We start from the raw sequence: 55,761 nt of genomic DNA, 5'->3' as shown, positions 1-55,761 counted from the left end.
GCGATGATCGCCACCTGTACACCCGCCATCGCCGCGACAAAGGCCGCGCGGATCGCGACCTCGGTCTTGCCGAAACCCACATCGCCGCAGATCAGCCTGTCCATCGGTTGGCCTGATGCCAGATCGGTCAGCACATCGTCGATGGCGGACAATTGGTCGTCGGTTTCGGCATAGGGAAAGCGCGCAAGGAATTGATCCCAAAGCCCCGATTCCGGTTCCAGCACCGGCGCCTTGCGCAAGGCGCGTTCGGCAGCCACACGGATCAGCCGTTCGGCGATCTGGCGGATGCGTTCCTTGAGCTTGGCTTTTTTCGCCTGCCACGCCCCGCCGCCGAGTTTGTCGAGCAATCCGGCCTCGTGCCCGTATTTGGACAGAAGCTCGATATTCTCGACCGGCAGGTAAAGCTTTGTTTCTTCTGCATATTCGATCAGCAGGCATTCATGCGCCGCACCAAGGGCGGTGACGACCTCCATGCCCATGAACCGCCCGACGCCGTGATCGACATGGACGACCAGATCGCCCGACGACAGGCTGTTGGCCTCGGACAAAAAGTTTTCGGCGCGGCGTTTGCGTTTGGTCTGCCGGATCAGCCGGTCGCCCAGCACGTCCTGTTCGGAAATCACCGTCAGGCCGGGGGATTCAAACCCCTGATCCAACGGCCAGACCGCGAGATACACACCCGTTTTGCCGACGCGGGAGAAATCGGTGATGGCAATCGTCTCGCCCACACCTTCATCCTCGATAAAGCCTTCCAGCCGTTCGCGTGCCCCTTCGGAATAAGAGGCGACGATGACGGGGCCGCCCGCAGCCCGCGCCTTGATATGCGCGGCCAAGGCCCCGAAAAGGCTCAGGTTTTCCTGTTGCCGTTCAGGCGCGAAACTGCGCCCCATCCGCCCGCCTGCGTCGATCACACCGGGGCCGGTCGCCTGTTTGTGGGGCGAGAATTGCAGCACGCGCCGGTCGGCCACCGCCCGCGCCCATGCAGCATCGTCGAGGTACAAGAGCTGCGGCGGGGCCGGTTTATAGACCGAATCCATCCGCCCCTTTTGCGTCAGCGCATGCATCCGCGTGCCGTATTGGTCGGCGATGCTGTCCCACCGCGCCACACGCTGCGGGCCGATCTGGTCGTCGAGCGTGATGGTGGCCTTGGGCAGATAGTCGAACAGGGTTTCCAGATCGTCCTGAAAGAACCCCAGCCAATGTTCCACGCCCGCATGTTTGCGCCCTGCGCTGACGGCCTCGTAAAGCGGGTCATCGGTGCCTGCCGCGCCAAATTCGATGCGGTAATTCTGGCGGAACCGCGTAATTGCAGCTTCGTCGAGGATCACCTCGGACACGGGTGCCAGTTCCACCTCGGTCAGTTTTTCGACGGTGCGTTGCGTGGCCGGATCGAACCGGCGCGCCGCATCCAGCACGTCGCCGAAAAGATCAAGCCGCACAGGGCCGGACTGGCCCGGTGGAAAGATGTCGATGATCCCGCCGCGCACGGCGTAATCGCCCGGCTCCATCACATTGGGGCTTTGCGTGAACCCCATTCCCACCAGAAAGGCGCGCAGCGCACCTTCATCCAGCCGCTTGCCAACGGTCGCGGTAAACGCCGCCTCGCGCAATGTGGCGCGCGCAGGCACGCGCTGGGTCGCCGCCGATAGCGTCGTCAGCAGGATGAACCGGCCCGGCATGCCGTGCACCAGCGCTGCCAGCGTCGCCATCCGCGCGGCCGAAATGTCGGTATTTGGCGACACGCGGTCATAGGGCAGACAATCCCACGCGGGAAAGACGAAAACCGGCACGGCGGGCGCAAAGAAGGCAAGGGCTGATTGCAGCGCCGCCAGCCTTTTGTCGTCGCGCGCGACATGCAACACCGGCTGGCCCTTGGCGAGTTCGGCAAGGATCAGTTTTGCGTCGAAGCCTTCGGGCGCGCCAGCGACGGTGATATGGGTGCGATCAGACATTGCGCCGAGATATCCTGCGCCGGGGCCATGTCAACCGCTCAAAACAGGAAGCGCTGGCTCAACGTGATGTACATCCCCAGCAGCGCCGTGCAGAAAATGGCGATCATCGCAATCACCTGGATCCAGAACCGCAGGCGGAACAGCGCCTTGACCAGATCTGCGCCGGTCGGTTGATCGACTGCGAAACGCTGGCAGGTGCGCAGCGTCAGCAGAAAAACAAAAACCAGCGGAAAGGCCAGACAGAACAGCCCCTGCGCCAGTTGCAGCCCATAGACGAACCCCAGCATCCCCGCTGCGGCAAGAAAAAACGCACATAGCCCCGCAAGAACGACCGCGGGCGTGCCCGTGATCGTCAGCAGCCTGCGGACATTGATGGCGGTCAGCATCTCGAGGTCCTGCGCCGCCTGCCCGCCGTGCCTGCGTGCGCGGTAGATCATGTCGAACGGCACGCCGATCACCCAGTGGCTGACGGTGGCCCATGTCACCATGACCGCCAGCCAGTACCAGATGTTGGAAAACGTCCTGAAGTCGATCAGGTAAAGGATGGTGTCGATCAGGTTCAAGGGATGTTCCGGCAAGCTGCGTCTGGCCAGACGATAGCGGGCCGGTTCGGGATTGCCCAGACTTGTGATGGCGCAAAATCCATGCGACCAAAAGGCAACTTTTCAGCAAAGGCCCGTGCCATGACCCCGATCACCCCCGCTTTTCCCGTTTCGCGTCTGCGCCGTATGCGCAGGACCCCTGCCCTGCGGGCGCTGGCACGGCAGAACACCCTGACGGTCGACGACCTGATCTGGCCGGTTTTCGTCATGGAAGGGCGCGACGATGAAACCCCTGTCGCGTCCATGCCCGGCGTGATGCGGCGCACAGTTGACCGGATCGCCAAGGCCGCCGTCGAGGCGCAGGCGCTTGGCATTCCCGCGATCTGCATTTTTCCCTATACGGGCATGGAGGCCCGGACCGAGGATTGCGCGATGGCCTGGGACGCGGGCAACCTGACCAATCAGGCGATCCGCGCGATCAAGGACGCCGCTCCGGATATTGCCGTGATGACGGATATCGCGCTCGACCCCTACAATATCAACGGCCATGACGGGTTCGTCGAGCACGGCCAGATCGTGAATGACCGCACAGTTGATGCATTGGTGAAGATGGCGCTGGCGCAGGCCGATGCGGGGGCCGATATCCTTGGCCCGTCCGACATGATGGATGGCCGGATCGGGGCGATCCGTGCCGCGCTTGAATCCGAGGGGCATCAGGGTGTCACGATCCTGAGCTATGCAGCCAAATACGCCTCGGCTTTTTATGGCCCGTTCCGTGATGCGGTGGGGGCGTCGGCGGCGCTGACCGGCGACAAGAAAACCTATCAGATGGACCCCGGCAATTCCGACGAGGCGTTGCGCCTTGTCGCGCGCGATCTGGCCGAAGGCGCGGATATGGTCATGGTCAAGCCCGGCATGCCCTATCTTGATATCTGCCGCCGGGTAAAGGATACGTTCGGCGTGCCGACCTATGCCTATCAGGTCAGCGGCGAATACGCGATGATGCAGGCGGCGATCCAGAACGGCTGGCTCGATGGCGAAAAGGTCATGCTGGAAAGCCTGCTGGGCTTCAAGCGCGCAGGCTGCGACGGCGTGCTGACCTATTTCGCGATCGAGGCGGCGAAGGTTCTTCAACGCTGAGAGCGTGGGCGAAAATCCACCCAAGCGCACCAAGCGCGTGACACTTTCGTCACAATCGCCTATCCTGCAACCCTGAAGGGCGGACAACGCCCCGGTTTGACAAGAGGCGGACGGATATGAGCAGTTTTTCAAGGCGCGGTTTTACACTTGGTCTGATGGCGGCAGGCACGCTTGCCGCGTGTAACAACGGGGTCGGCAGCGGCGGCGGTGCGGTGATCGACGCGCGCGTCGATGCAACGCTGAACCAGATGTACAACGAATATCCCGGCACCCGTGATCTCGCGTCGCGGGCTTCCGGCATGTTGGTGATGCCCTTGATCACGAATGCCGGTTTTGGCCTTGGCGGGTCGTTCGGGCGCGGTGCATTGCGCGTCGGGCCGTCGACAGTTGATTATTACTCGGCAACATCGGGCAGCGCCGGGTTGCAGATCGGGGCGCAGCAATTCAGCTATGTGCTGTTCTTCATGACGCCTGACGCGCTGTTGGAATTCCGGCAGTCGCCCGGCTGGGCCGCCAGCGCCAACATCGAATATGCCGTCAGCAACCAAAGCGATATGTTGCGCGCGGAAACCACGACGTCGCTGTCGCCGGTGATCGCGGTCGTGTTCGGCCAGACGGGTCTGCGTCTTGGCGCGACACTGGAAGGCAGCAAATACACACGGATCATCCCATAACGTCCCTGCGACACAACATGTCGCAAATGGAACGCCGGACCGATCAGCCCCTGCCATAATGCGCAAAACAGCAGGAGCCGCGCCATGAAAACCACCACCCGTGCCGTCATCATCGGAGGCGGCGTCGTCGGCTGTTCGGTGCTTTATCATCTGACCAAACTGGGCTGGTCGGATGTGATGCTGCTGGAACGGTCTGAACTGACATCGGGGTCCACGTGGCATGCGGCGGGCGGGTTTCACACGCTGAACGGCGACACCAACATGGCCGCCCTGCAAGGCTATACCATCCGCCTTTACCGCGAACTGGAGGCGATTACCGGCATGTCCTGCGGGCTGCATCACGTCGGCGGCGTGACATTGGCGGACAATCAGGACCGGTTCGACATGCTGGTCGCGGAACGGGCCAAGCACCGCTACATGGGGCTGGAGACCGAAATCGTCGGCCCTGCCGAGATCGCGAAGATCGCGCCGATCACGAACCTCGACGGCATCGTCGGCGGGCTTTACGACCCGCTCGACGGGCATCTGGACCCGTCGGGGACCACCCATGCCTATGCCAAGGCGGCGCGCATGGGCGGTGCCACGATCGAATTGCATTGCAAGGTGATCGAGACGAACCCCCGCGCCGATGGCACATGGGACGTGGTGACCGACAAAGGCACGATCCACGCCGAACATGTGGTCAATGCCGCTGGTCTCTGGGCGCGCGAAGTCGCGGCGATGGCGGGGTCCTACGTCCCGCTGCACCCGATGGAACACCAGTATATCGTCACCGACGACCTGCCCGAGATCTACGAGCGCGACAGCGAACATCCCCATGTCATGGACCCCGCCGGCGAGAGCTATCTGCGGCAGGAAGGGCGCGGGCTGTGCATCGGGTTCTATGAACAGCCCTGCAAGCCTTGGGCCGTCGACGGCACGCCGTGGGATTTCGGGCATGAATTGCTGCCCGACAACCTCGACAAGATCGAGGATTCCATCGCCTTTGCCTACAAACGCTTTCCCGTGCTGGAACGTGCGGGGGTCAAATCGGTGATCCACGGGCCGTTCACCTTTGCGCCCGACGGCAACCCGCTGGTCGGTCCCGTGCCGGGCTTGCGGAATTACTGGTCGGCCTGTGGCGTGATGGCGGGGTTCAGCCAAGGCGGCGGCGTGGGCCTGATGCTGGCGCAATGGATGACGGCTGGTGAATGCGAACGCGATGTCAGCGCGCTCGATATCGCGCGCTATGGCCGCTGGATCACGCCCGGCTATACCCGCCCCAAGGTGATCGAGAATTACCAGAACCGGTTTTCCGTGAGCTACCCGAACGAGGAATTGCCCGCCGCCCGGCCCCATCGCACGACGCCGATGTATGACATCTTCACCGATCTGGGCGCTGTCTGGGGCCATCAGTTCGGGCTGGAAGTCGCAAATTACTTCGCCCGTGAAGGCGATCCGACCTACGAGACCCCGACCTTTCGCCGGTCCGACGCCTTTGCAGCGACGGCGCGTGAAGTCGCCGCCGTGAGGGGTGCTGTCGGCATCAACGAGGTGCAGAATTTCGGCAAGTTCAGCGTGACGGGGACCGGCGCGCGCGCATGGCTCGACCGGATCATGGCCGGGCGCATCCCGCAACCGGGGCGGATGTCCCTGACACCGATGCTGTCACCCAAGGGGCGGCTTTGGGGCGATTTCACCGTTTCGTGCCTCGCCGAAGATGAGTTTCAACTGACCGCCAGTTATGGCGCGCAGGAGATTCACCACCGCTGGTTCCTGCAGAACGAAAGCCCCGAGGCGCGGGTCGAGAATATCTCGGACAAGCGCACAGGCTTCCAAATCGCCGGACCCAGAGCGCGTGATGTGCTGGCCGCCTGCACGCGCGACGATGTGGCGGGGATCAGGTTCATGGATGTGTGCCGCATGACGGTGGGACAAGTCGCCTGCATCGTGCAGCGCGTCAGCTACACCGGTGATCTGGGATACGAAATCTACTGCGACCCGATGGACCAGCGGCAATTGTGGTGGACGCTTTGGCAGGCGGGCGCGCCGCATGGCATCGCGCCATTCGGGATGCGCGCGATGATGTCGCTGCGGCTGGATCGCTTTTTCGGTTCCTGGGCGCGCGAGTTTTCGCCCGATTACACCGCCGCCGAGACGGGGATGGACCGTTTCATCAGCTTCAAGAAGAATGCCGATTTCATCGGGCGCAGCTTGGCCGAGGCCGAACGCGCCACGCCGCCCGCACGGATGCTGGCGACCTTCGAGGTCGATGTGGATGATGCCGATGTCGTGGCCTATGAACCCGTGTTCATCGGGGGCGCGGTCAAGGGCTTCTGCACCTCGGGCGGCTATTCGCATCATGCGGACAAATCCATCGCCTATGCGCTGATCCCCCGCGACGAGGCGTCCGACGACATGACGGTCGAGATCGAGATCATGGGCCAGCGTCGCCCTGCCCGCCGCATCACGACACCCTTGTTCGACCCTGACGGACTGGCGATGCGCGGATGATCCCCATCCTGATCCTTGCCGCTGGCGCGTCCCGCCGGATGCGGGGGCAGGACAAGCTGATGCAGGTCGTCGATGGCATGCCATTGCTGCGCCGTCAGGTGCTGATGGCGCAAGCGACGGGACATCCCGTCTTTGTCGCCTTGCCCGCCGCCGGTCATCCGCGCGCAGCCACGATCCGGGATCTGGATGCAAGTGTGCTAGCCGTGCCGGAGGCCGCGCAGGGCATGTCGGTCACCATGCGCGATGCCGTGGCGCAATTGCCTGAATGCGATGCGTTCATGATCCTGCTGGGCGATCTGCTGACATTGACTACCGGCGATCTGCAGGTCGTTTTCGCGGCGCGCCACCTGCATCCCGATCACCTGATCTGGCGTGGCGCGACCGAGGACGGCAAACCCGGTCATCCGGTGATCTTCGATAGCCGCTTGCGACCGGATTTCGCGGCGCTTGCGGGGGATTCGGGTGGCGAAACGATCGTGCAGGCGCACAAGACCGCAACCTGCACGGTGCCCCTGCCCGATCAGCACGCGCGGTTCGATCTGGACACGCCCGAGCAATGGGAAGCCTGGCGGAGAACCGCGCTTTAGTCTTTCTTGGTGATCAGGCCGGTTTCGTTCTTTTGCAACGTCTTGCGCGCCGCGCGGTAGCGCCGCACGCCTTCCTTGGTCGCAAGTTCGGGGAACAGCAGGAACAATTCCTCGCGCTGGTCGGCGTCGATGCCTTGCAGCGTGTAGTCGCTCGGCTGGAAACTTTCGGTCCATGCCCCGTCCGACAGCACGATTTCATGGGTTTCGCACATGAAATGGATATAGGTCGCCTCGGGCTGGTCGGAGGTCTCGATGCCCTTCATGTGGGTCAGATGCTTGGCCGCGATCAGGACCTCGGATTCGTCGAAATAGAGTTTCGCCATTTCCGACACCACCAGCACGCGATGGTTGGGTGACACGATCATGTCGCGTTCGGGCAGGTCTTGCCCCAGCGCGCCCTTGCGAATGATCACGGGGCGCATATTGGCCGAAATCTGGAGGTCCTGCATGGTCATCGTCTTTTGGCCGGCCCATGTGATGAACCGGATGCCATTGTCGCGTGTCAGCACGCGGTCGCCGATCTTGAGATCCTCGACAGGCTTTTCACCTTTGGGCGTCGCGATCCGGGTGCCGGGGGTGAAACACGGAATGACCTCGGCGATCTGGGCATAGGTCATTCGGGTACCGCAGGCATAGCTGACACGGCTGCGGTCGGGATCGTCGGGCTTATAAATGATCTCGCGGACATCCGGTCCGGCCAAGCCCAACAGATCGCTGCGGCCATAGGCAACGGTATCGGCACGCTGGCCTTGGTCGGGTTGTTCGGATGAGAACCGTGCCACGGATGATCAATCTCTGCCAGATGGCGCGACGGGCGCCGGTTACACAACAAACGGCCGAACCTGCAAAAAGGCCCGGTTACCCGCCCCTACATTCCCGACACATCATCATTTTGCAAGCGCGTTCGCGACCCGAAGGGCGACCTGCACCACCCCGTTATCTTGCACACCAAAAGTGGCATCAAAGTGACCCACGCCAAACGAAACGCTTGTCAATTGGGCATTTGCGAAAACGTCGCACATGCAGGTGATATTGGTGCCGATGGAGGGACTCGAACCCACACGATGTTACCACCGGGGGATTTTGAATCCCCTGCGTCTACCATTCCGCCACATCGGCACTGGATGGGTTCCTAATCCGGCTGCCGAACGGCGTCAATCGGATTTGCAATCGCTTGACGGCAAAGCGGCGGCATGGCCTAAGCAGCCCAACCAACAAAGGCTTTGCGATGCTGCGCGCACTTTACGACTGGACGATCGCCCTTGCGCAGACGCGCTATGCGCTTTGGGCACTGGCGGCGGTGGCATTCATCGAATCGTCTTTCTTTCCGATCCCGCCCGATGTGCTGATGATCCCGATGATCATCGCCCGCCCGTCGCGCGCCTTTGTGATCGCAGGTGTAGCGACGGTCGCGTCGGTGCTGGGCGGGATGTTCGGCTATTACATCGGTTTCGCGCTCTACGAGACCGTGGGCGTCCAGATCCTGCAATTTTACGGCAAAGAGGCGTATTTCACCGAATTCGCCGCGACCTATAACAGCTATGGCGCCTGGGCCGTGCTCGTCGCGGGTGTCACGCCCTTCCCTTACAAGGTCATCACCATCGCATCCGGTGTCACGCAATTGTCGCTGCCTGTCTTCATTGCGGCGTCTATCGCTGCGCGTGCGTTGCGGTTCTTTCTGGTCGCGGCCTTGCTGTGGAAATTCGGCGCACCGATCCGTGATTTCATCGAACGTCGGCTGGGGTTGATGTTCATCCTGTTCTGCATTCTGCTGATCGGTGGTTTCGCCGTACTGGGGGTCATGTGACACGCAATCTGATGGTTTTTCTGGCCGGTGCCGGGTCTTTTGGCCTGCTTGCGGGGGCCTATCTGTTTCAGGCCTTGGGCTATCCGCCTTGTGCGATGTGCCTGTGGCAGCGCTGGCCGCATTTTGCGGCAATCGCCATTGCCCTGCTCGCGCTCCGGTTCGGCGGGCGCGCCCTGCCCGCCCTGGGCGCTGTGGCGGCAGGCACGACGGCGGCCATCGGTGTGTTTCATACCGGCGTGGAACGCGATTGGTGGGACGGCCCGACATCCTGTTCCGGTGGTGGCAGCCTGCAAGGGTTGTCGGGGGCCGATCTTCTGGCGATCGACGGGCCGCGCGTTGTCATGTGCGATCAGGTGACGTGGGAATTCCTGGCGCTGTCGATGGCAAGCTGGAACGCCGTGCTGTCCTTTGGCCTGATGGCCATCTGGATCAGCGCCGTGATGATAGCAAAAGGCTCGTCTCGGACCGCGTGACACCGTCCATCCGGCGGATCGCGAACAAAGCCTGATCGAAATCCTCAAGGCTTTTGGTGCCGATCTCGGCGATCAGGTCCCACGTGCCGTTGGTGGAATGGACCACGATCACCTCTGGCATCGCGGTCAGGCGTTTCATCACCCGTTCCGCCGCGCGCCCCGCGATTTCGAGCATCATCAGCCCGCGCACCGCATCGGGGCGCACGTCAGAGCGTGTCAGCACGGTAAAGCCCGCAATCTCGCCGCCCGCGATCAGCCGATCAAGGCGCGCGCGCAAGGTCGTCCGCGTGACGCCCACTGTTGCCGCAAGGTCCGACAGCGACGCCCGCCCGTTCTGCCGCAACGCGCGGATGATGGCGCTGTCCGTTTCGTCCATGATAGCTGCCCATAGTGATCAATTCCTGCCCGTTTTGCACACTTTGCGCGGTTCCGCCAAGCGGCGTTTTGGCTAATCTGCCGCAATGACACAAAAACATTGCATATTGATCGGGGCCCCCGTGGATTGTGGCAAACGCCGCCGGGGCTGTTTGATGGGGCCGGATGCCTATCGCACCGCAGGACTGGCCGAGGCAGTCACCGCCTTGGGCCATAGCGTGGAGGATTGGGGCAACCTTGCCCCCGCGCAGGTCGAAGTGGCCGAACCGCGCAACCCCTTGGTCTACAAGCTGGCTGAAAACGTGGGCTGGACCCAGACGCTGATGGCGGCTGCGCAAAAGGCGGCCCCACAGGGATTTCCCATTTTCATGGGCGGCGATCACGCGCTCGCCGCTGGCACGGTCGCGGGCATGGCGGCCCATGCGCAAAGCGAGGGGCGGCCGTTCTTCGCGCTCTGGCTGGATGCGCATAGCGATATCCATACGCCGGACACCACCGACAGCGGCAATCTGCATGGAACACCCGTAGGTTACGTCACGGGACGGCGTGGGTTCGATGCCTTTCCACCCCTGCCCGTGCGGGTCGAGCCTGCCAATATCTGCATGATCGGCCTGCGGTCGGTCGATACGGCGGAACATGAAATCCTTGCGCGCGGCGATGTCGAACTGGTCGATATGCGCCGCATCGACGAGGAAGGGATCAGCGCGCCGTTGCAGGCCTTCCTTGACCGCGTGGCGGCGGTGGACGGGATGCTGCATGTGTCGCTTGATGTCGATTTCCTCGACCCCTCTGTCGCCCCTGCCGTCGGCACCACGGTGCCCGGCGGTGCCACCGTGCGCGAAGGCCATCTGGTGATGGAAATGCTGTCTGATTCCGGCCTTGTCACCTCGCTCGATCTGGTCGAGTTGAACCCGTTTCTGGACGACCGCGGCAAGACCGCCAACCTGATGGTCGATCTGACCGCATCTTTGCTGGGCCGTCGCGTGTTCGACCGCCCCACCCGGAGTTACAAGTAATGCTCAAAGCATCCCCCCGCGCGCTGGTGCCTTTCGTCAGCGTCGACAACATGATGCGCCTTGTCCATCACATCGGGATCGAGACCTTCATCGCGGACCTTGCCCGCAATATCGAAGAAGATTTCGCCAAATGGGACCAGTTCGACAAGACCCCGCGCGTGGGGTCGCATTCGGATGTGGGTGTGATCGAATTGATGCCGACCTCGGACGGGGTGCTTTACGGGTTCAAATACGTGAACGGCCACCCCAAGAACATGGGCGAAGGCTTGCAGACGGTTACCGCATTCGGTGTACTGTCGGATGTTTATTCGGGCTATCCGCGCCTGTTCACCGAAATGACGCTGCTGACCGCCTTGCGCACGGCGGCGATGACGGCGGTAGCGACCAAACACCTTGCCGCCCCCGGTGCCACCACGATGGCGATGATCGGCAATGGTGCTCAATCGGAATTCCAGTGTCTTGCGGTCAAGGCCGTCTGCGGGATCGACCATGTGCGGCTTTATGATCTGGACCCCGCCGCCACCGCCAAATGCGCCCGCAATCTGGAAGGATTGGGGCTGCACGTGACGCCCTGCGCGACACCCGAAGAGGCCATCGAGGGCGCGCAGGTCATCACGACGGCAACGGCGGACAAGGATATGCAGACGATCCTGACCGACAACATGGTCGGCGCGGGCGTGCATATCAACGCCATCGGCGGCGACTGCCCCGGCAAGACGGAACTGCACCGCGATATCGTGGCGCGGTCCAGCATTTTCGTCGAATACCCGCCCCAGACCCGCATCGAAGGCGAAATCCAGCAGATGCCCGCCGACCATCCGGTGACAGAGCTTTGGCAGGTCATCACCGGCCAGACGCAGGGGCGCAAATCCGCGGTCGAAGTCACGCTGTTCGACGGCGTCGGCTTTGCCATCGAGGATTTCAGCGCGCTGCGCTATGTCCACGACCGGATCAAGGACACGCCCTATTACGTCGATCTGGACCTGATCGCCGACCCCGATGATCCGCGTGATCTGTTCGGCATGTTGAAAAGGGCCCGATAGGCGCCGTTTCGGGCCTGTTTAGGATTGTGCCATTGCACCCAAGATCGGGTGTCTGCTATAGTCGCTTGAACCAAATATAGCAGATAGCAGACAGGCGGCCTTTTGTGAACGATACCCCCGAAACCCCTGAAAACGATGATGATTTGCCGGTGACACGGATGGCTCATGCGGGGCCGAGCGTCACCATCGAACACGAGCTGAAAACCAGCTATCTGGATTACGCGATGAGCGTGATCGTCTCCCGCGCGATCCCCGACCTGCGCGACGGTCTAAAACCCGTTCACCGCCGGATTTTGTACGGTATGTACGAGGCCGGAAACACCCATGACAAAAGCTATCGCAAATCGGCGCGGTCTGTCGGCGACGTGATGGGCAAATACCACCCCCATGGCGACAGCGCGATCTATGACGCGCTGGTGCGGATGGCGCAGGATTTTTCCATGTCGCTGCCTTTGCTCGACGGTCAGGGCAATTTCGGGTCCATGGACGGCGACCGTGCCGCTGCCATGCGCTATACTGAAGTGCGGATGGACAAGCCCGCCGCCTATATGCTGATGGATATCGACAAGGACACGGTCGATTTTCAGGACAACTATGACGGCAAGGACCGCGAACCCACCGTCCTGCCCGCCCGTTTCCCCAATATGCTGGTCAATGGCGCGGGCGGTATCGCCGTCGGCATGGCCACGAACATTCCACCCCATAATCTGGGCGAGGTGATCGACGCCACACTTGCGTTGATCGATAACCCCGACCTGACATCCGAAGAGATGATCGAATATATCCCAGCCCCCGATTTCCCGACAGGCGGGTTGATCCTAGGGCGATCGGGCGCGCGCAAGGCATACCTTGAAGGGCGCGGATCTGTGATCGTGCGGGCGAAAACGGTCGTCGAAGAGATCAGGAAAGACCGCTATGCCATTGTCATCAATGAGATTCCCTATCAGGTGAACAAATCGGTCATGATCGACCGCATTGCCGAGGCCGCGCGCGACAAGCGCATCGAAGGCATCGCGCATGTGCAGGACGAATCCGACCGCAACGGCGTGCGTGTGGTGGTCGAACTCAAACGCGACGCAACCGCCGAGGTGGTGCTGAACCAGCTGTTCCGCTTTACCCCGATGCAAACCTATTTCGGCTGCAACATGCTGGCGCTGAACGGCGGCAAGCCCGAACAGCTGACGCTGCGGGCCTTCCTTGTCGCCTTCGTCGATTTCCGTGAAGAGGTGATCGCGCGGCGCACCGCGTTCGAATTGCGCAAGGCCCGCGAACGGGCGCATATCCTGTGCGGTCTGGCTGTCGCGGTCACCAATATCGACGAAGTCGTCGCCACCATCCGCCAGTCCGCCGATGCCGCCGATGCGCGCCATACGCTGATGACGCGGCGCTGGCCTGCGGCGGCGATCCTTGAATATATCAAGCTGATCGACGATCCGACCCATACCGCCAACGCAGACGGCACATATAACCTGTCCGAGGCGCAGGCGCGCGCGATCCTTGAATTGCGCCTGCAACGCCTGACCCAGATCGGCGTCAAGGAAGTGACGGACGAATTGCAGGAGCTGGCGGGCAAGATCCGCGAATATCTGGAAATTCTGGGGTCGCGCGACCGCATCCTGCAAATCATCCGCGACGAGCTGACCGAAGTGCGCGACCAATTCGCCGTGCCGCGCCGCACGCAGATCGTCGACTGGTCGGGCGATATGGACGACGAGGACCTGATCGAACAGGAAGACATGGTCGTGACCGTGACCTCGGGTGGTTATATCAAGCGTACGGCACTGGCCGATTTCCGCGCGCAGCGGCGCGGCGGCAAGGGCCTGTCGTCGATGGCGACCAAGGAAGAGGATGTGGTGACGACCCTGTTCGTGGCCAATACCCATACGCAACTGCTGTTCTTCACGACCGACGGCATGGCCTACAAGCTGAAGACATGGCGTTTGCCGCTGGGCAGCCGCACGGCCAAGGGCAAGGCCATCGTCAACATCCTGCCGATCCCGCAAGGCGTGTCGGTCGCGGCGATCATGCCCGTGGACCGGCCAGAGGCGGAATGGGACGACCTTCAGATCGTCTTTGCGACATCGGCGGGCGATGTGCGGCGCAACGCTTTGTCGGATTTCACCAACGTCAAGTCGAACGGCAAGATCGCGATGAAACTGCCTGACGACCAGACGCTTTTGGTGAATGCGCGCATCTGTTCACCGGATGATGACGTGATGCTGGTCACCAATTCGGGCCGCGCGATCCGCTTTCCGACCACCGATGTGCGTGTCTTCAAAGGCCGTGACAGCACCGGTGTGCGCGGGATAAGGTTGCAGGGCGACGACAAGGTCGTGTCGATGAGCATCATTCGCCATTTCGAGGCCGAGGCCGAAGAGCGCGCCGCCTACCTGAAAATGCGCCGTGCCATGGCGGGCTTGGCCGACGATGCCGAGGTCGAGGATGAAGAAGCCGCCCCCGGCCAGATCAGCCCCGAACGCTATGCCGAAATGTCGGCGGCGGAAAACCTGATCCTGACGATTTCCGCCAAAGGGTCCGGCAAGCTGTCGTCCAGCCACGATTATCCGGTGCGCGGGCGTGGCGGCATGGGCGTCGCCGCGATGGACAAGGCGATGCGCGGCGGTCCGCTTGTCACATCCTTCCCGGTCGATATGTCGGATCAGATCATGCTCGTGACATCCACAGGCCAATCGATCCGCGTGCCGGTCGAGGGGATTTCCTTCCGCTCGCGCAGTGCAGGCGGCGTCAAGGTCTTTGACACCGGCAAGGGCGAAACAGTGGTCAGCGTGGCCTGGATCGCCGATCAGGGTGACGCAGAGGTTGATGAGGCATAAGGCACGAATTATAAACGGAAAATTTGCGCATTGCGCTGTGTCGGGTGATCATGTGCAGTTTCCGACTGGTTTTCTGCATGACGTAACGTTAAGCAATAGTCACGTAAATTGCTTTTTTAGGAGTGATACGATGATCAAAACGTTTTTGGCGGCGGGCGTCGTTGCATTTGCCGGATCGGCGGCTGCTTTTGCCCAAGGGTTCTCCGGCGGGTCGGTCGGCATCGAGTACAGCGAGTTTGACGACCTGACCGTCTATGAAAAGACGACGTTCCGCGCGGCTCTGGAATACGGTCTGACGCCTGTTATCGCGATTGGCGGCAACTTGTCCTATTATTCTTTCGCAGATGCCGACAACCTTGATCTGGTGAACCTGACATTGCACGGGATCTATGATCTGAATAGCGAAATCAGCGTTGGGCTATGGTTTAGCCGCGAGTCACTGGATTCGTCCTCCAATAACCTGGAGATCGACAATTACGGTGTTGAAGCGGCGTATAACGCTGGCCCGGTTTCGGCGCAGGGCTATTTCGGCGTGGGCGAGGTGGAAGATACAGACCTGACCTATTTTGGTCTCGACGGGAATTACGCATTCGGGAATGGGGTTTCGGTGATCGGCAGCTATGAAATCGTGTCGATCGAAGAAACGACCGAACAGGATTATTCGACCTTCGAATTGGGTGCGGCGTATACACTGGCTTCGGGACCCGCTTTCTTTGCCAAGGTCGGTAACCTGATGTTCGAGGATTCTGTGATATCCGACAACGAAGTCTATTATGCAATCGGCGCGACCTATGAATTCGGCGGCGACCGGGGCACGACCTTTGGCACACGCGGCTTTCTCGAATTGCCCTTTGTGTTCGGGGGCTGAAACATCTTGATATGGCTCGGTGTTTTGCATCGGGCCTTGTCACCTCGGCACGCTTGATCCGCGTCACCGACCGGGGACATTTTACATGATCCTGCGTGTAAGGGGCCGTGCGTCAGGTAAAGAAATTGGTGTATAGATTGTCACTAAAATCGCAATCGCCGATTTTTGCGCGATACTGGCGATATTTGCGAAGGGGCCGGACAAATTCATTTCGTGCGTGATTACCCAATGTAGTAATTACGTAACAGAAAACGCGGATTGATCTTGTTCTGATTGAGTTTTGGCTGCTTTTGGATATCGATGTATTAGTCAAAAATCAAAAATACAGGCATCTAATGACACTTCAGAAAATCGTTGCCGCGGCGCTGATATCCGTTGCCGCGACCCCTATCATGGCGCAAGAGCTTGTGGGCTCTGTCGAAGGGGCCGTGAGCACCTTCACGGATTCCGACGTTGATCGGACAGTGACCAGCCTCAGCGGCGGTGGCGAAATCGGGGTCGGTTCCGCTTTTGCGCTGGGGGGCAACCTCGCGTTTTCCGATGCTTCCGATGACGACACCTCGGTGTTCAACGTGACCGCGCATGGCATGTATCTGGTGTCACCGTCCGCAGCTGTCGGCATTTTTGTCGGCGCGGATAGCGGTGACGATCTGGATGTGATGACATACGGGATCGAATACGGCTCTACTTTTGCGACAAGCCAGTTTGGTGCGTATTTCGGCGCGGTCGAGTCGGACGATCTTGACGGAGACGAGGATGTGACGATTTTCGGGCTCAATGCCGAATTTGCCGTGACGCCCGCCATCTCGGTAGGGGTCGATTACAATGCTTTCTCGATCAGCGCCGGCTCGGACGTCGATGTGACGTTCAATGACGCCTCTCTTCTGGCGCGGTATACCTTCAGCGAAGGTACGTCCGTCTTTGCCCAGATCGGCCAGATCAGCACGTCTGGCAATATCGAGGGTGAAACCTTCGCCGGCAGCGAAGAAGCGGAATACATCTCCATCGGCGCGGCCTATAAGATCGGCCGCAACGGTGGCGGCAACATATTCGGTGAACGCAGCTTCCTTGGTTTCGGCGGCTAAGACGCCATAGCTATGCAAGTGACAAGGCCCGCAGGCAACTGCGGGCCTTTTCTTTTGCCTGCCACGGGACTAAATCCAGAGCATGCAGAACACACTTCACATCATCGGCGGCGGTATGGCCGGATCAGAGGCCGCCTGGCAGGCCGCCACTGCGGGCATCCGCGTCGTCATCCACGAAATGCGCCCCAAGGTCGGCACCTTTGCCCACCGCACCGGCAATCTGGGGGAAATGGTCTGTTCCAATTCCTTCCGCTCGGATGACCATGAACAAAACGCGGTGGGTCTGTTGCATTGGGAAATGCGGGCCGCTGGCGGGCTGATCATGGATATGGCGCAGCGTCACCGCCTGCCTGCGGGTGGCGCGCTGGCCGTGGACCGCGACCCGTTCGCCGAAAGCGTGACAGCCGCGCTGAAAGCGCACCCCAATATCAGCGTCAGCTACGAGGAAATCACCGCCCTGCCCGATGACGGTCACTGGATCATCGCGACCGGCCCGCTGACCTCTGGCGCGCTGGCCGAGGCGATTGCCGCCGAGACAGGGACCGAGGCGCTGGCCTTTTTCGATGCCATCGCGCCCATCGTCTATCACGAGACGGTCAATATGGACGTTGCATGGATGCAGTCGCGGTATGACAAAGGCGAGACTGTCGAGGAACAGACAGCCTATCTCAACTGCCCGATGACCAAGGCGCAATACGAGGATTTCATCGACGCGCTGCTGGCCGCCGAGAAAACCGAGTTCAAGGAAGGCGAAACCGCCGGCTATTTCGACGGCTGCCTGCCGATCGAGGTGATGGCCGAGCGCGGGCGCGAAACCCTGCGCTTTGGCCCGATGAAACCCGTGGGCCTGACCAATGCGCATGATCCGCAGAACAAACCCTATGCTGTGGTGCAGCTGCGCCGCGACAATGCTCTGGGCACGCTCTACAACATCGTCGGTTTCCAGACCAAGATGAAATACGGCGCGCAAAAGACTGTTTTTGCGATGATTCCAGGACTGGAGACTGCCGAATTCGCCCGTCTTGGCGGCATCCACCGCAACACGTTCATCAACTCACCCACCTTGCTGGACGACCAGATGCGCCTGCGCTCGCGCCCCCATATCCGCTTTGCGGGGCAGATCACGGGCGTCGAAGGCTATGTCGAAAGTGCCGCGATGGGCCTGCTTGCCGGCCGGATGGCGGCGGCGGAACTGCAAGGGCGCAGCCTGTCGCCAGTGCCGGATACCACCGCCATGGGCGCGCTTGTCACCCACATCACGGGTGGCGCGGATGCCAAGACATTCCAGCCGATGAACGTGAATTTCGGGCTGTTCCCGCCGCTTGACGGCGTCAAAGGCGGGCGTCGCGGGCGCAAGGACCGCTACAAGGCCTATACCGACCGCGCCAAGGCGGATTGGCAAGACTGGCTGGCCCCGCAGGCGCTTGCCGCGGAATGATCACGCGCTTTGCGCCGTCCCCGACGGGGCCGCTGCATCTGGGGCATGCCTATTCCGCGATCCTTGCGCATGACATGGCGCGTGCGGTGGGTGGGCAATTCCTGCTACGGATCGAGGATATCGACCAGACCCGCGCCCGCCCGCAGTGGGAGGCGCAGATTTACGACGATCTGGCATGGCTTGGCCTGACATGGGACGGGCCTGTGCTGCGCCAGTCGGACCGGATGGCCACCTATTACAGCGTGATCGACGATCTGTGGCGCGCGGGGCATTTATACATCTGCACCTGCACGCGGCGCGATATTCAGGACGCGTTAAGCGCGCCGCAGGAAGGTGCGCCCTTGGGTCCTGACGGGCTGATCTATCCCGGCACCTGCAAAGGGCAGCGTGGGGATGCGGCCCAGCCCCCGCGCGATGCGGTGCTGCGGTTTGATCTGGATACATTGCCGGATGAGGGAATGTCTTTCGCGAACAACGGTGTGCAGGTTGATGTTTCGCGGCAGGACCTGCGCCGCGACGTGGGCGATTTCGTGATAGGGCGCAAGGATAGCGGCACGTCCTATCACCTCAGTGTGGTGATCGACGATGCGGCACAGGGTGTGACCGACGTGGTGCGCGGCGCGGATCTGGCCGAGGCGACGCAGATTCATGTGGCCTTGCAACGCCTGCTGGGCCTGCCCACCCCGCGCTATCACCACCACGGCCTGATCCGCGACGATGCTGGTAAACGCCTTGCCAAGCGTGACGACGCCAAGGCCATCGCCAAATTCCGCGCCGAAGAGGCCAGCCCCGCAGATATCAGGCGGATGGTGGGGTTGGCGCCATAGGCTGCATCAGTTCCACCTCGTCACCCGCCCGCACGGCGGTATAGAAACACGACCGCCGCCCCGTGTGGCAGGCAGGCCCGGTCTGGTTGACCGTCACCAGCAGGCAATCGCGGTCGCAATCAACGCGGAAATCGACCAGTTCCTGCACATGACCGCTGGTGTCGCCCTTGACCCAGAACGCCTGACGCGAGCGTGACCAATAGGTGACGCGGCCTGTTTCCAGCGTGCGCGCCACGGCTTCGGCGTTCATCCAGGCCATCATCAGCACCTCGCCCGATGCGGCATCCTGGGCGATTGCAGGGATCAGCCCTGCGTCGTTATATGTGAGACTGGTTGGGTCGAAAGGCATCGGGTTCCCCTTTGCAAGCGGCGTGCAGCGCCCTAACTAGACAGAACAGCACCGAAGGGCAAATGCGATGTCAGCCGAAACCGACATGATCAAACTCTACTCCGCGCGCATTCTGGCGCTGGCGGCCGACATGCCGCGCAACACCCGCCTGCCCGCGCCCACGGCCACGGCGAAAAAGCGCGCGCCGCTCTGCGGGTCGAATGTGACGGTCGATATCGTCGTGCAGGACGGCGTGATCACCGACTACGGGCAGGACGTGAAAGCCTGCGCCTTGGGGCAAGCGGCGGCGGCGGTCGTCGGCGGCGCGATCGTCGGGCTGACCGAGGATCAGGTGCAGGCGGGGCGCGATGCCCTGCTCGCGATGCTGAAATCGGATGGCCCCGTGCCTGCAGCCCCTTTTGACGGGCTGGCCGTGCTGGAACCCGCGCGCGATTATAAGAACCGCCATGCGTCCATCATGCTGGCGTTTGACGCGACGCTGGACGCGCTGCAGACCGCCAAGGCTCGCGCATAAAAAAACCGCCGCACATCCGGGACAGGATGGCGGCGGCGAGTTTTGCGGCGGTCTGGTCCTAAGGCATCAGCAAGAGGCAAATCCGTGATGTCAGGCGGGGTAAAATCATTGCAGTGTGGGACAGGCAATGGTGCGGACCAGACCGCCGCGCGGCAGGTCAGACGGGCCCGGGCAAGGCCAATCCGACAAACAACAAAACCATCAGGGCAACAATGCCCAAGGCATCCCCGATCAGCGTGTGACGCGAACGGATCAGAATGGTTGTAATTTCTTTCGCCATGTCAGTGTTCCCTTAATGTTCTGTTGCTACTTTGTTCTCATATCGAGTCGTGTCTGTAAAGAACTTTTTAGGAACATTTTAACACTTATGGGGACGACCCTGCTAACCTACTGAAATCAAACGGATCGCGCGATCCTGTTCCAGCAGCCACAACAGGGTCCTTGCGGCCTGCCCGCGCGGCGTTTGCAGGTCGGGGTCATCGTGCAGCAGCTTGCGCGCGTCCGATTGCGCCACCGCCATCAGCCCCGCCTGCCGTTCCAGATCGGCAATGCGGAACCGTGGCAGGCCCGATTGCGCGGTGCCGATGACATCGCCCGCGCCGCGCATGGCAAGGTCTTCTTCGGAGATGCGGAATCCATCTTCGGTCTCGCGGAGGATTTCCAGCCGCTTGCGCCCGTTCTCGGACAAGGGTGGTTGATAGATCAGGAGGCAGGTCGATGCCGCAGCCCCGCGCCCGACACGCCCGCGCAGCTGGTGCAATTGCGCGAGCCCGAAACTTTCCGCCCCTTCGATCATCATGATGCTCGCATTGGGCACGTTCACGCCCACCTCGATCACCGTGGTCGCCACCAGAACGCGGGTTTCGCCGCTGATGAACCGCGCCATAGCCGCGTCTTTTTCGGCGACAGGCATCTGGCCATGCACCAGCCCCACGACGCCGTCACCCAAGGCCGCGCGCAGGCGTTTGAAGCGTTCCTCGGCGGCGGTCATCTCGATGACTTCGCTTTCCTCGACCAGCGGGCAGACCCAATAGGCCTGCCGCCCGTCGGCGACAGCGGCGCGCAGTTTGGCGACAACCTCGTCCATCCGCGCGGCGGACACGAGCGCTGTCTGCACAGGTTTGCGCCCGGGCGGTTTTTCATCTAGCACCGACACATCCATATCGCCATATTGCGCAAGCGCGAGTGACCGCGGGATCGGCGTTGCCGTCATCACGAGCACATCGACGGCGCGGCCCTTGGCGCCCAGTTCCATCCGCTGCGCCACCCCGAAACGGTGCTGTTCGTCGATCACCGCCAGCCGCAGATCATGAAAATGCACGTCTTTCTGGAACACGGCATGGGTGCCGACAAGGATCTGGATCTCGCCCTGCGCAAGGGCTGTCAGTTTCGCGGCACGCTCGCTGCCCTTGTCGCGGCCTGTCAGCACCTCCAGCCGGACACCGGCGGCGGCGGCCAAAGGTTCCAGCCCCGCATAATGCTGCCGCGCAAGGATTTCGGTGGGGGCCATCATCACGCCCTGCCCGCCCGATTCCACGACCTGCAACAGCGCCATCATCGCGACCAGCGTCTTGCCGGACCCGACATCGCCCTGCAACAGCCGGTTCATCCGCAAAGGTGCGGCCAGATCGGCCCCGATTTCGGCAATGGCGCGGGTCTGCGCACCGGTCGGGCTGTAGGGCAAGGCTCCGAGAACGCGGGTTTGCAGCCGTCCGTCACCAGCCGATGCCGCGCCCTTGCCGCGCCGCGCGGTCGCGCGCGCCAAGGCCAGCGTGATCTGATGCGCCATCAATTCGTCATAGGCCAGCCGCGCGCGCGCGGGATGATGCGGCGACAGGTCAACAGGCGATTGAGGGTTGTGCACTAGATGCAGGGCCTCGGCCCAATCGGGCCAGCCTTCGCGCGCCTTTTGCGCGGGGTCGATCCAGTCGGGCAAATCCGGCAGCAACGCCAGCGCCGACCGGGTCGCTTTCCACATCGCCTTTTGCGTCAGGCCCGCATGCAGCGGATAGACGGGTTCAAACGCGGGGATCGTATCAGCCTCGACCGGGGCCAGCACATGATCGGGATGCACGATCTGCGCGATCCCGTCGAAAAGTTCGAGCTTGCCCGACACCACCCGCCGCTGGCCTGTGGGCAGCAGTTTCTGCAGATAATCGCCGCGCACATGAAAGAACACCAGTTGGAACGACGTGTCCGCATCCTGCACCGTGACGCGGTAAGGTTTGCCCTTGGATTTTGGCGGCATATGCAGGCCGACTGTGACCTCGACCGTGACAACGCAAGGCGCGATCACCTCGCGGATGGAGGCACGGCGGCGGCGGTCCACGCCGGACATCGGCAGGGTCAGCAGCAGGTCAGCCGGTTTAGCGATGCCCGCGTCCGTCATGACCTGCGCGGTCTTGGCCCCCACCCCGTCCAGCCGCGTGAGCGCGCCGAACAGCGGGAAAAGCGCCTCTGGCCGGCCGGTCATGCGGGGCCGATCAGCGCAAGCCAGCCGTCCTCGTCCATTGTGCGGATGCCAAGCGCTTCGGCCTTGGCGGCCTTGGACCCGGCCCCGGGCCCCGCGACAAGGATATCGGTCTTGGCGCTTACCGATCCCGCGACCTTGGCACCCAAGGATTCCGCGCGCGCCTTGGCCTCTGCCCTTGTCATCTTTTCCAGCCTGCCAGTGAAAACAATGGTCAGGCCGGACACGGGGCTGTCGCTGGCGACCTTGGGCGCGTCCTGCACGTCAAGCTCGGCCACCAAGGCGGCGATGGATGCGGCCTCTGACGGATTTTGCAGCGTCGTGATCAGCGATGTGGCCATCACGGCGCCCACGCCGTCGATGCTGGTCAGTTCGTCCCAAGCGGGCCCCTGTCCGATCTCGGCCTCTTGCATGGCTTGGGCGAAAGCGGTCCATGACCCGTAATGACTGGCCAAAAGCGACGCCGAGCTTTCGCCGACATGCCGGATTCCCAGCGCATAGATCAGCCGGTGCAGCGCGATCGCGCGTTTGTCATCGATGGCGGCAAAGAGGTTGTCGGCGCTTTTGGCGCCCCAGCCTTCGCGGTTTTTCAGCTGTTGCAGCCCCTGCCCATAGCGCGCGCGCAGCGTAAAAATGTCGACCGGCGTCGTGATCCAGCCATCAGCGTGGAATTGTTCGACCTGTTTGGCGCCCAGCCCTTCGATGTCGAAGGCAGCGCGGGATACGAAATGCTTCAGCCTTTCAACAGCTTGCGCGGGGCAGATCAGGCCGCCGGTGCAACGGCGCACCGCATCGCCCGCATCACGGATCGCGGGTGATCCACATTCGGGGCAGGTATCTGGGAATTGATAGGGGGTGGCATCCGCAGGCCTGCGCGCAAGGTCCACATCCTTGATCTTGGGGATCACGTCACCGGCGCGATACACCTGCACGAGATCGCCAACACGGATGTCGCGGCCATCGCGGATGGGCTGGCCATTGCCGCCGCGCCCGGCGATGTAATCCTCGTTATGCAGGGTCGCGTTGGATACGACCACACCGCCGACCGTCACCGGCGCGAGCCGCGCGACGGGTGACAGCGCGCCTGTACGCCCGACCTGAATGTCGATGGCATCCAGCGTGGTCCAGGCCAGTTCGGCAGGGAATTTATGCGCGATGGCCCACCGCGGTGTGGTGGATCGGAACCCCAGCCGCTGTTGCAAGGCCAGATCGTCGACCTTGTAGACGACGCCGTCGATGTCATAGCCAAGGCTGGCGCGCTGCGCCTCGATCCTTGTATAGATCGCGATCAGATCGGCGGTTGTGTCGCAGGTTGCGGTCAGCGGATTGGTCACGAACCCCAATTCCGCCAGCCGCGCGATGGCCCCCGATTGGGTGGCGGCCAAGGGGGCCGAAAGTTCGCCCCATGCATAGGCGAAGAAACGCAAAGGCCGCGCGGCGGTGATACTGGCGTCAAGCTGGCGCAAGGATCCGGCGGCGGCATTGCGCGGATTGGCGAAGTTTTTACCGCCTTTCTCCGCCTGCCGCGCGTTCAGGGCCGCGAAATCATCGTGGCTCATATAGACTTCGCCACGCACTTCCAGCACGGCGGGTGCGCCTTTCAGCTGCTGGGGAATATCACTGATGGTGCGCGCATTGGCGATGACGTTTTCGCCCACCGCCCCGTCGCCGCGTGTCGCGGCCTGCACCAGTTCCCCGTTTTCATAGCGCAGCGACAATGACAGCCCGTCGATCTTGGGCTCGGCGGTGTAGCGCAGCGGCTGGTCTGTGCCCAACCCCAAGTATTTGCGCACCCGTTCGTCGAAATCCGTCACGTCGTCATCGCTGAAGGCATTGCCCAGAGACAGCATCCGCACCGCATGCTGCACCTTGCCGAATCCCTCCGCCACCGCCGCGCCGATCTGGTCGCTGGGACTGTCGTCGCGTTTGAGGTCGGGAAAGCGCGCCTCGATCGCGGCGTTGCGCTGTTTCAGCACGTCATAGGCGGCATCGCTGATGTCGGGCGCGTCATCGCGATGATAGGCGGTATTGGCCTGCTGCAAGGCATCCGACAGCCGCGCCAGTTCGATCACCGCGTCGGCTTGCGTCAAATCCGCAACCGGAATCGTTGCGGTGTCCTGATCCTGTCCTGTCCGGCTCACCGGCTGCCCCCATTTGACCTGCGTCTCATGCTGCGCGCCAGATAGTGTTACGCAGGCCCGACGCCAAGGTCCAGTCGGCAAACCCGTATCAGGGTCTGGGCCGGCGCGGATGGTTACGCGCCAACCGCCAGTTTGGGGGCTGATTTGACGGGTTCGGGATCACGCAGGACATAGCCACGCCCCCAGACCGTTTCGATGTTGTTTTCGCCATCCGCAGCCTCGGACAGTTTTTTGCGCAGCTTGCAGATGAACACGTCGATGATCTTCAGTTCGGGTTCGTCCATGCCGCCGTACAGGTGGTTGAGGAACATTTCCTTGGTCAGTGTCGTGCCCTTGCGCAGCGACAAAAGTTCCAGCATTTGATATTCCTTACCGGTCAGATGCACGGTATTTCCGCCGACTTCGACTGTTTTGGCATCAAGGTTCACGGCAATCTGCCCGGTGCGGATGATCGATTGCGCATGGCCTTTGGACCGCCGGATGATCGCATGGATGCGCGCGACAAGTTCTTCGCGGTGAAACGGCTTGGTCAGATAATCATCCGCGCCGAAACCGAAGCTTTTCAGCTTGCTTTCGGTGCCGTCATCCCCTGTCAGAATCAGGATCGGCGTGTCGATCCGGCTGAGCCGCAACTGGCGCAGCACCTCGTGCCCGTTCATGTCCGGCAGGTTGAGGTCCAACAGGATCAGGTCGTAATCATACAGCTTCGCCAGATCGATCCCTTCTTCACCAAGGTCGGTGGTATAGACGTTCAGGTTGGCATGAGTCAGCATCAGTTCGATGCTTTTGGCTGTTGTCGGGTCATCTTCGACCAGCAGGACGCGCATAGGGATTCTCCACTCTGACTTGTGCACTTCACCATACGCGAAAAAAGGTTAACCACACGTTACTGGCAAAGAACAATTTACGAATGCGTGTTAAGGTTGTCTATACTTTTGCAGTGCGGTTGCCTTGAGGGCGGCCTCACCATGCGCGGCGACCGCGGATTCCCATGCCGTCATTTCTTCCTCGGACAAGGTGTAGGTTTCCATGGCTTCTGCCCGTGAAATCAACCCATATGTGACCGCGCGCACAACCGCCGCCTTGCGTGACGCGACCCATCGGCTGGTCGTCCTGTCGGGCAGGTCCGCCCGTGTCATCGTGGACCCGTCGGGCAATGTGACTGCACGCGGGCCTTCGATCTTTCGCAAATACATGTGGCACCCCTTTCCGGAAACTCCCGCAGATGTTATGCCGCCCATGACTTAACGAGAGGTGTAACCGCACCTTGAGAGTGCGTTGCATTTTTCTATATTTATATTTGTCTTTGAACCGACGGATCACGACAATGCCATTGGAAGCCACCATGAACTCGCTTGGTTTTGCCAAGTCCCCCGCCGACACCCGCGTGGTTGTCGCGATGTCGGGCGGCGTGGATTCGTCCGTCGTAGCGGCGAAACTGGCCGAGGAAGGTTACGATGTCGTGGGCGTGACGCTGCAGCTTTACGACCATGGCGCGGCGCTTGCGAAAAAAGGCGCATGTTGCGCGGGCCGCGACATCCATGACGCGCGCCGTGTGGCCGAGGACATGGGATTTCCACATTACGTGCTGGACTACGAAAACACCTTCCGCGAGGCGGTGATGGATGAATTCGCCGACAGCTATCTGGGTGGCGCGACGCCTGTCCCCTGCATCCGCTGCAATGAGCGCGTGAAATTCAAGGATCTGTTGCAGACCGCAAAGGAACTGGATGCCGATTGCATGGCGACCGGCCATTATATCCAGCGCAAGATGGGCGCGCAGGGTGCCGAATTGCACAGCGCGGCCGACGCGGCCAAGGATCAAAGCTATTTCCTGTTCTCGACCACGCAGGATCAGCTTGATTACCTGCGGTTTCCGCTGGGTCATCACAAGACCAAGGATGAGACCCGCGCTCTGGCGGCCAAATACGGGCTCAGCGTGGCGGACAAGCCCGACAGTCAGGACATCTGTTTCGTCCCCAACGGCGATTACGCCGCCGTCATCGAAAAACTGCGCCCCGGTGCCGCCGCCCCGGGCGAGATTGTCGACATCACCGGCAATGTGCTGGGCCAGCATCACGGCGTGATCCACTACACCGTGGGCCAGCGGCGCGGGCTTGGCATCGGCGGTCTGGCCGATCCGCTCTATGTCGTGCGGCTGGACGTGGACAAAAAACAGGTCATCGTCGGACCCAAGGACATGCTGGCCACCCGCCGCGTGCCTTTGCGCGAAATCAACTGGATCGGCGGCGGCAAGCTGACCGATCTGGCCGAACGGCAGGTCGCGGTGCGCGTCCGCTCCACCCGCCCCCCGACCGAGGCGATCCTGCGCCCGATCAACGACACCGAGGCCGAGGTCGAATTGCTGGTCGCCGAACAAGGCGTCTCGCCTGGGCAGGCCTGCGTGTTCTATGACACCGACAGCACCCGCGTGCTGGGCGGCGGCTGGATCTGGCGCGGACAATAGCCTCCGCGCGGCTTCTTCTTATTTCTGCAAATACTCCGGGGTGAACCCGGATTTATCCGGGTGAGGGGCAGCGCCCCTTGGTGGCGCAGCCGCTAGGCTTTACCGCGATAGGCGTTCAGCCCGCCCGCGATGAACCTGGCATTTCTGTAACCCATCGCCTGAAGGCTGGCCGCCGACAGGGCGCCGCGGTTGTTGGCGTTGCAATAGCACAGGATCGTGGTCTCGAGATCGGGCAGCATGTCTTCGATATTCATCTCGAGTTTGCCACGGCTGACATGCAGCGATCCCGCGATGTGATCGGCGTCATGTTCTTCCTTGTCGCGGATGTCGAGCGCCACGGCCCCTGCCGCGATCAGGCTGTCCACTTCGCTCGCGGGGACATCCGCGACCTGCGCGCGTGCGGCGTCCGCCATGGCTTGAAACTTGCTGGTATATTGCATCTGGTCCGATCCTTTCGACGATTGCAACCGCCTTAGCCGCTGCCGCCCTGCGGATCGGTGACATTATCACAAAGCCTGCAAAAATCGCTGGCAGATCGCCGCAAGCCCCTTTACCCAAAGGCCATGATTTACAAATCCGCATCCGACTGGCGCAATGCTGCGCAAAAACGTGTCCTGTTCTTCGCGATGTCGGGGCTGGGCAAGACCTATCTGTCCAGCATGCTGCGCCAGACGGGCGACTGGTTCCATTATTCCATCGATTACCGGATCGGCACCCGTTACATGGGCGAATATATCGCCGACAATGCCAAGCGCGAGGCGATGAAAGTGCCTTTCCTGCGCGACCTTTTGCGCAGCGATTCGATCTATATCGGGTCGAACATCTCCTTCAACGACCTGCGCCCGATGTCGTCCTACCTTGGCAAACCGGGTGATCCGGCCAAGGGCGGGTTGCCATGGGATGAATACACCCGCCGTCAGGACCAGTTCCAGCGGGCCGAGGTCGCGGCGCTGCATGACACGGGCCATTTCATCACGCGCTCGCACGATCTCTACCAATATCCGCATTTCGTCTGCGATACCGGCGGGTCGATCTGCGAATGGGTCGATGTGACCAACCCGCAGGATCCGATCATGACGGATCTGGCCTCAAAAACGCTGATGGTCTGGATCGAAGGCACCGACGCCCATACCGCCGAACTGATCCGCCGGTTTGACCGCGAACCGAAACCGATGTCCTATGATCCGGTGTTCCTGCTGGCGACATGGCAGGCGTATCTGGCGGAATTCGACGTGTCCCCCGATACCGTGGACCCCGACGATTTCATCCGCTGGGCATTCGCCAAAGCGCTGGCGCACCGCCAGCCGCGTTACAAGGCGATGGCGGATGGCTGGGGGATCACCGTGGCGCAGGATGACGTGGCTGAGGTGCGCGACGCGGACGGCTTTGTCGAGATGATCGCGCGGGCCCTTGAGAAGCGGGGCTGACGGGCCTATCTGCACCTGTCTGCGAGGATACCATTCATGCCGATCAAATTGCCATCCGCCCTGCCCGCCTATGATGTCCTGTCCAAGGAAGGCGTCATGGTGCTGGACGAAGTCACCGCCGCGCGGCAGGATATCCGCCCCTTGCGGATCGCGCTGCTGAACCTGATGCCCAAGAAGATCCAGACCGAAAACCAGTTCGCCCGCCTGATCGGGGCGACACCGTTGCAGATCGAGTTTTCACTGATCCGGATGAGCGAACACCAGACCCGCAACACCGCTGCCGAACATATGGAGGAGTTCTACAAACCCTTCTCGGACGTGCGGGACGAAAAATTCGACGGTCTCATCATCACCGGCGCGCCGATCGAACATCTGCCGTTCCACGATGTCACCTATTGGGACGAGCTGACGCAGGTCTTCGACTGGACCCAGACCAACGTCCATTCCACCTTTGGCGTCTGCTGGGGCGGCATGGCGATGATCAATTATTTCCACGGGGTGGAAAAACACCTGCTGGATCGAAAACTCTTTGGTTGCCTGCGGCATCAGAACAAAGCGCCCAGTTCGCCCTATCTGCGCGGGTTCTCGGATGATTGCGTGATCCCCGTCAGCCGCTGGACCGAAATGCGGCAGGATGAAATCGACGCTGTGCCGGGGCTGAAAACCCTGATCACCAGCCCCGAATCCGGGCCTGCGCTTGTCGAAGATATTGCCCATCGCGCGCTCTATATCTTCAACCATTTTGAATATGACACCGGCACGCTGAAACAGGAATACGACCGCGATATCGCCAACGGCACCCCGATCAACGTGCCTGCGAATTACTACCCCGATGACGATCCGTTGAAGACGCCGCAAAACCGCTGGCGGAGCCACGCGCACCTTCTATATGGCAATTGGATCAACGAGATCTATCAGACAACTTATTTCGATTTGGACAAAATTGGCACTTAAAGCTCTCTCTCTGACGGCGCTTGCGCTGGGCATCGGCGCGTTGCTGACCGCCTGCACGGCCTCGGCGCGCGCGGACCGGATCGAGGCCGCCTTCCCCCCTGTCGGCGATTTCGTGCAGGTCACGGGCGGGCGCGTGCATTATGTGCAGGCAGGCAGCGGGCCCGATGTGATCCTGCTGCATGGCGCGGGTGGCAATCTGCGCGATTTCACCTTCGATCTGATGGGCCAGCTGACTGACCGCTACCGCGTGACGGCCTTTGACCGTCCCGGCCTTGGTTATACCGACCGCGTGCCCGGCATCGCGACGGGCGCTTTTGCGACCGATGGTGACAGCCCCGCCGCCCAGGTTGCCATGCTGCGCGAGGCTGCGACCGCGCTCGATATCCGTGCGCCTGTTGTCGTCGGGCACAGTTTCGGCGGGATCGTTGCGATGGCGTGGGCCACGACGGGGATAGGTCGCGACGACCCGACCAATGCCGCCGCTGTCGTGTCTTTTGCGGGTGTGTCGATGCCGTGGCCGGGGGATCTCGGCACCTATTATTCAGTCAACGGCAGCGCGCTAGGCGGCGGTCTGGTCATCCCGCTGATCAGCGCCTTTGTTCCCAAAAGCACGGTGGACAATGCCGTCGCTGTCACCTTTGCGCCGCAGTCGCCGCCACCGGGTTATGTGGACCATCTGGGCGGCGAACTGGCACTGCGCGCGGACACGTTCCGCGCCAATGCGCGCCAGGTCAACACGCTGCGCCCCTTTGTCGTGGAGATGACACAGCTTTATCCGCAGATCACCATCCCGATCGAAATCATCCACGGGACTGCGGACGACACCGTCCCGATCCGTGTCCATGCCGAAGAGCTGATCAAGATCGCGCCCACCGCCAACCTTGTCCGGCTGGACGGGGTCGGCCACCAGCCGCACCATTCCCGACCGCCCGAAGCGATCGCCGCCATCGACCGGGCGGCATCGCGCGCCGGATTGCGCTAGGCGTCCCGCACGCCCATACTGGCGCGAAACAGCGCAAAGAGGGTTTTATGGATTTGCCATTCGACGGCGCGATCAGTCGCTATTTCAACGAAGGCGCCCCGCAGGACATCCGCGACCTGATCAGCGACGCCAAGAAGCACGACATCCTCAACCCCAGCTATCCTTACCCCAAAGAATGGGACAAGGACGATTACGAGGATGCCATCAAAAAGCTGCAGGTCGAACTGGTGCGGATGCAGGCCTGGGTGCGCGACACCGGCCAGCGGATTGTCGTGATCTTCGAAGGGCGCGATGCGGCGGGCAAAGGCGGCACGATCAAGCGGTTCCGCGAAAATCTGAACCCGCGCGGCGCACGCCTTGTGGCCCTGCCCAAGCCCAGCGATACCGAAGCCGCCCAATGGTATTTCCAGCGCTATATCGCACATCTGCCCGCCAAAGGGGAAATGACGCTGTTTGACCGCAGCTGGTACAATCGTGGTGTCGTCGAACATGTGTTCGGCTTCTGCACCCCAGAGCAGCGTGCCTGCTGGTTTTCGCAGGTGCCGGAATTCGAGGATATGCTGGCAAATGAAGGGATCACCCTGTTCAAGATCTGGCTGAATGTCGGACGGGCCACGCAATTGGATCGCTTTCTCGACCGTGAAAAAGATCCCCTCAAACAATGGAAACTCAGCCGGATCGATGTCGAGGGGCTGGCGCTTTGGGACGCGTATACCGACGCGATCCGCGAAACGCTGGACCGAACGCATCTGCCCTTTGCGCCATGGACAATCGTGCGGTCCGACGACAAGCTGCGCGCACGGGTGAACATGATCCGCTCTGTCCTGCAAGCGCTTGATTACACGCGCAAAGATGCGGATGCCTTAGGTGTCGTCGATCCGTCGATCGCGGGTGGTCCCGACCTTTGGCATGTCTAAGCGCGGCTATCACCACGGCAATCTGCGCGCCGAACTGATCGATGGCTGCCTGCGGCTGATCGAGATGCGCGGGCCAACGGGGTTCACCCTGTCCGAGGCCGCGCGCGAGGCGGGTGTCACCCCGGCGGCCGTCTATCGTCATTTCGCGGGGCGCGAAGACCTGATCGCCGCCGCCGCACAGGAAGGCTACGCCATTTTCGCCGACCTGATGGAACATGCCTTTGCCGATGGGCAACCCTCGGCTTTGGCCGCGTTCGAGGCGACAGGCCGCGCCTATCTGGCCTTCGCGCGCCGCTATCCGGGGCATTACATCGCGATGTTCGAATCGGGCGTATCGATCAACCACAGCCCCGATCTGCATGCCGTGGCGACGCGCGCGATGGGTGTGCTGGAAAAGGCCGCAGCGGCGCTGAGCCAGCACATCCCTGCCGACAAACGCCCGCCGCCGCAGATGTTCAGCGCCCATATCTGGGCGATGTCGCATGGCGTGGTCGAACTTTTCGCGCGCGGCAATCCGGGCCGGACAAGTCCGTTTCCACCCGATGATCTGCTGGAAACGGGCATCGGCATCTACTTGCGTGGGCTTGGCCTGCTGGACCCTGACATATAGGATCACCCCATGGACGGAACCTTCGCAGTCATCTTTTTCATTGTCGGCCTGACCGACACCTATCTGAACAGCTGCGCGACAGGCTGCTATCAGCTGCAAGACGCGCCTGCGCGGGTCGCGGTGCAGCTTAGCGACACATATTTCCAGTCTGACAACATCAGCCAGGAAATCTATGCCACCTACGACCTGCCGCGCCGCTATGGCGTGTTCCAGCCGGTCGTGGGCGCGAGTGCCACGACCGATGGCGATCTCTGGATCGGTGCCGGTGCGAAATGGACGACACAAGACGTGATCGACGGGCCGTTCTTTGTCGAGGCGTCGTTCATGCCGGGGTTTTACGCCCAAGGCGATGGGCCGGACCTTGGGCTGCCGCTCGAATTTCGCGGCGCACTCGGGGTCGGCTATATGTTCGACAATGGCGCGACGCTGACCGTCCTGGCGGACCACAGGTCAAACGGCGATCTGGGGGAGATGAATCCGGGGCTGGAAACCGTGGGCGTACGGTTCGCCATGGTGCTCGACTGATCCCATCTTCCGAGCCCAAATATCCCCCGCGGAGCGCTCCGGCGCAGCCGGACCCGCTTAGGCCAGCAATACCAGCGACCGTTCGTCCCAGACCACCTTGGTCTGGGTGCCGACGTCGAGAACCGGCCGACCGATCAGGTTCTTCATGGCGATATTCAGCGGCTGGTCTACGCCCGCGATCCGTACGTCGTAATAGGTCATGTCGCCGTAATAGACGACCTCATCCACCACGCCGTCGATCAGCTTGCGTTCGGTGGTTTCGCCGTCGAACAGGATCGCCAGCGTTTCGGGCCGCACGCCTGCGACGGCAGCACCCTTGTGAAGCGCCATGGGGGCCTGTTCCGCCTGCACGCTGACGCGGCCAAGGCCCGCGACATCGACCTCGATCGTGTCGCCGATCTCTTGCACATCCGCGCGCAGGAAATTCATCTTGCCGATGAATTCCGCCACGCGCCGCGAATTGGGACGCCGGTACAATGTCTCAGGATCAGCCAATTGCCCGATCTCACCTTCGAACATCACGGCGATGCGGTCGGACATGACCAGTGCCTCTTCCTGATCATGAGTGACCAGAATAAAGGTGATGCCGACATGCCGTTGCAGGCGGATCAGTTCGACCTGCATCTGTTCGCGCATCTTTTTATCCAGCGCGGACAAAGGTTCATCCAGCAACAGCACTTTGGGTTTCAGGATCAGCGCGCGCGCCAAGGCGACCCGTTGACGCTGGCCACCCGACAAAGCATGCGACGCGCGCTTGCCATAGCCTGACAGGCCGACCATCGCCAATGCCTCGTCCACCATCGTGGCCTTGTCGGCCTTGGACAGGTCCGCCCGCTTGCGCAGCCCGAAGGCCACGTTTTCGGCGACGCTCAGATGCGGAAAGATCGCATAGGACTGGAACACCATATTGGTCGGCCGCAGGTTGGCGGACACGCCGCGCATGTCCTTGCCGCCGATCATCACGACCCCGTCGGACACATCCTCCAGCCCCGCGATGGTGCGCAGCAACGTCGTCTTGCCGCAGCCCGAAGGCCCCAGAAGCGAAAAGAACTCGCCAGCATTGATGGTCAGGTCGATGTCACGCAGCGCGTGATAATCGCCATAATATTTGTTGACGCCCTTGAGCGTGATCAAAGCTGTCAAAGAAAGCCCCCTTTGTCTTTGACGCCCGCGCGGGCCATGCCGCGGCGGCGCAAAAGCTCTGCAATAGTCAACAGGATGATCGACAGCGCGACCAGAATCGTCCCCAGCGCCATGACGACAGGCAAGGACGCCGGAAACCGCATCAGCCCCCAAATATAGACCGGCATCGTCGGGCTGACGCCGGACAGAAAGAACGCGATGATGAATTCATCAAGGCTGATGGTGAAGGCGATCAACATGCTGGAAATGATCCCCGGCATCACCAAGGGCAGCGTCACCAGCCGGAACGCCGAAAACCGGCTTTCGCCAAGGTCCATCGCCGCCTCTTCCATGCTGGGGTCGAGGTTCTGGAAAGCGCCGTTCAGGATCGCGATGCAGAACGGTGTGCAGATCAGCACATGCGCCGCGATGATCGTCCAGTTGGACAGGCCCAGATCGAAGATTTGCACCACGACCACCAGCAGCGACACGGCGACGATAATCTCGGGCAGGACCAGAGGGAGCATGATGAACCCCATGATCCCCGCCTTGATCGGAAAGCGGTACATCGCCCCCGCGCGTGCGGCACAGATCCCCAGCAGCGTCGACAGGATCGCCGTCATCACCGCGATGAACAGCGAATTCCGCACCGCCGCATGCAGCGATGTGTTGGTCATCAATTCGCCGAACCAGTTCGTCGTGAAGCCGGACAGCGGAAAGGCGATGATCGTCGCATCGTTAAAGGCAAAGATCGGCAGCAGCACGATCGGCGCATAGAGAAAAATCAGATAGGCGATGGCATAGACGCGCAGGCTCATGACCGCCCCCGCAGCCAGCGGCGGTTGAGCAGAACGAACATAAGGCTGATCGCCGTGACCGACAGCATCGCGACGACAGCCAGCGCCGCGCCCAATGGCGCATTATTCAGCGCGAGAAACTGGGTCTGGATCATGTTCGCAATCAGCTTGCCACCGGCCCCGCCCATCAGTTCTGGTGTCACGTAATCGCCGATGGTCGGGATGAATACGATCAACACCGCCGCCACGACGCCGGGCATGGCCAAGGGCAAGGTCACACGGAAGAAGGTCATCACCTTGTTTTCCCCCAGATCGCGCGATGCCTCGAGCAGGGAGCGGTCAATCTTTTCCAAAGCGACAAAGATCGGCAGGATCGCGAAAGGCGCGAAAGCATGGGCCAGCGTGATGATCACGGCATTCACATTGTAAAGAATGAAGGTCAGCGGTTCGTCGATCAGGCCGATGTTCAACAGCCCGGTGTTGATCACGCCGTTATAGCCAAGGATTACCTTCCACAGGAAAACCCGGATCAGGTAGGACGTCCAGAACGGGATCGTGATCAGGAACAGCCATAGCGATTTACGGTCGGGCCTGACGTGAAACGACACAAAATAGGCAATCGGAAACGCCAGCAGCACCGTCACCACCGTCACCACGGCAGACACGTAAAGCGAACGTTGCAGCAACGCCCCGTAGATGGGCTGTGTGATGATCTCGCGGTAGTTGTTCAACGTGAATGTCGTGTCGACATCCATGAAGTTTTGCGTCCAGAAGCTGAACAGGATGATCGCCCCCAGGGGGAAGGCCATCAGCGCCAGCGCATAGAAAAACGGCGGGCTGATCAGTAACAGCCCGCGCCCGCCTTCGGTCGATGTCAGTTTCTTGAACATAGGGCGATCTTCATCTTCACGTCGGAAAGATCAATACGAAAGTGACGTGACGCTGCCCGATCGCGTCGGATTTTCCATCATCTGCCACTATTTACGCCGATCCTCGTCGGGCGGCTGGCGCAGCAAAAAGGCCCGCCAAGGCGGGCCTTTTCAAAGATGCGGAACAGCTTAACGCTTGGAGAACTGGAAGCTCTTGCGCGCCTTTGCCTTGCCGTATTTCTTGCGTTCCACCACGCGGCTGTCGCGGGTCAGGAAACCGGCAGCTTTCAGCGCGGGGCGCAGGGATGGATCATAAAGCTGCAGCGCCTTGGACACACCATGCTTGACCGCACCGGCCTGACCGGACAGACCGCCGCCCTTGACGGTAGCGACCACGTCGAACTGACCGGCGACACCGGCGATCGAGAATGGCTGCGCCAGAATCATCTGGAGCACGGGGCGCGCGAAATAGGTCTTCATTTCCTTGCCGTTGACGGTGACCTTGCCGGAACCGGGGCGGATCCAGACGCGGGCGACCGCATCCTTGCGCTTGCCGGTGGCATAGGACCGACCCAGCGCATCGCGCACGGGTTCACGGGGGGCGGCGACGGGGGTCGGTGCCGCAGCTTCGACACCTTCCGCGACCTGGCCCAGATCTTCGAGCGAATTGACTTGATCGGCCATTATGCGGTCCTCGTGTTCTTCGGGTTCATGGATTTGACATCCAGAACTTCGGGCTTTTGTGCGTCCATGCCATGTTCCGCCCCTGCGAAGATACGCAGATGGGTCATTTGCTGGCGGGACAGCTTGCCGCCGGGCAGCATGCGCTGGACGGCTTTTTCGATGACGCGCTCGGGGTGCTTGCCTTCGAGGATCTCTGCCTTGGTCTTGGACTTGATCCCGCCGGGGTGGCCGGTGTGCCAGTAATAACGCTCGTCGCGCTTGTTACCGGTCATCTGGATCTTCTCGGCGTTGATCACGATCACATTGTCGCCCATATCCATGTGCGGTGTGAAGGATGGCTTGTGCTTGCCGCGCAAGCGCATGGCGATGATCGAGGCAAGACGGCCCAGAACAACGCCTTCAGCGTCGATCAGGATCCATTTCTTGTCGATATCCGCCGGGGTAGCGGTAAAGGTTTTCATATCTCACCAGAAGGTTTGTGGTGGCGCAACGCCACGGTCATTCGGATAGGTGGCTTATAAGCGCCATAAAATGCGCGTCAAGCGGGGTTTTTCCGAAATAACCAAGTAAAAACATTGTCTTGCAAATTAGGTATCATAATACCCCACAAAACTACACCGAAATCCGCTGTGGCGGATGGGCCAGCAGATCGCGCAGCACATGCATCGCATCGACAAAGGTCTGATGCGGCACCAGCCCGTTCACCGCAACGCGCACCGCATGCTCGCTGCGCCCGTCGCGCAGGGCAAAATCATCGGCGGATTTGATCAGCACGCCCGCGGCATCGGCCGCTTGCAGAAATTCGCCGCTACGCCAGCCGAGCGGCAGCTCGAGCCAGACAAATGGCACGTCCTCGGACCAGCTGAGCTTGTACATGCCCAGCACGTTGACAGCGGCCCGGATATCCTGCGCGATCCTGTCCCTGACCGCATCCAGCACAGCGTCGATCCCGGGTTGCGCCAGGATATGCGCATAAAGATCGGTCATCAACCGCGACACGCCAAAAGAGCTGAACGTCGCGGTGCGCACCAGCGCCGATGTCCACCCCTGCGGGGCCAGCGCAAACCCGATCCGCAACGCCGCCGAGATCGATTTCGCCGGTGAAACCACATGCCAGCCCAGATCGGGCAGCAAGGCGCGATAGCTGGGCCCGATATGCGCCGAGCGCATCAGCCGGTAACAATCGTCATCCAGCACATGCACACCATAGCGCTGCGCGATCCGTGCAATCTGGGTCCGGCGGGCGGGTGTCGTGGGGCGTACCGTGGGGTTGCAGACCTCGGACGAGGTGCAAAAGACCTGCACGCTCTGCGCCTTGATCAAAGCCTCAAAGGCCGCGGGGTCAGGCCCCTCCGCATCCCAGGGCACGCCCACGACATCGGCGCGGCACATCGCAGCGGCATAGCGAAAGCCGCCGTAGCTCAGCGCGTCGACCGCCACGACAGGGCGCGCGCCATGCAGGATGGTTTGCAGGATCATCACGACCGCGCTTTGCCCGCCATGGGCCGTGACGATATCGTCCACCGTAAAGGCGCCGATCCGCGCGACGCTGAGATATGTTGCGGCGGCCCTGCGCGCAGCCAGATCGGTCTGCCTGTCGGGATAACGCAGCAGGTGTTCGGTCGGCATGCTGTCGGCCAGATGGTGCAGCGCATCGCGGATCATCTGCCCCTGCCCCATGTCCGGCATTTTCGGGCTGAGCAGATGCGCCACATCGGCGGCATGCGACATGCGGTCATCAGCCGCCAGAATCGCAGGGCTGGCCGCGCGCAGGCTGCGCTGTGCGGGGGCCACAAAGGTGCCGCGCCCGACCGCCGCGACAAGGCGGCCTTCTTCGGTCAGCAGCTGATAGGCCCGCGCGACAGTCCCCGGTGTCACGCCGATCTGATAGGCCAGATCACGCACGGGCGGCAGTTTGGCCTCAGGTGCCAATTGTCCCGATACGATTGCTTCACGGATCGCCTGCGCCAGCGCCTTGAATTTCGATTTCCCCGCAAGGCCAAGCGGTGATTTGAAAATTGTATCCGATACAATCATTTCATGGACCTTTCGTTGGCGCATATTGTATCGTTCAATTGTAGCATTTATCTAAATTGTGTCAATACAATACGAAAGGATTGTCCCATGTCATATACGATCCAGCCAATGCAAATCGCGGTTCTGACCAGCCAGTCCCATGTGCCGGTCATGGCCGGACTGGCCCTGCGTTTTGCGGTGATCGTGACCACATGGGACCTGCGCCGGCGCACGCGGCGCCATTTGCGCGCTCTGCCACCGTATCTTTTGACCGATATTGGCCTGGACCACCCCGCGGCGGTTGCCGAAGCGTCCAAGCCTTTCTGGCGGGCCTGACAGCCCCGCCTCTTCCTGAATGGGCCGGGGTTTCCCGGCCCATTTTTCAGGCACGCGGGATCGCGTAAGTCAGACTGGCCCGCGCCACAGGGGCCGCCTGCCCCGCGCTATAGATCAGCGCATCCGTCACGGCCAGCGCACGGCCGAGCTTCAGCAGCCGCGCCTCGCAGACCAGCATCTGCCCGGCGGCGGGCTTGCGCATGAAATCAATGCTGCAATTGGTGGTGACGGCCAGCGCCTTGGGTCCGATATTGGCAAGAATGATCAGATAGGCCGTCACATCCGCCAGCGCGAACATCGCAGGCCCCGAAACCGTGTCGCCCGGGCGCAGGTGGCGCTCTGCGACAGGCATCTGCACCGTGATCCGGTCAGCCGACAGGTCGGCAATGATGAAATCACCCTGTACCTGCGGAAAAGCTGTTTCCAGAAACGCGTGCAGATCGGCGGCATCCATTTTCAGCGTCATGACTTCCCCTCTGGCCTGTGCTGGCTTAGCATGATGCCACACCCGACAAAGGACAAGCCGATGGATATCCTGCTGCGCCAAGACCGCGACCATATCGCCCATCTGACGCTGAACGCACCCGACAGGCTCAACGCGCTGTCTGACGCCATGCTGGCGGCCCTGCACGGCACGCTGGACCAGATCGTCGACGATACGGAGGTCCGTGCGGTCATCATCGCGGGCAGTGGCAAGGCCTTTTGCGCGGGCCATGATCTGCGCGAAATGCAGGCGGGACGGCAGGCCGCCGATGGCGGGGCCGCCTATTTTGCGGATATCTTCGCGCGCTGTGCAGCCGTCATGCAGCGCATCCAGTCAATGCCGCAGCCTGTCATCGCGCAGGTCCATGGCATCGCGACCGCTGCAGGGTGCCAGCTGGTCGCCACCTGCGACATGGCGATTGCGGCCGATGACACCCGCTTTGGCGTGAACGGCGTCAATATCGGGCTGTTCTGTTCCACTCCGATGGTGGCGCTGACCCGCAACATTCCCCGCAAGGCCGCGTTCGAAATGCTGACGACAGGCCGCTTCATCCATGCCGACGAGGCCACCCGCCTTGGCCTGATCAACCGCGCGGTGCCGCTGGCAACACTCGCCGATGAAACCCGCGCCCTTGCGCAATCCATCGCTGCCAAACTGCCCGTCGCGGTCAAGATCGGCAAATCCGCCTTCTACGATCAGGCGCAACTGACCACCGCCGAAGCCTATGCCTATACCAGCGCCGTGATGGTCGAGAACATGATGGTGCGCGACACCGACGAGGGGATCACTGCGTTCCTCGAAAAGCGCCCCCCCGACTGGTCATCTTCAGAGTAAAAATATCCCCGCCGGAGGCATAAAAGTTCTAGAGGCCATATATCCCCGAAAACTTCGCCTCCAGATAGTCCAGCAACGGCCCCTCCTGCGGCGCAAAGCCTGCCGCATGGGTGATCGTCTCGACCGGTGTCCGCAGCCCCCCGAATTGCTGCAGATTGCGGCGCAGCCAGCCCGTCGCGCGTGACGTATCCCCGCGCGCCAGATCATCGTCCAGATCCGGCACCGCCGCACGCAGCGCCTGATGCAGGCAACCCGCATAGACATTGCCCAAGGTGTAGGTCGGGAAATAACCGAACAATCCTTCGGACCAGTGCACATCCTGCAAGACGCCGTTGGACGGACGGTCCACAGCGAAACCGAAATCGGCGGCAAAGCGGTCGTTCCACGCCGCCTCCAGATCGGTCACCGCCAGATCGCCCGACACCAGCACGCGTTCCAGATCGAAACGCAGCAGCACATGCAGGTTATATTGCAGCTCGTCCGCTTCGGTGCGGATGAACCCGTCGCTGACGCGGTTGACGCAGGCATAAAAGGCATCTTCATCCGCGATGCCGAAATCGCCGAATGCATCCCGCATCTGCCCGTAAAGCCAGCCGGTAAAGGCGCGGCTGCGGCCAAGCTGGTTTTCGTAAATCCGGCTCTGGCTTTCATGCACGCCCATCGACACGCCGGCCCCCAGCGGTGTCAGCAGATGCGCACGGTCGATCCCCTGTTCATAGGCGGCATGGCCGACCTCGTGGATCGTGGAATAGAAACAGTTGAACGGATCGGCAGGGTTGGTGCGGGTCGTGATCCGCACATCAAGGCCGGAACCCGAGGAGAACGGATGCACCGCCTTGTCGATGCGCCCCGTATCAAGGTCATAGCCAAAGGCGAGCGCAAGCTTGGTCGACAGCGCAAGCTGCGCTGTCTCGTCGAACAGGCCCGTCAGGGCGGGCGGCTTGGGCCGGTCCAGCACGGCGGCGCGCAAGTCCACCAAGCGCGGGCGCAAGGCGGCGAACATCGCACTCAGGCTCGCCCCCGTCGCGCCGGGTTCGTAATCATCGAGCAGCGCGTCATAAGGATCGGCATTGCCCGCGATGGCGGCAGCCTCTTCGCGGCGCAGGTCCAACACCTGTTGCAGCACCGGCAGAAACGCCGCGACATCCTCTTCGGCGCGGGCCTTGGCCCAGATCCTGTGCGCGCGGGATGTGGTCTGCGCGAGTTCCGTGGCCAGCCGTGCCGGCACCTTGGTCGCGCGGTCGAAACCGCGGCGGATATGGCGCAGGTTGGCGGCGGCGACATCATCGGCCGCCTCGGCCGCCTCCAGCCAGTCACCCACGCGCGGGTCGGTGCGACGGGCGTGCAGGATGCTGGCCATCGCGCCATGTTCCTCGGCGCGTTGCGGGCCTGCGCCATCGGGCATCACGGTTTCCTGATCCCACCCCAGACGGCCAGCCACCTGCGCCAGCGCCTCGGTGTCGCGCTGGAAGGCCATCAGTTCGGTATATGCACTCATCAAGCGGTCCTTACGGATTGGGGTTTAGGATAGCGCGCCATGAACCGCGCGCGCAGGATCGTGGCCCAAAGCACGACCGCCACGAATTGATGCGTGATCGCCAGATGCACAGGTGCAGAATAGATCACCGTCACGATTCCCAGCACGACTTGTAATGTCATCACCGCCATCATCATGTTGAACGCTGCACGGATATATCTGTTGGCTGCGCTGCGCGCGATCCACCAGACCACCAGCGCGCCTGCAAAAAGGATATAGCCCGCCATCCGGTGCATGAACTGCACCAGCCCCGCATCTTCAAAGAAATTGCGCCAGACCGGGTCAAGGTTGAAAGGCTCGGGCGGAAAGAACCCGCCCGCCATCAACGGCCAGTCGGGAAAGGCGCGGCCCGCGTCGATGCCAGCGACCAGCGCGCCCAGCAGGATCTGCACAAAGGCCAGCCCCACCAGCACGCCGCCCCATTTCGCCAGCCGCCCGTCCCCCGACCGGCGTGCCTGCAACAGATCAGCCGACGGGCGGCCCAGAAGATAGACATACCAGGCGATGAAGCCGAAAATCACAAAAGCCAGCCCCAGATGGGTGGCCAGACGGTAGGACGCAACGCTCAACATGCCCTCTTGCAGGCCCGATGCCACCATCCACCAGCCGATCGCCCCCTGTAATCCGCCCAAAGCGCCAAGGAACAGCAACCGTCCGGTCCAACCCGCCGGAATCTGGCGGCGCAACAGGAAGTAAAAGAAACCCAATGCCCAGACGAGGCCGATGAACCGGCCCAACTGGCGATGGCCCCATTCCCAGTAATAGATGACCTTGAATTCCTCCATGCTCATCCCGCGGTTCATCAACTGATATTGCGGGATCTCGCGGTATTTATCGAACTCGACCTGCCACGCCTCGGCGGACAGGGGCGGCAATGCGCCGGTCACCGGGGCCCATTCGGTGATCGACAGGCCGCTGTCGGTCAGGCGGGTGAGCCCGCCCACCGCGATCATGATGACGACCAGCGCGAAAAGCGCCATCAACCACGCCCTGATCGCCAGCCGCGCGCCTTGTCCGGCACGCGCGATCCCGCCGGGGGTCGCGGCCTGTTTGGGGCTGTCGCCGACCTCTTCGAAAATGCTGCGCTTGGTTGCCATGGCCGTCTCCGTCTTGTTGCGGCGGAACCTAGGTCCGGCACGCCCCAAGCGCAAGCGTCAGGGTGCCACAGGTCCTAACCGCGGTCCTTCCAGCGCACCATCTGGCGCAGGATGCCGTGCAGCATCTGCACATCCGCCCGCGTCAGCGGCATCCGCGACCACAGGTTGCGCAGGTTCATCTGCATATTCGGAGCCTTGTCGGCGGGGAAAAAGAACCCCGCCTCGTCAAGCCGGTCCTGATAATGGTCGGCCAGTTTCTCGATCTCGATCTGGGTGGCCCAATCGCCGGGCGCATCATGGCGCAGGGGCACGACCTCGGTCGCGACCCGCCGCCATTCATAGCCCAGCAACAGCACGCATTGCGCAAGGTTCAGTGATGGAAAATCGGGGTTCACCGGCACGGAGATGATGGCATTGGCGCGCGCGATATCGTCGTTTTCCATGCCCGCGCGTTCGGGGCCGAACATGACGGCGACCTTGCCGCCTGCGGTGATGCGCGCACGGGCGTCCTGCATCGCGGCCTCGGGCGACAGGACCGGCTTGGTCAAGCCACGCGGCCGCGCGGTCGTGGCATAGACGAAATCGCAATCGGCAATCGCGGCGGCGGTATCCGCGAACAGCTGCGCTTCGTCGAGCAGACGGCCCGCCCCGCTTGCCATGGCGACGGCGCGCTGGTTGGGCCAGCCGTCGCGGGGGGCGATCACGCGCATCCGGTCCAGCCCGAAATTCCACATGCCGCGCGCGGCGGCCCCGATGTTTTCGCCCATCTGCGGACGGATCAGGACAAAGGCAGGCTGCGGGGTCGTCACGGGCATCGGGGATCCTTGGCTGAAACTGCGCCCTGTTACGCCGCACCCCGCGCCAAGGCAAGCAAGGCATGGCCAAAGCCTGCGATCCCCGCTAGAGACGGGCGAACCTTTCCCAGACCGGACCAAGCCAGATGTCGGACGCCGCAGACACACCGCAAATCTACCTGATCACACCGACGGATTTTGATCTGATGACCTTTCCCGACCGGCTGGCCGCCTGTCTGGACAGCACCGAAATCGGTTGCGTCCGGCTGGCGCTTGCGACCAAGGACGACAGCAAGATCGCGCGCGCGGCTGATGCTTTGCGCGCCGTCACCCATGCCCGCGACGTCGCGCTGGTGATCGAAAGCCATGTGCTGATGGTCGACAGGCTGGGGCTGGACGGGGTGCACCTGCTCGATGCGGCGCGGTCGGTGAAAAAGATCCGCAAGGATCTGGGCGATGACGCCATCGTCGGGGCATTCTGCGGCAATTCGCGCCATGACGGCATGACCGCGGGTGAACTTGGGGCCGATTACATCAGCTTTGGCCCCGTGGGCGCCTCCGGCTTGGGCGATGGCCGCACCGCCGATCTGGAGCTTTTCGCCTGGTGGTCGGAAATGATCGAAGTTCCGGTCGTCGCCGAAGGCGCGCTGGACGAAAACCTGATCCGGCAACTCACGCCACATACCGATTTCTTCGGTATCGGCGATGAAATCTGGCGCGAGGACGACGCAGCGAAAGCACTTGGATCGCTCCTGAAGGCGATGACCTCTTAAAGACTTCTTATTTCCAAAAATACTCATCTTGTCCCGGATGAAATCCGGGAACGGGGCAGCGCCCCTAGCCTGCCAGCCCCGCGCGCACCCGCTCCTCCAAGGCACGCGCCAGCGCCTTGCGGTCGGTGAAATCCCGCACTTGCACCGGCGGGTGATAGATCACGGTCACGCCGCCTTGACGCCGCGCGGCCAAAGTGCCGAGCAAATGCGGCCCGAACCCCATGTCACCCCACCAGCCATAGAACCGCAGGTCAGCCCCCGCAGGCGCGTGGTATCTGATCGTGACCGGCTGCACCGCGAGATTGCCGCGCAAGGCAGGGTCAAAAAAGGCCGCAAACAGCGTCGGCTTGAAAGGCAGCACCTGCAGACCGTCGGTCGATGTGCCTTCGGGAAAAAACAGCAGCTTGTGACCCGCTTGCAGCCGATCACGGAACAATACGATCTGGTCCAGCGTATCGCGCCGGTCGCGGCGGATGAACACGGTGCCCGTCGCGCGCGCCAGCCAGCCGATCCCCGGCCAGCCCGCGACTTCGGATTTCGACACGAAATAGATCCGCTTGCGGGCATTGAGCGCGAATATGTCCAGCCAGCTTGCATGATTGGCGACGACGGCACCGGCGCCGCGCATCGGTGTGCCTTGCGCGCGATACCCGATGCCCAACAGCACAAAGGCCGCGCGACACACGGCCTGCGTTATATAGGGCGTGACCGGACGTCGCAGGCCGCAAAGCGGACGTTCGATCAGACGGATCAGCAGCAGCACCGACAAACCGCCAAAGACCAGCAAGCCAAGCGGCAGCCCGCGCCGCAGCACACGCCACCAGCCGCCTGCGCCAAGCGGTGCATGCACCGGTGGGTGATCGCTGTACCAGGTCTCAGCCATGCGACAACGGCCTTTTGTAGATCTGATGGTGCCGCGTGCTGACACAGGATGTGGGCAGGATCAGGCAGACATCGGTGGTGTTGAACGCGTGGTCGACAAAGACGCCCTGCCCCACAACGCCGCCGATCCGCAGGTAGGCCTTGATCAGGGCCGGCGTCTCGCGCATCGCCGCAACCCGGTCGATCCTGTCCAGCGCAAGCGGCGTGAAGCTTTGCGCACCCGGTCCGATCGCCGCGACCTGAAACGGGGGGGGCGCCGCATGGCGATGAAACAGCAGGCTGAGCGGGGCCGCCAGACGCGCCAGGTCGGTGCCATGAAACGACGCGACCCCGAACAGGACGTCGATCTTGTTGACGGCAACGTAGTCTGCAAGCGCCTGCCACAGATGCATCATCGCGATACCGCCGCGATAGGCCGGGTGCAGGCAGGACCGCCCGAGTTCCAGCAGTCTGTAGCCGGATGTTTTCAGCCGTGTCAGGTCATATTCGTTTTCGCAATAATATTGCCCGGCCGCCGCCGCGGCCGCCGCGTCCAGCAGGCGGTAGACACCGACAACCTGATCCGCCTGCGGGCGGGACAGGTCCCGCAGGATCAGATGGGTGGCATGGACGTCGAAGATATCCTGTTCCAGACCTGCACGATGGTCCACCATCGGCCCGTCGCCGCCCAATTCGGCCACGAACACCTGATAGCGCAGCCGTTGCGCCGCCAGAACATCGGCACGGCTCTGTGCGATCGACACCGCAAACTGCGGGCCGGGCCGTGCCCCGATGGACAGATCGCGTGTCTCTTCGTGCATCTTGTTCATTAAGAAATGATTAACTTTTTGACGGTCATACTTGGTCAGTCTCGCAAAGCAAACGGTTGACACAAATTTTAATTCGACTACTCAAGGTTGCACTAAGTGCATGTAATGAGTTCCAAGAGAATGTGGTTTCCATCAATGACGACCTTGCCGGCCTCTCTGAAGTTTACCGTGATCCGGCCAGCGATACTGGACTGCACCTGCCCGATACCCCAGTCAGGCTGCGCCGGATGGCGCACCAGCATCCCGGGTTCGAGGATGGCGTTTATTCCCGACATTACAGTTTCCCCTCAATGGAGCCTACCTCATGCAGCCTGATCTTGCCACTCTTGTCGGCTCGCGGATATGCCATGACCTTATCAGCCCAATCGGCGCCATCGGCAATGGCCTCGAATTGCTCTCGTTGACCGATGGCGATCAGGGCGCGGAGATGGACCTTATTTCCGATTCCGTGCAGAACGCCAATGCGCGCATCCGATTTTACCGCATCGCCTATGGTGCCGCCAGTGCCGATCAGATGCTGAACAGTACCGAGGTATTGTCGTTCATATCCGTTCTGGCACGCGGTGGCAGGTTTACCTATTTCTGGCAGGTGGCCGAGGATCGCCCCCGCCGCGAGGTCCGCTGCGCGCTGTTGCTGCTGCAATGTTTCGAGGCGGCGATGCCGGTGGGCGGGGACATCCACGTGCAATTCATCGATGAACGCTGGGTGCTGAGCGCGGAAAGCCTCCGCTTCAAGATCGAGCCGGATCTGTGGGACCGGCTGGCCGAGGGTGACACGGCGTTTGCCTATTCGGCCGCACAGGTCCAGTTCGCGCTTTTGCCGGGCCTTCTGGCCGAGGCGGGCCGAAGCCTGAAGATCAAGATGAGCAGTGACCGGATCGTGGTGACGTTCTGACAAATCGCAAAGGGGCGCTGCCCCTCGCCCCGGATCAAGTCCGGGGCTCACCCCGGAGTGCTTTTGGAAAAAAGAAGCCGGGGGCGGTCAGGCGCGCACGGCGCCATTGCCGGTGACAAGGTATTTGAAGCTGGTCAGCTGTTCGGCCCCAACCGGCCCGCGCGCATGCATCTTGCCGGTGGCGATGCCGATTTCCGCACCCATCCCGAATTCGCCGCCATCGGCGAACTGGGTCGACGCGTTATGCATCAGGATCGCGCTGTCGAGCTGGGCAAAGAAATGCGCGGCGGCCTGTGCGTCTTCGGTGATGATCGCATCGGTGTGGTTCGACCCATAGCGGCGGATATGGGCGATGGCTTCGTCCACGCCGTCGACTAGTTTGGCCGCACAGATCATGTCGAGGAATTCGCGACCGAAATCATCAGGCTGCGCCTTGGTTGTGCCCTTGATCTTTGCCAGATCGCCATCGGCGCGTACCTCGACCCCGGCTTTGAGCAGCGCGTCGACCAGCATGGGCCCGTGCTGGGTATAGAACCGCCAGTCGATCAGCAGGCATTCCATGGCACCACAGATACCCGTGCGGCGGGTTTTCGCGTTCAGCACGATGTCCAGCGCCATGGCGGGGTCGGCGGTGGCACCGACATAGATGTGGCAGATGCCTTCGAGATGGGCAAAGACCGGCACCCGCGCCTCGCGCTGGACAAGCCCCACCAGCCCCTTGCCGCCGCGCGGCACGATCACGTCGATATGGTCGGTGGCGGTCAGCATCGCGGACACGGCCGCACGGTCGCGGGTGGGCACAAGCTGGATCGCTGTGGCGGGCAGGCCCGCCTGTTGCAGGCCCGTTTGCAGGCATTTGTGGATCGCGGTGGAGGAATGGAAACTTTCCGACCCGCCCCGCAGGATCACCGCATTGCCCGATTGCAGGCACAGCGCGCCAGCGTCGGCGGTGACGTTGGGGCGGCTTTCATAGATCACGCCGACCACGCCCAAAGGCGTGCGCACGCGGCGGATATTGAGGCCCGTGGGCATGTCCCATTCTGCGATGACCTCTCCCACAGGATCATGTTGTGCCGCAACATTGCGCAGCCCTTCGGCCATCGCCCGGATGCGCGGTTCGGTCAGGATCAGGCGGTCCATCATCGCGGGGCTCAGACCCTTTTGCTCGCCGTAGACCTGATCTTCGGCATTGGCGTCGAGGATCTCCAGGATGTTGTCGCAGATCGCATCGGCAGCCCCGATCAGCGCGGCATATTTGCGTTCCGATCCGGCGGTGGCCAGCACGGTCGCGGCGGCGCGGGCATCGGCGCCGATTTGTGCCATCAGGGCGGGAATATCAGTCATGTTCTGTCCTTACAGCACCATATCGTCGCGATGCACCAAAGCGGCGCGGCCTTCGTACCCCAGGATCGCCGCAATCTCGGTCGAGCGGCGGCCCATGATCTGGCGGGCCTCGGCACTGGTATAGCGGGTCAGGCCCTGCCCCAGATGCACGCCCGCTGAATCGGCGATCGTGATGACCTCGCCACGTCCGAAACTGCCGATGATCCCCGTCACGCCCGCAGGCAGCAGGCTTTTGCCGGAAAGCAGCGCCTTGCCCGCCCCGTCATCCACCGTGACCGTGCCGCGCGGCTTCATCGCGGCGATCCAGCGTTTGCGTGCGGCCTGCGGATCGACCTGTGCGGTGAACCATGTGCTGCGCGCGCCCTGCGCCAGTGCCGCCAGCGGGTGCAGGTCTGTGCCAAGGGCGATGGCCATCGCACAGCCGCCTTCGGTCGCGATTTTCGCGGCGATGATTTTCGTGATCATCCCGCCTTTGGACAGGGTTGATCCGACATCGCCGGCCATGCCTTCGATCTCGGTGGTGATTTTATCCACGATGGCAAGGTGTTGCGCGGTGCTGTCAATCTTGGGGTTGCCGGTGTAAAGCCCGTCGACATCCGACAACAGCACCAGTTGATCCGCCCCGATGGTCACGGCGACCTGTGCGGCAAGCCGGTCATTGTCGCCATAGCGGATTTCATCGGTGGCGATTGTGTCGTTTTCGTTGACGATGGGCACGACGCCGAAGCCGAGCATGGTTTCCATGGTGGCCCGGCTGTTGAGATACCGGCGGCGGTCCTGCGAATCCTCAAGCGTGACCAGGACTTGGCCCGCGATGATGCCATGCGGGGCGAGCGCCTGTTCATAGGCGCGGGCCAGCCTGATCTGGCCCACGGCGGCGGCGGCCTGTGACTGTTCCAGCGCGAGCGCGGCCTGCGGCAGACCCAGGACACCGCGCCCCAAAGCGATAGAGCCGGAAGAGACAAGGATCACATCCGCCCCGCGCGCCTTGATCTGCGCCACATCGGCGGCCAGCGAGGTCAGCCAGTCCTGCCGCAAAGCGCCTGTGGCGGCATCGACCAGCAAGGCCGAGCCGATCTTGACGACCAGCCGTTTGGCGTCGCTTAAGGTTGCCATTCGGGGTCATCCGTGGCGGCGTCTGCGGTGCGGTGGCGCAGGCGGTTGTCGTCGATCTCGGCGCGCAAGGCGCGCAGCACGTCGGTGATCCCTTCGCGGCTGACGCCGGACATCAGCATCACGGGGCCGACGGCGACCTCGGCCAGTTCGTCGCGCAGAAAGGCGCGTTCTTCGTCATCAAGCGCGTCGATCTTGTTCAACACGGTGATCCGCGGCTTGTCGGCCAGATCGCCGCCATATTGTTCCAGCTCGTGGATGATCGTCACCAGATCGCCTGCCGGATCGCCGGACGTTCCGTCGATCAGGTGCAGCAAAACAGCGCAGCGTTCGACATGGCCAAGGAACATATCGCCAAGGCCGCGCCCCTCGCTGGCGCCTGCGATCAGACCGGGAATGTCGGCGACCACGAATTCCACATCATCCACACCGACGACGCCGAGGTTGGGGACCAACGTGGTAAACGGATAATCCGCCACCTTGGGGCGCGCGTTGGAAGTTGCCGCCAGAAAGGTGGATTTGCCCGCGTTCGGCATGCCCAACAGGCCCACATCTGCGATCAGTTTCAACCGCAGCCAGATCGTGCGCTCGATCGCCTCTTGCCCCGGGTTGGCACGGCGGGGGGCCTGATTGGTGGCAGATTTGAAATGCAGGTTGCCCCAGCCGCCATTGCCGCCTTTGGCGATGATGACGCGCTGGCCGATCTCGGTCAGGTCGGCGATGACGGTTTCTTCATCCTCGTCGATGATCTCGGTGCCGACGGGGACGCGCAGGACCTTGTCATCGCCATCCTTGCCGGTGCGCTGGCTGCCCATGCCATGCTGGCCGTTGCCCGCAAAAAAGTGCTGCTGATAGCGGAAATCGATAAGTGTGTTCAGCCCGTCGACAGCCTCGACGATGACATCGCCGCCATTGCCACCATCGCCGCCGTCAGGCCCGCCGTATTCGATGAACTTTTCGCGGCGGAAGGAAATACAGCCCGCTCCCCCGGCACCGGACCGGATATAGACCTTGGCAAGATCGAGAAACTTCATAGGTTCGGGCTTTCTGGGCTGTTCAGCGCAGGCGATAGTCTATTGTGCCGCGCTTCTCAAGCCACAGGCCGGATCACACGCCGGTTTTCAGCGTATAGGTCCATGTCGGGACGGTCGCCCCGCGCGAGACGGAGAAAGCCTCTGCGTCGCCCAGATAGTCGAAACCGCAATTGGTCAGGACGCGGGCGGAGCCGGGATTGTCCTGGAACACCTCGGCGAAGATGCGTTCGGACTGGTGCGGGTTCGCGGCGATCAGGGCGCGGACGGCCTCGGACGCGTAGCCCGTGTTCCAGAAGGCCGGCGCGATCCAGTAGAAGATTTCCGATTGCGCGCGGTCCATCCGTTCAAGGCTGATCAGCCCCAACGCTTCGGCATGGCCATTGGCGGACCCGTCGATGATCCAGACATCCTCGGTCCGGTCGGGACGCAGGGCGCGTTCGATCATGGCCTCGACCGTGCCGGGGGGCAAGGGATGGGGCACGGAGCGTGTACCGCGCGCGATGCGGTCGTCGCTGGCATACATGGCAATCAGCCCTGCATCCGATTTGCGGCACGGGCGCAGGATGAAACGATCCGATTGAATCGTCTGCTGCACGGCGATTTCCTCATGGATCATGCTTTCCCTCCTCGAAAACAAGCCAGTTTGGCGCTGTCTAGACCGACATGGTGGCGATTTTGTGAATAAAAAAGGGGACCGGTGAAAACCGATCCCCCCAAATGTCGCCTTTGAGATTTTCGGTTTACTCTGCGGCCTCCGCCACAGGGAGAACCGAAATAAAGGTGCGGCCTTTCAGGCCCTTGTGAAACTTCACGGCACCTTCGGCTGTTGCAAAGATCGTATGATCCTTGCCCATGCCGACGCCCATGCCTGGCCACATCTTTGTGCCGCGCTGGCGCATGATGATGTTGCCGGGGATGACGGCTTCGCCGCCGAATTTCTTCACACCAAGACGACGACCCGCAGAGTCGCGTCCGTTACGGGATGAACCGCCTGCTTTTTTATGTGCCATCTCGTCTCTCCTTAAGCTTTGGACAGCTCGGCTGCTTGCGCAACCCAGCCTTCACGTTCGATGCGGCCTTTGAACGACAGCTTTTCGTCGAAGGCAGCGATGTCTTCTTCGGTCCAGGCTGCGATCTGCGCGAAAGACGTCACGCCCGCATCATGCAATTTCTTTTCGAGCGCCGGGCCGACGCCCGACAGCTTTTTCAGGTCGTCGCCACCGGCTGGCGCTGCGGCGGCTTTGGGCGCTGCGGCTTTCTTGGGCTTGGCGATGCCTTTGGGGTTCACGCGGGGCGTGATTTCCATCTTGATGCCCGCACCGGACACTGCGGCCATGACACCGGATTTGTCGGCACCTGTTTCGAGAATGTCGGCGATCCGGACCAGCGTCAGTTGCTGACGGTGGCCTTTCTTGCGCTGGCTGCCGTGCTTACGACGGCGCTTGACGTAGTTGATGGTCTTTTCGCCCTTGATCTGGTCGATCACCTCGGCCTGCACGCCTGCGCCTGCCACCAAGGGAGCACCAACAGTCGAGCCGACCATCAGAATCTCGTTGAACTGGATCTTGTCGCCGGCTTTTGCTGCCAGCTTTTCGACGCGCAGAACGTCGCCAGAGGCGACCTTGTACTGCTTGCCGCCGGTTTTGAGAACCGCAAACATATGTTATTCCTTCATTTTCCGCGTCGCTGAGGCCCCGGGATAATCCGGCGTTTGGTGCCTGTGGACTGCGCGCCCGTAGGCGTCATTTCGCACAAATCCCGACAAGACCCTTGCCGAGATGGCGGCTTATCAATCCAATGCCCTTGTAAGTCAAGCCAAAAGAAGGTGGAAAACCCCCATGCGCCCTGCCCTGATCCTGCCGCTCATCCTCGCTGCTTGTACCACGGACCTCGCCAATCCCGGAGTGCCCGTATTCACGCCACTGACCGCCATCACCGACCCCGGCTATGCGCAAAAGCGCGGGCAGGTCGAGATCATCGTCAAGTCAAACTTTGACGCCATCCGCCGCGATATCGACGCGGGCGGTGGGCCTGTGCTGACGGCGGCGATGGATGCGGCCGGTGTGCCGCTGCAAGACCGCCCAACGCGCGTGATCCAGTTGCAATCGGACATGGGGCTTTACGATGTCAACCCCGGCGCGCTGGTCACGGCGCTGATGGTGTTCGGCGGCTAAAAGCTGCCGACTGTGCTGTCGCGGAACGCCACCAGATCCCAGAACGCCTTGGACCGCGAAATGTCATCCGCCAGATCGGTCGGCACGCCGCGCGCGATCATCCGGTTGTACAGGTCCTGCGGAAAGCCGGGCGATACGGATGGCACGCTGACCATCGGGTTGATGTCGGTGGGGCGTGCTGCGGCATCCGCCGGGCAGCCACGGGTCGGGTCGCCATTGGCGCGGCGGCCATCGGCCTGGAGTTTCTGCACGGCCGCGAAATAGATCGCGCATTCGTTGAACACCAGCCGTTCCTGACGCGGATCGCCCGTCGGCAGGGCGGGATCGACCGACACCAGCGGCGCCTGTCCGCCACATCCAGCCAGAAGTCCAAGAACGAGTGCGGCAGTCAGTTTCAGTTGCAAAGTCCTGTTCCCTCTTGTTGATCAGGCCGCACCATACCGCGTTTCACCCCGATGCCAAGACCCGGTCACAGGTCCTGACTGATGATAAAGCCAGAAGCCGCCGTCCCCAGATCGCGCGACACCCGCATGAACATCTGATCGAAGGCGGTGAACAATGCCGCCGTCAGGGCGCGCCCTTCCGGCGTCTGGCTGAAGGTGGTCAGTTCGACCAGTTCGGCATCGCTCAGCGGAGCGTAGGCCAGCAGCAGAAAGGCATAGAGCCATTCGGTCGTGCTGGCGCGGATGTCAGGTTCCTGCGCCCACACATCGGCGAGCAGATCGTTGGCGGTGACACCCGGCAAGGTGGCGCCCCCCGACACCAGCGCATCGACGAAAGCATAGTTGGAATTCAGCCCACCCACGACATTGGCCTCGATCAGGTCGTTGGCGGTGATGAAATCGGTGATCAGCTGGTAACGGGGCGTATCCGCCTGCGCCTCCTCGGCCGCAAAGGCCTTGCTGGCCGCATCGAGCGTGGGATCAAGCATCGCCTCGCGTGCACCGACCTCGAGCGTGACGATCCGCTCGCCCAAATCGGACCGATAGAATGCCAGCATCGGCGCCACGTCATCGTCCTGCAGGGCGGTCACGAATGCCGCGCGCATCTCGGCGACCATCTTGTCTGTGTCATAGATCCGCGACACATGCGCGGCCCAGCGGGGCGTCATGCCCGACGGGAACATATCCTGCGCGACCGTCTCGCCGTAGGCCATCCCTTCATCGCGCATCACGGCGACGATTTCAGGCAGGCCGACCGCGTCGAACAGGGCATCGGCCCCGTCGTCCTGGGCAAAAACGGCCCCGGTCAGTGTTACCGAGGCGGCAAGCGACAAGAAAAAACGGCGCAGCATGTGGGATCCTTTCGGTCTTGGGCAGTGTCATCATCGTCAAACACGATTTTTGGCGCCTTGCCCATGCAATTCTCGGTGACCACGTTTTTGCCCCTTGCGTCGGCGCGCGCGGCACATTATCCCGCCTCCCATCGCGGAGAGGTGCCGGAGTGGTCGAACGGGGCGGTCTCGAAAACCGTTGTGGGTGCAAGCCCACCCAGGGTTCGAATCCCTGTCTCTCCGCCAGCATTCATTTATTGATGTATTTCAATGGCTTACGGCAAATCATTGACCACCTTTGACCAGCCTTATTGACCAAGTCCTGACAGGTCTTGAAGCCTTGGGCGCACCGCTAAGGAGATCGCTGCGGAGATCGGTGAGGAACTGATCAAGGTGGAGAACAGTGATGCAATCAATCATGGGGAGAACATAGCGATTGACGGGTGGCTGGAATACGGGGAAGCCCTGAACGCTGGCCGCAGGTTGTTCCCAAGCGACGAGCAGTTTGGTCAGTGGGTTCGTGTGTCGCAACTTGAGACACACAGTCGGGATGATAGAGCAGCAGCCATGTGGGGCGCTGAGAACAAGCACCTTATCGGCGACCTCATGGGGAAGTACCCCCGCGTTCGAACCCTGCGCGGACTGCATGCCAAATGGAAGCAGCCTGAACCCGTGCAGGAACTCCGAGCGGCTACCCTCAACGACCTCCGAAAGGTGGAGCGTTTGCGGGCGTTGCGTGACGTGCTGCCTATCTTCGAATGTGATCATAAGGGTCACCGTATGACCGATCACCGTCACCTAGAAACATGAGAACGGTTGGTATACCTAGAATCAACAAGACCATAAGAGCCAGTTTTACCTTGTCGATTATCTGTTCTCTATTCATTCGCGGTGACTCCCTTCGTTCTGGCCCCAGTATCAAATGATAGTTTTGGCGATATTGTGGCAAACGAGCAGCGGAACCCAATTAGGAAGGCATTTTATTTTCACCGCAAAAATCCGACACCCCATGATATATATAGAGGACACAGGTTTCCCCCGTGGGGTAGCCCTAAGAAGAACTTAGCTCCACCTGCGGGAATGCTTCATTAGTGCAGCAAAAACAATGTCTTGACGGTTTTCCTTCCAGTGGCCATGAAGGGGAAGAGGCGATGCATTGTGCCCGCCTTCACATCAACTCAAGGACACCGTCATGCACCTTCTATCATTCCGCCTTCGTTCGACCGAGATCACCGTGACACGGGAAGCCACACCGATTGGATTTGCCATTGATCGCAGCATCTTGGGTGAGACGTTCATCCACCTGCCATTCATCAGCGTTGCCTTTATCGACCAGCGCCCGCTCAGGTGAACTCCAATCGGATTGGTGTTCTGATGGTGGTCTGTTGGTGGCACCGAACCATGCACCCTATGACCGTGCATTTTGCATGGGGGGCAGCATCGAAGGTTTCCCATAGGGCTTAGTCTTGTGGGAAACTCGAAGGGGGTCTGAATGCTTCCCATATAAATGGTCTTGACGTTTTGGGAATAACTTCCCATAACCTTTGAGAACCTAATTGGAAGGAATGACCCTTGATCATCGGATATGCCCGCACATCGACCACAGACCAGAAGGCAGGCCTTGAGGCGCAGCATCGTGAACTGAACAAGGCAGGATGTCAGAAGATATTCTCGGAGGAAGTGTCCTCAGTAGACAAGGCTGCTAGGAAGGAACTTGAAGCTGCCCTTGAGTTTGCCCGCGATGGTGATGTGGTGGTGGTCACCAAGTTGGACCGCTTGGCCCGCTCGGTTGCACACCTTCTACAACTGGTTGAAACCATCGAGACCAAAGGGGCCTCTCTCCGCATCCTTGATCTGGCCATTGATACCGCGACACCTACAGGGCGGCTCATGCTGACCATGATCGGGGGCATTGCTCAGTTTGAGCGAGAGATCATGCTGGAGAGGCAACGCGAAGGTATCGCGAAGGCCAAGGCAGACGGACGCTACAAGGGCCGGAAAGCAACGGCGGTCGCGAAGACTGACGACATCAAGAAGCTGGCCAGTGAAGGCATGAAGCCCCTGCAGATCGCGAAGGAACTAGGCGTGGGCAAGTCCAGCGTCTACCGCATCCTCAACGGGGGAACATTGGCAAACTGATATTCATGCGGAACAAATATAGAACATTAACACCCATACTAGCACTAAACAGGCGAACCTGAGCGGCCCTGCGATGATCTTGGAATGGCTCACGGCGCAGCGCCAAGCGATGACGGTTCACCTTCTAATGCTGTTGATTGTCACTGAGAACTGACCCGGCAGCAGCAGAAATTGTCATCGAGAATTGACCCATGTGCAACCTTACCCCGGCTTGAATCAGCTGGGAGCACTTGGAGTGATAGACA

General features: G+C 61.6%; 60 protein-coding genes and 2 tRNA genes (1 of these 62 only partly in view). 29 read left to right on the top strand and 33 right to left on the bottom strand.

Annotated features, from left to right (window positions below; translation table 11 throughout):
* Positions 1 to 1,952: the 5' portion of a transcription-repair coupling factor gene (gene mfd / locus H147_RS0102040; RefSeq protein ID WP_019953669.1), read on the bottom strand. The gene continues 1,495 nt to the left of window position 1, outside the view; only the first 1,952 of its 3,447 coding nucleotides appear in the window; the start codon lies at positions 1,950 to 1,952; the stop codon falls past the left edge of the window.
* A gap of 38 nt (positions 1,953 to 1,990) precedes the next feature.
* Complete coding sequence (locus H147_RS0102035; RefSeq protein WP_019953668.1) at positions 1,991 to 2,515, bottom strand: hypothetical protein; 525 nt, start codon at positions 2,513 to 2,515, stop codon at positions 1,991 to 1,993.
* Positions 2,516 to 2,635: 120 nt separating this feature from the next.
* Here H147_RS0102035 and hemB point away from each other — a divergent pair, with 120 nt between their 5' ends.
* The 4 genes from hemB (at position 2,636) to H147_RS0102015 (ending at position 7,388) form a co-directional block, all read left to right on the top strand.
* The gene (gene hemB / locus H147_RS0102030) at positions 2,636 to 3,634 is read left to right on the top strand and encodes a porphobilinogen synthase (protein WP_019953667.1); all 999 of its coding nucleotides are present in this window, start codon (positions 2,636 to 2,638) and stop codon (positions 3,632 to 3,634) included.
* A 116-nt stretch (positions 3,635 to 3,750) separates the two neighbouring features.
* Positions 3,751 to 4,308, top strand: a complete 558-nt coding sequence (locus H147_RS0102025; RefSeq protein WP_026352171.1) for a lipid-binding SYLF domain-containing protein — start codon at positions 3,751 to 3,753, stop codon at positions 4,306 to 4,308.
* Positions 4,309 to 4,392: 84 nt separating this feature from the next.
* Positions 4,393 to 6,801, top strand: a complete 2,409-nt coding sequence (locus H147_RS0102020) for a GcvT family protein (protein ID WP_019953665.1) — start codon at positions 4,393 to 4,395, stop codon at positions 6,799 to 6,801.
* A complete protein-coding gene (locus tag H147_RS0102015; protein WP_019953664.1) occupies positions 6,798 to 7,388 on the top strand; it encodes a nucleotidyltransferase family protein in 591 nt (196 codons plus the stop codon). The genes H147_RS0102020 and H147_RS0102015 overlap by 4 nt, the downstream gene beginning before the upstream one ends.
* Here H147_RS0102015 and H147_RS0102010 read toward each other — a convergent pair.
* Positions 7,385 to 8,170: a Hint domain-containing protein gene (locus H147_RS0102010; protein ID WP_019953663.1), complete on the bottom strand. Its 786-nt coding sequence runs from the start codon at positions 8,168 to 8,170 to the stop codon at positions 7,385 to 7,387. The genes H147_RS0102015 and H147_RS0102010 overlap by 4 nt on opposite strands.
* Before the next feature lie 251 nt (positions 8,171 to 8,421).
* A tRNA-Leu gene (locus H147_RS0102005) sits at positions 8,422 to 8,507 on the bottom strand.
* A gap of 109 nt (positions 8,508 to 8,616) precedes the next feature.
* Here H147_RS0102005 and H147_RS0102000 point away from each other — a divergent pair.
* Positions 8,617 to 9,195, top strand: a complete 579-nt coding sequence (locus H147_RS0102000) for a YqaA family protein (protein ID WP_019953662.1) — start codon at positions 8,617 to 8,619, stop codon at positions 9,193 to 9,195.
* The gene (locus H147_RS0101995; protein ID WP_019953661.1) at positions 9,192 to 9,668 is read left to right on the top strand and encodes a disulfide bond formation protein B; all 477 of its coding nucleotides are present in this window, start codon (positions 9,192 to 9,194) and stop codon (positions 9,666 to 9,668) included. Before H147_RS0102000 ends, H147_RS0101995 begins: the two co-directional genes overlap by 4 nt.
* Here H147_RS0101995 and H147_RS0101990 read toward each other — a convergent pair.
* Positions 9,625 to 10,044 carry an Lrp/AsnC family transcriptional regulator gene (locus H147_RS0101990; RefSeq protein WP_019953660.1) on the bottom strand — a complete coding sequence of 140 codons (420 nt, stop codon included), beginning with the start codon at positions 10,042 to 10,044 and terminating at the stop codon, positions 9,625 to 9,627. The two genes, H147_RS0101995 and H147_RS0101990, sit on opposite strands and share 44 nt — an antisense overlap.
* 85 nt (positions 10,045 to 10,129) lie before the next feature.
* Between H147_RS0101990 and rocF the strand changes: the two genes are divergently transcribed.
* The 7 genes from rocF to gluQRS all read left to right on the top strand — a co-directional run bounded on the left by rocF (position 10,130) and on the right by gluQRS (position 19,154).
* The gene (rocF, locus tag H147_RS0101985) at positions 10,130 to 11,059 is read left to right on the top strand and encodes an arginase (RefSeq protein WP_026352170.1); all 930 of its coding nucleotides are present in this window, start codon (positions 10,130 to 10,132) and stop codon (positions 11,057 to 11,059) included.
* On the top strand, positions 11,059 to 12,102 hold the full coding sequence (gene ocd, locus H147_RS0101980) for an ornithine cyclodeaminase (RefSeq protein ID WP_019953658.1): 1,044 nt from the start codon (positions 11,059 to 11,061) through the stop codon (positions 12,100 to 12,102). Before rocF ends, ocd begins: the two co-directional genes overlap by 1 nt.
* A gap of 104 nt (positions 12,103 to 12,206) precedes the next feature.
* On the top strand, positions 12,207 to 14,936 hold the full coding sequence (gene gyrA / locus H147_RS0101975) for a DNA gyrase subunit A (protein WP_019953657.1): 2,730 nt from the start codon (positions 12,207 to 12,209) through the stop codon (positions 14,934 to 14,936).
* 130 nt (positions 14,937 to 15,066) lie between these two features.
* Positions 15,067 to 15,804, top strand: coding sequence for a hypothetical protein (locus tag H147_RS0101970; protein WP_019953656.1), 738 nt, complete (start codon positions 15,067 to 15,069; stop codon positions 15,802 to 15,804).
* Between the two features lie 290 nt (positions 15,805 to 16,094).
* Positions 16,095 to 16,889: a porin family protein gene (locus H147_RS0101965; protein WP_162561615.1), complete on the top strand. Its 795-nt coding sequence runs from the start codon at positions 16,095 to 16,097 to the stop codon at positions 16,887 to 16,889.
* Between the two features lie 82 nt (positions 16,890 to 16,971).
* The gene (trmFO, locus tag H147_RS0101960; RefSeq protein ID WP_019953654.1) at positions 16,972 to 18,327 is read left to right on the top strand and encodes a methylenetetrahydrofolate--tRNA-(uracil(54)-C(5))-methyltransferase (FADH(2)-oxidizing) TrmFO; all 1,356 of its coding nucleotides are present in this window, start codon (positions 16,972 to 16,974) and stop codon (positions 18,325 to 18,327) included.
* Entirely contained in the window at positions 18,324 to 19,154 is an 831-nt protein-coding gene (gene gluQRS / locus H147_RS0101955) for a tRNA glutamyl-Q(34) synthetase GluQRS (RefSeq protein ID WP_019953653.1), read from the top strand. Before trmFO ends, gluQRS begins: the two co-directional genes overlap by 4 nt.
* Here the strand turns inward: gluQRS and hisI are convergent.
* Positions 19,126 to 19,503: a phosphoribosyl-AMP cyclohydrolase gene (gene hisI, locus H147_RS0101950; RefSeq protein WP_019953652.1), complete on the bottom strand. Its 378-nt coding sequence runs from the start codon at positions 19,501 to 19,503 to the stop codon at positions 19,126 to 19,128. The two genes, gluQRS and hisI, sit on opposite strands and share 29 nt — an antisense overlap.
* A 67-nt stretch (positions 19,504 to 19,570) precedes the next feature.
* On the opposite strand from hisI, the gene H147_RS0101945 reads away from it, so the two are divergent.
* Positions 19,571 to 20,017 carry an iron-sulfur cluster assembly scaffold protein gene (locus H147_RS0101945; protein ID WP_019953651.1) on the top strand — a complete coding sequence of 149 codons (447 nt, stop codon included), beginning with the start codon at positions 19,571 to 19,573 and terminating at the stop codon, positions 20,015 to 20,017.
* A gap of 157 nt (positions 20,018 to 20,174) precedes the next feature.
* Here H147_RS0101945 and H147_RS21480 read toward each other — a convergent pair whose 3' ends face one another.
* From H147_RS21480 to sciP, 5 genes are all read right to left on the bottom strand, one after another.
* Positions 20,175 to 20,297 (bottom strand): hypothetical protein, encoded by a 123-nt coding sequence (locus tag H147_RS21480; RefSeq protein WP_019953650.1) that lies wholly within the window; start codon positions 20,295 to 20,297, stop codon positions 20,175 to 20,177.
* A gap of 102 nt (positions 20,298 to 20,399) precedes the next feature.
* On the bottom strand, positions 20,400 to 22,490 hold the full coding sequence (gene recG, locus H147_RS0101935; protein WP_019953649.1) for an ATP-dependent DNA helicase RecG: 2,091 nt from the start codon (positions 22,488 to 22,490) through the stop codon (positions 20,400 to 20,402).
* Positions 22,487 to 24,628: an NAD-dependent DNA ligase LigA gene (gene ligA, locus H147_RS0101930; RefSeq protein ID WP_019953648.1), complete on the bottom strand. Its 2,142-nt coding sequence runs from the start codon at positions 24,626 to 24,628 to the stop codon at positions 22,487 to 22,489. Before ligA ends, recG begins: the two co-directional genes overlap by 4 nt.
* Positions 24,629 to 24,741: 113 nt before the next feature.
* Positions 24,742 to 25,455: a response regulator transcription factor CtrA gene (ctrA, locus tag H147_RS0101925; RefSeq protein WP_019953647.1), complete on the bottom strand. Its 714-nt coding sequence runs from the start codon at positions 25,453 to 25,455 to the stop codon at positions 24,742 to 24,744.
* Between the two features lie 90 nt (positions 25,456 to 25,545).
* Positions 25,546 to 25,824, bottom strand: coding sequence for a CtrA inhibitor SciP (gene sciP, locus H147_RS0101920; protein WP_019953646.1), 279 nt, complete (start codon positions 25,822 to 25,824; stop codon positions 25,546 to 25,548).
* A 131-nt stretch (positions 25,825 to 25,955) separates the two neighbouring features.
* Between sciP and mnmA the strand changes: the two genes are divergently transcribed.
* Positions 25,956 to 27,095, top strand: coding sequence for a tRNA 2-thiouridine(34) synthase MnmA (mnmA, locus tag H147_RS0101915; RefSeq protein ID WP_019953645.1), 1,140 nt, complete (start codon positions 25,956 to 25,958; stop codon positions 27,093 to 27,095).
* Positions 27,096 to 27,187: 92 nt separating this feature from the next.
* On the opposite strand, the gene H147_RS0101910 is transcribed toward mnmA, so the two are convergent.
* Positions 27,188 to 27,535, bottom strand: coding sequence for a rhodanese-like domain-containing protein (locus H147_RS0101910; RefSeq protein WP_026352169.1), 348 nt, complete (start codon positions 27,533 to 27,535; stop codon positions 27,188 to 27,190).
* 123 nt (positions 27,536 to 27,658) lie between these two features.
* Here H147_RS0101910 and H147_RS0101905 point away from each other — a divergent pair, with 123 nt between their 5' ends.
* Genes H147_RS0101905 through H147_RS0101880 form a run of 6 tightly spaced genes read left to right on the top strand, consistent with a single transcriptional unit; the run spans position 27,659 to position 32,510 of the window.
* Positions 27,659 to 28,522, top strand: a complete 864-nt coding sequence (locus H147_RS0101905) for a hypothetical protein (RefSeq protein ID WP_026352168.1) — start codon at positions 27,659 to 27,661, stop codon at positions 28,520 to 28,522.
* Between the two features lie 36 nt (positions 28,523 to 28,558).
* Positions 28,559 to 29,476: a homoserine O-acetyltransferase MetA gene (gene metA, locus H147_RS0101900; protein ID WP_019953642.1), complete on the top strand. Its 918-nt coding sequence runs from the start codon at positions 28,559 to 28,561 to the stop codon at positions 29,474 to 29,476.
* Positions 29,466 to 30,458: an alpha/beta fold hydrolase gene (locus tag H147_RS0101895; RefSeq protein WP_019953641.1), complete on the top strand. Its 993-nt coding sequence runs from the start codon at positions 29,466 to 29,468 to the stop codon at positions 30,456 to 30,458. The genes metA and H147_RS0101895 overlap by 11 nt, the downstream gene beginning before the upstream one ends.
* A gap of 47 nt (positions 30,459 to 30,505) precedes the next feature.
* Positions 30,506 to 31,375, top strand: a complete 870-nt coding sequence (gene ppk2, locus H147_RS0101890) for a polyphosphate kinase 2 (protein ID WP_019953640.1) — start codon at positions 30,506 to 30,508, stop codon at positions 31,373 to 31,375.
* Positions 31,368 to 31,985 carry a TetR/AcrR family transcriptional regulator gene (locus tag H147_RS0101885; RefSeq protein WP_019953639.1) on the top strand — a complete coding sequence of 206 codons (618 nt, stop codon included), beginning with the start codon at positions 31,368 to 31,370 and terminating at the stop codon, positions 31,983 to 31,985. Before ppk2 ends, H147_RS0101885 begins: the two co-directional genes overlap by 8 nt.
* Positions 31,986 to 31,994: 9 nt before the next feature.
* Entirely contained in the window at positions 31,995 to 32,510 is a 516-nt protein-coding gene (locus H147_RS0101880; RefSeq protein WP_019953638.1) for an acyloxyacyl hydrolase, read from the top strand.
* A gap of 57 nt (positions 32,511 to 32,567) precedes the next feature.
* Here the strand turns inward: H147_RS0101880 and H147_RS0101875 are convergent, their stop codons facing one another.
* The 6 genes from H147_RS0101875 to H147_RS0101850 all read right to left on the bottom strand — a co-directional run bounded on the left by H147_RS0101875 (position 32,568) and on the right by H147_RS0101850 (position 38,019).
* Positions 32,568 to 33,653: an ABC transporter ATP-binding protein gene (locus H147_RS0101875; RefSeq protein ID WP_019953637.1), complete on the bottom strand. Its 1,086-nt coding sequence runs from the start codon at positions 33,651 to 33,653 to the stop codon at positions 32,568 to 32,570.
* Positions 33,650 to 34,450: an ABC transporter permease gene (locus H147_RS0101870; protein ID WP_019953636.1), complete on the bottom strand. Its 801-nt coding sequence runs from the start codon at positions 34,448 to 34,450 to the stop codon at positions 33,650 to 33,652. The genes H147_RS0101875 and H147_RS0101870 overlap by 4 nt, the downstream gene beginning before the upstream one ends.
* Positions 34,447 to 35,319: an ABC transporter permease gene (locus H147_RS0101865; RefSeq protein WP_019953635.1), complete on the bottom strand. Its 873-nt coding sequence runs from the start codon at positions 35,317 to 35,319 to the stop codon at positions 34,447 to 34,449. The genes H147_RS0101870 and H147_RS0101865 overlap by 4 nt, the downstream gene beginning before the upstream one ends.
* Before the next feature lie 168 nt (positions 35,320 to 35,487).
* Positions 35,488 to 35,982 (bottom strand): 30S ribosomal protein S9, encoded by a 495-nt coding sequence (gene rpsI / locus H147_RS0101860; RefSeq protein WP_019953634.1) that lies wholly within the window; start codon positions 35,980 to 35,982, stop codon positions 35,488 to 35,490.
* Entirely contained in the window at positions 35,982 to 36,443 is a 462-nt protein-coding gene (gene rplM, locus H147_RS0101855; RefSeq protein ID WP_019953633.1) for a 50S ribosomal protein L13, read from the bottom strand. Before rplM ends, rpsI begins: the two co-directional genes overlap by 1 nt.
* 151 nt (positions 36,444 to 36,594) lie before the next feature.
* A complete protein-coding gene (locus H147_RS0101850) occupies positions 36,595 to 38,019 on the bottom strand; it encodes an aminotransferase-like domain-containing protein (RefSeq protein ID WP_026352167.1) in 1,425 nt (474 codons plus the stop codon).
* A gap of 87 nt (positions 38,020 to 38,106) precedes the next feature.
* Between H147_RS0101850 and H147_RS0101845 the strand changes: the two genes are divergently transcribed.
* The gene (locus H147_RS0101845; protein ID WP_026352166.1) at positions 38,107 to 38,334 is read left to right on the top strand and encodes a YjiS-like domain-containing protein; all 228 of its coding nucleotides are present in this window, start codon (positions 38,107 to 38,109) and stop codon (positions 38,332 to 38,334) included.
* Positions 38,335 to 38,380: 46 nt separating this feature from the next.
* Here H147_RS0101845 and H147_RS0101840 read toward each other — a convergent pair whose 3' ends face one another.
* Positions 38,381 to 38,800, bottom strand: a complete 420-nt coding sequence (locus H147_RS0101840; protein ID WP_019953630.1) for a PaaI family thioesterase — start codon at positions 38,798 to 38,800, stop codon at positions 38,381 to 38,383.
* A 30-nt stretch (positions 38,801 to 38,830) separates the two neighbouring features.
* On the opposite strand from H147_RS0101840, the gene H147_RS0101835 reads away from it, so the two are divergent.
* Complete coding sequence (locus H147_RS0101835) at positions 38,831 to 39,652, top strand: enoyl-CoA hydratase (RefSeq protein WP_019953629.1); 822 nt, start codon at positions 38,831 to 38,833, stop codon at positions 39,650 to 39,652.
* Between the two features lie 28 nt (positions 39,653 to 39,680).
* Here the strand turns inward: H147_RS0101835 and H147_RS0101830 are convergent, their stop codons facing one another.
* The 3 genes from H147_RS0101830 to H147_RS0101820 all read right to left on the bottom strand — a co-directional run bounded on the left by H147_RS0101830 (position 39,681) and on the right by H147_RS0101820 (position 43,101).
* Positions 39,681 to 41,150, bottom strand: coding sequence for a carboxypeptidase M32 (locus tag H147_RS0101830; protein ID WP_019953628.1), 1,470 nt, complete (start codon positions 41,148 to 41,150; stop codon positions 39,681 to 39,683).
* Positions 41,150 to 42,286, bottom strand: coding sequence for a heme A synthase (ctaA, locus tag H147_RS0101825; protein ID WP_019953627.1), 1,137 nt, complete (start codon positions 42,284 to 42,286; stop codon positions 41,150 to 41,152). Before ctaA ends, H147_RS0101830 begins: the two co-directional genes overlap by 1 nt.
* A gap of 74 nt (positions 42,287 to 42,360) precedes the next feature.
* On the bottom strand, positions 42,361 to 43,101 hold the full coding sequence (locus H147_RS0101820; protein ID WP_019953626.1) for an RNA methyltransferase: 741 nt from the start codon (positions 43,099 to 43,101) through the stop codon (positions 42,361 to 42,363).
* A 125-nt stretch (positions 43,102 to 43,226) separates the two neighbouring features.
* Here H147_RS0101820 and H147_RS0101815 point away from each other — a divergent pair, with 125 nt between their 5' ends.
* Entirely contained in the window at positions 43,227 to 43,853 is a 627-nt protein-coding gene (locus H147_RS0101815) for a thiamine phosphate synthase (RefSeq protein ID WP_019953625.1), read from the top strand.
* Between the two features lie 64 nt (positions 43,854 to 43,917).
* Here H147_RS0101815 and olsA read toward each other — a convergent pair whose 3' ends face one another.
* The 3 genes from olsA to H147_RS0101800 all read right to left on the bottom strand — a co-directional run bounded on the left by olsA (position 43,918) and on the right by H147_RS0101800 (position 45,819).
* The gene (gene olsA / locus H147_RS0101810; protein WP_019953624.1) at positions 43,918 to 44,736 is read right to left on the bottom strand and encodes a lyso-ornithine lipid O-acyltransferase; all 819 of its coding nucleotides are present in this window, start codon (positions 44,734 to 44,736) and stop codon (positions 43,918 to 43,920) included.
* Complete coding sequence (gene olsB, locus H147_RS0101805; protein WP_019953623.1) at positions 44,729 to 45,544, bottom strand: L-ornithine N(alpha)-acyltransferase; 816 nt, start codon at positions 45,542 to 45,544, stop codon at positions 44,729 to 44,731. The genes olsA and olsB overlap by 8 nt, the downstream gene beginning before the upstream one ends.
* 92 nt (positions 45,545 to 45,636) lie before the next feature.
* Entirely contained in the window at positions 45,637 to 45,819 is a 183-nt protein-coding gene (locus H147_RS0101800) for a DUF3553 domain-containing protein (RefSeq protein ID WP_019953622.1), read from the bottom strand.
* Between the two features lie 29 nt (positions 45,820 to 45,848).
* Between H147_RS0101800 and H147_RS0101795 the strand changes: the two genes are divergently transcribed.
* Positions 45,849 to 46,439, top strand: coding sequence for a histidine phosphotransferase family protein (locus H147_RS0101795; RefSeq protein ID WP_019953621.1), 591 nt, complete (start codon positions 45,849 to 45,851; stop codon positions 46,437 to 46,439).
* An 87-nt stretch (positions 46,440 to 46,526) separates the two neighbouring features.
* Here the strand turns inward: H147_RS0101795 and H147_RS0101790 are convergent, their stop codons facing one another.
* From H147_RS0101790 to H147_RS0101765, 6 genes are all read right to left on the bottom strand, one after another.
* Positions 46,527 to 47,783 (bottom strand): glutamate-5-semialdehyde dehydrogenase, encoded by a 1,257-nt coding sequence (locus tag H147_RS0101790; RefSeq protein ID WP_019953620.1) that lies wholly within the window; start codon positions 47,781 to 47,783, stop codon positions 46,527 to 46,529.
* 9 nt (positions 47,784 to 47,792) lie between these two features.
* On the bottom strand, positions 47,793 to 48,899 hold the full coding sequence (proB, locus tag H147_RS0101785; RefSeq protein ID WP_019953619.1) for a glutamate 5-kinase: 1,107 nt from the start codon (positions 48,897 to 48,899) through the stop codon (positions 47,793 to 47,795).
* The gene (gene obgE, locus H147_RS0101780) at positions 48,887 to 49,930 is read right to left on the bottom strand and encodes a GTPase ObgE (protein ID WP_019953618.1); all 1,044 of its coding nucleotides are present in this window, start codon (positions 49,928 to 49,930) and stop codon (positions 48,887 to 48,889) included. The genes proB and obgE overlap by 13 nt, the downstream gene beginning before the upstream one ends.
* Positions 49,931 to 50,003: 73 nt before the next feature.
* On the bottom strand, positions 50,004 to 50,546 hold the full coding sequence (locus tag H147_RS0101775) for a GNAT family N-acetyltransferase (protein WP_019953617.1): 543 nt from the start codon (positions 50,544 to 50,546) through the stop codon (positions 50,004 to 50,006).
* Positions 50,547 to 50,670: 124 nt separating this feature from the next.
* The gene (gene rpmA / locus H147_RS0101770) at positions 50,671 to 50,940 is read right to left on the bottom strand and encodes a 50S ribosomal protein L27 (RefSeq protein WP_026352164.1); all 270 of its coding nucleotides are present in this window, start codon (positions 50,938 to 50,940) and stop codon (positions 50,671 to 50,673) included.
* An 11-nt stretch (positions 50,941 to 50,951) separates the two neighbouring features.
* Positions 50,952 to 51,590, bottom strand: coding sequence for a 50S ribosomal protein L21 (locus H147_RS0101765; RefSeq protein WP_019953615.1), 639 nt, complete (start codon positions 51,588 to 51,590; stop codon positions 50,952 to 50,954).
* A gap of 178 nt (positions 51,591 to 51,768) precedes the next feature.
* Between H147_RS0101765 and H147_RS0101760 the strand changes: the two genes are divergently transcribed.
* Positions 51,769 to 52,104: a hypothetical protein gene (locus H147_RS0101760; protein WP_019953614.1), complete on the top strand. Its 336-nt coding sequence runs from the start codon at positions 51,769 to 51,771 to the stop codon at positions 52,102 to 52,104.
* Here the strand turns inward: H147_RS0101760 and H147_RS0101755 are convergent.
* The gene (locus H147_RS0101755) at positions 52,101 to 52,508 is read right to left on the bottom strand and encodes a hypothetical protein (RefSeq protein WP_019953613.1); all 408 of its coding nucleotides are present in this window, start codon (positions 52,506 to 52,508) and stop codon (positions 52,101 to 52,103) included. The two genes, H147_RS0101760 and H147_RS0101755, sit on opposite strands and share 4 nt — an antisense overlap.
* Positions 52,509 to 52,573: 65 nt before the next feature.
* Positions 52,574 to 53,398 carry a DUF2059 domain-containing protein gene (locus H147_RS0101750; protein ID WP_019953612.1) on the bottom strand — a complete coding sequence of 275 codons (825 nt, stop codon included), beginning with the start codon at positions 53,396 to 53,398 and terminating at the stop codon, positions 52,574 to 52,576.
* Between the two features lie 135 nt (positions 53,399 to 53,533).
* Here H147_RS0101750 and H147_RS0101745 point away from each other — a divergent pair.
* The 3 genes from H147_RS0101745 to H147_RS0101730 all read left to right on the top strand — a co-directional run bounded on the left by H147_RS0101745 (position 53,534) and on the right by H147_RS0101730 (position 55,516).
* A tRNA-Ser gene (locus H147_RS0101745) sits at positions 53,534 to 53,623 on the top strand.
* 946 nt (positions 53,624 to 54,569) lie between these two features.
* Complete coding sequence (locus H147_RS20895; protein WP_019953610.1) at positions 54,570 to 54,728, top strand: hypothetical protein; 159 nt, start codon at positions 54,570 to 54,572, stop codon at positions 54,726 to 54,728.
* Positions 54,729 to 54,949: 221 nt separating this feature from the next.
* On the top strand, positions 54,950 to 55,516 hold the full coding sequence (locus H147_RS0101730; RefSeq protein WP_019953609.1) for a recombinase family protein: 567 nt from the start codon (positions 54,950 to 54,952) through the stop codon (positions 55,514 to 55,516).
* The last annotated feature ends 245 nt before the right edge of the window (positions 55,517 to 55,761 follow it).

Source organism: Yoonia vestfoldensis DSM 16212 (genome assembly GCF_000382265.1).
Classification (GTDB): domain Bacteria; phylum Pseudomonadota; class Alphaproteobacteria; order Rhodobacterales; family Rhodobacteraceae; genus Yoonia; species Yoonia vestfoldensis.
This window is presented reverse-complemented; position numbering and strand designations above follow the sequence as displayed.

Coding starts and splice junctions, on each gene's coding strand:
- hemB (WP_019953667.1), top strand. CDS start 2,636: ATGACCCCGATCACCCCCGCTTTTCCCGTTTCGCGTCTGCGCCGTATG.
- H147_RS0102025 (WP_026352171.1), top strand. CDS start 3,751: ATGAGCAGTTTTTCAAGGCGCGGTTTTACACTTGGTCTGATGGCGGCA.
- H147_RS0102020 (WP_019953665.1), top strand. CDS start 4,393: ATGAAAACCACCACCCGTGCCGTCATCATCGGAGGCGGCGTCGTCGGC.
- H147_RS0102015 (WP_019953664.1), top strand. CDS start 6,798: ATGATCCCCATCCTGATCCTTGCCGCTGGCGCGTCCCGCCGGATGCGG.
- H147_RS0102000 (WP_019953662.1), top strand. CDS start 8,617: ATGCTGCGCGCACTTTACGACTGGACGATCGCCCTTGCGCAGACGCGC.
- H147_RS0101990 (WP_019953660.1), bottom strand. CDS start 10,044: ATGGACGAAACGGACAGCGCCATCATCCGCGCGTTGCGGCAGAACGGG.
- rocF (WP_026352170.1), top strand. CDS start 10,130: ATGACACAAAAACATTGCATATTGATCGGGGCCCCCGTGGATTGTGGC.
- ocd (WP_019953658.1), top strand. CDS start 11,059: ATGCTCAAAGCATCCCCCCGCGCGCTGGTGCCTTTCGTCAGCGTCGAC.
- H147_RS0101970 (WP_019953656.1), top strand. CDS start 15,067: ATGATCAAAACGTTTTTGGCGGCGGGCGTCGTTGCATTTGCCGGATCG.
- trmFO (WP_019953654.1), top strand. CDS start 16,972: ATGCAGAACACACTTCACATCATCGGCGGCGGTATGGCCGGATCAGAG.
- gluQRS (WP_019953653.1), top strand. CDS start 18,324: ATGATCACGCGCTTTGCGCCGTCCCCGACGGGGCCGCTGCATCTGGGG.
- hisI (WP_019953652.1), bottom strand. CDS start 19,503: ATGCCTTTCGACCCAACCAGTCTCACATATAACGACGCAGGGCTGATC.
- H147_RS0101945 (WP_019953651.1), top strand. CDS start 19,571: ATGTCAGCCGAAACCGACATGATCAAACTCTACTCCGCGCGCATTCTG.
- H147_RS21480 (WP_019953650.1), bottom strand. CDS start 20,297: ATGGCGAAAGAAATTACAACCATTCTGATCCGTTCGCGTCACACGCTG.
- recG (WP_019953649.1), bottom strand. CDS start 22,490: ATGACCGGCCGGCCAGAGGCGCTTTTCCCGCTGTTCGGCGCGCTCACG.
- ctrA (WP_019953647.1), bottom strand. CDS start 25,455: ATGCGCGTCCTGCTGGTCGAAGATGACCCGACAACAGCCAAAAGCATC.
- sciP (WP_019953646.1), bottom strand. CDS start 25,824: ATGTATTTGCGAAAGATCGAAGGCCCGCGTGCAGTCACATTGCCCGAC.
- mnmA (WP_019953645.1), top strand. CDS start 25,956: ATGCCATTGGAAGCCACCATGAACTCGCTTGGTTTTGCCAAGTCCCCC.
- H147_RS0101910 (WP_026352169.1), bottom strand. CDS start 27,535: ATGCAATATACCAGCAAGTTTCAAGCCATGGCGGACGCCGCACGCGCG.
- H147_RS0101905 (WP_026352168.1), top strand. CDS start 27,659: ATGATTTACAAATCCGCATCCGACTGGCGCAATGCTGCGCAAAAACGT.
- metA (WP_019953642.1), top strand. CDS start 28,559: ATGCCGATCAAATTGCCATCCGCCCTGCCCGCCTATGATGTCCTGTCC.
- ppk2 (WP_019953640.1), top strand. CDS start 30,506: ATGGATTTGCCATTCGACGGCGCGATCAGTCGCTATTTCAACGAAGGC.
- H147_RS0101885 (WP_019953639.1), top strand. CDS start 31,368: ATGTCTAAGCGCGGCTATCACCACGGCAATCTGCGCGCCGAACTGATC.
- H147_RS0101880 (WP_019953638.1), top strand. CDS start 31,995: ATGGACGGAACCTTCGCAGTCATCTTTTTCATTGTCGGCCTGACCGAC.
- H147_RS0101870 (WP_019953636.1), bottom strand. CDS start 34,450: ATGAGCCTGCGCGTCTATGCCATCGCCTATCTGATTTTTCTCTATGCG.
- H147_RS0101865 (WP_019953635.1), bottom strand. CDS start 35,319: ATGTTCAAGAAACTGACATCGACCGAAGGCGGGCGCGGGCTGTTACTG.
- rpsI (WP_019953634.1), bottom strand. CDS start 35,982: ATGGCCGATCAAGTCAATTCGCTCGAAGATCTGGGCCAGGTCGCGGAA.
- rplM (WP_019953633.1), bottom strand. CDS start 36,443: ATGAAAACCTTTACCGCTACCCCGGCGGATATCGACAAGAAATGGATC.
- H147_RS0101850 (WP_026352167.1), bottom strand. CDS start 38,019: ATGATTGTATCGGATACAATTTTCAAATCACCGCTTGGCCTTGCGGGG.
- H147_RS0101845 (WP_026352166.1), top strand. CDS start 38,107: ATGTCATATACGATCCAGCCAATGCAAATCGCGGTTCTGACCAGCCAG.
- H147_RS0101840 (WP_019953630.1), bottom strand. CDS start 38,800: ATGACGCTGAAAATGGATGCCGCCGATCTGCACGCGTTTCTGGAAACA.
- H147_RS0101835 (WP_019953629.1), top strand. CDS start 38,831: ATGATGCCACACCCGACAAAGGACAAGCCGATGGATATCCTGCTGCGC.
- H147_RS0101830 (WP_019953628.1), bottom strand. CDS start 41,150: ATGAGTGCATATACCGAACTGATGGCCTTCCAGCGCGACACCGAGGCG.
- ctaA (WP_019953627.1), bottom strand. CDS start 42,286: ATGGCAACCAAGCGCAGCATTTTCGAAGAGGTCGGCGACAGCCCCAAA.
- H147_RS0101820 (WP_019953626.1), bottom strand. CDS start 43,101: ATGCCCGTGACGACCCCGCAGCCTGCCTTTGTCCTGATCCGTCCGCAG.
- H147_RS0101815 (WP_019953625.1), top strand. CDS start 43,227: ATGTCGGACGCCGCAGACACACCGCAAATCTACCTGATCACACCGACG.
- olsA (WP_019953624.1), bottom strand. CDS start 44,736: ATGGCTGAGACCTGGTACAGCGATCACCCACCGGTGCATGCACCGCTT.
- olsB (WP_019953623.1), bottom strand. CDS start 45,544: ATGAACAAGATGCACGAAGAGACACGCGATCTGTCCATCGGGGCACGG.
- H147_RS0101800 (WP_019953622.1), bottom strand. CDS start 45,819: ATGTCGGGAATAAACGCCATCCTCGAACCCGGGATGCTGGTGCGCCAT.
- H147_RS0101795 (WP_019953621.1), top strand. CDS start 45,849: ATGCAGCCTGATCTTGCCACTCTTGTCGGCTCGCGGATATGCCATGAC.
- H147_RS0101790 (WP_019953620.1), bottom strand. CDS start 47,783: ATGACTGATATTCCCGCCCTGATGGCACAAATCGGCGCCGATGCCCGC.
- proB (WP_019953619.1), bottom strand. CDS start 48,899: ATGGCAACCTTAAGCGACGCCAAACGGCTGGTCGTCAAGATCGGCTCG.
- obgE (WP_019953618.1), bottom strand. CDS start 49,930: ATGAAGTTTCTCGATCTTGCCAAGGTCTATATCCGGTCCGGTGCCGGG.
- H147_RS0101775 (WP_019953617.1), bottom strand. CDS start 50,546: ATGATCCATGAGGAAATCGCCGTGCAGCAGACGATTCAATCGGATCGT.
- rpmA (WP_026352164.1), bottom strand. CDS start 50,940: ATGGCACATAAAAAAGCAGGCGGTTCATCCCGTAACGGACGCGACTCT.
- H147_RS0101765 (WP_019953615.1), bottom strand. CDS start 51,590: ATGTTTGCGGTTCTCAAAACCGGCGGCAAGCAGTACAAGGTCGCCTCT.
- H147_RS0101760 (WP_019953614.1), top strand. CDS start 51,769: ATGCGCCCTGCCCTGATCCTGCCGCTCATCCTCGCTGCTTGTACCACG.
- H147_RS0101750 (WP_019953612.1), bottom strand. CDS start 53,398: ATGCTGCGCCGTTTTTTCTTGTCGCTTGCCGCCTCGGTAACACTGACC.
- H147_RS20895 (WP_019953610.1), top strand. CDS start 54,570: ATGCACCTTCTATCATTCCGCCTTCGTTCGACCGAGATCACCGTGACA.